The sequence below is a fragment of the Vibrio sp. M260112 genome (genome assembly GCF_036533775.1).
GTDB lineage: Bacteria > Pseudomonadota > Gammaproteobacteria > Enterobacterales > Vibrionaceae > Vibrio.
In genome coordinates, this window is the sequence record NZ_JATABH010000004.1 from 57,672 (window position 1) to 114,897 (window position 57,226).

Genomic DNA, 57,226 nt, shown 5'->3' on the forward strand with positions numbered 1-57,226 from the left:
GCTCACCAATCCCCATAGAAACATTATTCAGCGTCATCAATCATCCAGGCGTTTGATTGCTTGACGGTAAACATCACTGCGCTCGCGCTTTCCGACCGCGAGCACCGTGACAATAATGACATCGTCTTCGACCTTATACACTAAACGGTAACCAGACTGACGCAGTTTGATCTTATACAGGTTATCACCACCAGACAGCCTGGAAGCGGGCACATGCGGGTTTTCCAGGCGTTCGACCAGCTTTTTCTTGAACTGTTGCTGTACGGTCGCGCCGAGCTTCTTCCATTCTTTGAGTGCGCTCTTTTTGAAATCGAGTTTATAAGTCATCGATGTTTACCGAGATACTCTCTTCAGACTCACGCTCTTTGGCTAGCGCAAGTAGCTCGAGATCTTCAAGTCTGTCCATCATCATTTCGTACGCTTCGGCAGGAACACAATAAAAGGCCGGTTCATTTCGGTTAAGCACGGCAACAGGCTCGCCATGAGCACTGGTGGCCACTTTCATTGGGTTAGCCTTTAATTCGGTGATGCTGGCTGCTACATCGGCCAAAATACGAGTAGTCATACAATCGGTCTCTAAATGGGTCTTTATATAGGTCATCTTAGCCTCAATGTAGCGGTTTAACAAGTGAACTTGGTAAGTTGTAAGCGCTGCTTGACGGTGATCGGTTGAACATGAAAAAATCGCCATCAACCAAATCCGCTCTTAACCAAACTGAGTAAGGAACGGCACCGAGCGTACGACAAGTCGATAATCCTTTTAAGTCCGTTTTTGGAACCAATACAAAATGTTAGAAAACGCAAAATACCCATTTTTACTGAAAAACCAAGTCATTGATAAGTATGGTAAAAACCCACCCCTTAGTGCGCATTATGTGCACTTATGCTCAATGGAACTGGTATCACATTAATTTATGAATTAATAAACTCTTGCAATTTAGCGAGAGTAAATCATGAAGTATCACGAAATGACCAAAAACTACTTTTTTCGTGAGTTTGAATGCGGTTTATCTGTTGAGGAAACAGCAGAACTTTGTTTTAAAAGTGTGAGGACAATCAAGGAATGGGATAAAGGAAGTGAGATTCCAAAGGAATGTAAAAGATTAATGAGGATGCAAAAACGACTAGAGCTTTCATGTTTTAGCGAGTGGGAAGGCTTCGTAATGCGAAACAATCACTTAGAATTGCCGACTGGCCACATTGTAACACCTCAAGAAATTTTGACAGGAATTGCATTATTAGAAATACAATCCGAACTTGAAATAAATACAACAAGCAAACTAGCCAAATACGTTAGAGCGATATCTTCAATTAAAAACAAGTAAGGCTCCCAAGGGAGCCTTAAATGAGCTAGCCTTTTTAGCCACCAGTTAGAAACTTAAAACCATAATTTCCTATTACTCCTGCCAGAATGCTAGCTAAATAAGAAACAACAATTATAACGCCTTTTGTTCTATTTCCCGCGTCAGCTTTTTCGGCTAATTTTTCATCTTTGGTTGTTATGATGATGAATGACTGACGAGTAGAACGGGTACAAAATAAAAAGAGCATAGAAATGATGGGCCCTAAAAACATTCCGCCTAAAAGCAATACAAACCCAGTGTTTTTAGAATCCTCAATTCGTCCTATTGATTCGAAAACTAAATCAGTTTTACCATGTAATGCTTCAGTGGTTAGCAGGCCTAATTCGTTTATCTGCTTATACTGATCCTGTAGATCTTGTAAATAATCTGTAGTGGTCGACATACCAGTATAGATAGGATAAGCATAAGCAAAGACAATTATCCCCAAATCCATTATTAAACGGCAAATTTCTAACAGAGCAACGGGCCAAGTGATAGGGCGAGTTGCTTCATCAACACAGGAAGAAATAATGTTTTCTATATCGTCTCCCCATGTTCGTTCAGTATGATCAATTTGAACATTTATCAGGGACTTTTCGCCACGATACGCAAGTGTTCGTGCAAGTTTATCGATTTGGCTTGAAGAAGAAGGTGGCTTTCTGTTTGCTATACTCGCAGTAAACGAAATTTGCTGTTTTTCGGGATGATTTTTTCTGGGGAAATGTACAAGGTACTCCCAAACAATTTTAATATCAGTTGTTAGTTGAGTTTTAGTCTCTGCGTATGCACGAAAAGCCTCAATACTTGTTATTGAGCGTTTCATTCCGTCTTCGAAATATATTACCGCTGTAAAATTAATCAAGTGAGACTCTGACTGCTGACAGATTCGTTGATCAATCATTTCGTGTAAATTCATGAGCCAAGAGTGGTCAAACTTAAAGTCAACTCCGTAGTTTCTCTCTAAAGATTGTTTCTGACCAAGTAGGTCGGATATAAAGTTACCTAAATCATTTTTTCTAACAGGGATAGTAATTAGAGTGTTGCCGCTGTCATCATGTTCTGACTCAAGTGCAGGTAACATACTGTTGTTCATTTATATATGCCCAAAATTAAACAAAACGTCATTATACAACATGCAGCTGTACAACCAATTTATTAATTAAGACTTTCACCCCGTATTACTATACGGGGTGCATCCGAGCCCATCATCAACACTTCAAACTAAAGCGCATCGCCCTGAGTTCGCAGCATGTTTTCCCAACGTTGCCTTACTGACGTAAAACTATTAGTTGCGAAGGAGTAAGTTTTGTCATCGAAAACTACCTTAACGTCAGCATAGCTAGTGAATTTCTGCTTAACGAAGTTAATCCCACGCTGAGACTTGGGGACCCAGACACTAGAACCGTTAGCACACATGCTGACATAGTTAACCCATTGATAGTGAATTTTCACTTTCCTGTATCTGGGCTCATATGAGCAGGAATCGTAAGGTTGTGAGAAACCAACGACAGATTCGTTACGAGCAACAGAGACTAAAATAGCCGAGAATGACTTATCTTCTCTCGACCTTACATAGTGTGCGAGTCCATCAACTGTCCATTTCTCAGAGTCACTTGATTCGATTATTGCTGCGTGTGCTTGATATGAAGTAATCGCAATGAGCAGCAATCCATATTTGAGCATCGAGTATTCCTTTAGTTTCAAAGAAGTAGGGTTGTTCACTTTTAAGTGTCTGTTTCTACCCTAAATACACTCGACTATCAAACTGATTGCGCATTTATGTTGAGTTGGTCTTACGTAACTGACGCGCTACGCTTGTCGGATTCAAACCCGCTCTACATGCAAGCATATAGCAGCGAGTGTGAATCAGGGCTAAAGGAGCGTAGTTTTTAGGATGATCCTTAATTCTTTGTCTATCTTTTCTGTTTTCTCAGAACGAAACAAAGCGCCGAGCAGTGGAATGTCTTTGAGCAGAGGCACACCAGAAACGGTTTTTCTATCGTCGGCAGATACGAGGCCACCGAGCATAATCGTTTGCCCGTCCGCTACGTTGACGACCGTCTGTAGCGTACGCTTATTGGTGATGATGTCGGACGCGACCGTTGAGTTGGTGACGGATTGCGATTCCTGATTGATTTGCAGCACAATGCGCTTACCAATGACGTGAGGGACGACCTCAAGCGAGACTCCGACATCTTTCCGTTCTATCTGCTGAATCGTATTGCCGCCGTCGGTCACTTCACTCGCAACGAGGAATGGCACGTTCTGACCGACCGTGACATAACCGCGCTCTCTATCCATCACCAGAATGGTTGGTTTCGATAACAGGGTTGTATCTTGGTTTGTTTTGACCGCCTTAATCAACGCACTGAAGTCTCCACCATTAAAAATCGCGGCGTTATCATTGAGCACATCCACAACCGACGTATTGGTAAAAAATCCCGCCTTGTCGAGCGCCAGCTGCATGTTCACGCCCACTTCCTGAGCGTCATCATAGGACGATTCTGTGATAATGGCCTCGATAAGCACCTGACGTTGTGGAATGTCAATCGCACCAATGAGCACATCGATTTTCTCTAACTGGTCAGCCGTCCCCGAGACAATTAAGCCATTGGTCGAGGGCAGAACCTCGACCGTAAACGTTGAAGCGGGCATATCTTTAACGAATTGGCGATTGGTCGCCTTGAGTGTGGACTGAATCAAATCAGACAACTTGGTGTTTCTCACATGCTGCAATCGATAGAGCTTCACTAGTGAAGGCTCGACCGTTTGAATGGACTCTTCCAAAGGCTTAACCACATACAGGCCATTTTCATACTGAATCCAGTAGCCGTGAGCACTGAGCACATTGTTGAAAAATGATGCGTACTCGGTGGGCTCTAAATTTGGCGCCGTAAACGACACAGTTCCAACCACGCCACGACCGAGCACGATAGGTTGCCCCAACTCTTTAGCACCCCAAGCGACAAAATCCGCTATCGGCGTATTGGATGTTTCAAAGGTGGACGGCTCTGCGTAAGCCAAAGAGGATAGGCCGCACAACACGACCAGCAGACACTTAACAAAATAACGTTTCATTGTATTCACCGTGGATGAGTTCGATATGACAGCGTGATTTCGCGTTGAACGTGTAGCCAATGGAAGCCAGTTCAACACTTGTGAGTCGAACCCCTTGCTTATCGAGTTCGAAGTAAATCGGTTGATTGGGCGCGTTCATGTAGCTAACGATAGTCGCCCCTTGTAAGTCGACAGGTTTATCGATGCTGGTTTGTGCTTCACGAGCCGCGACCTCAATGTATTGCGTCGCATCAGGCGCCACCAACGAGGTGATCGCAAATGACAAAACCGCACCGAGCGTGAACAAACCGACGCGAGAATACTTGCGCAGATATATCTTGGTGATTCTCATGATATTTCTCATGTTATAAGGGACAGTGTAACGCCCATGTGTGTACCAAGTAGGAAGAACAGTATACGTGGCGTGTTCGTAGTGGTCAGAAAACGCTTGTTTCGTGTCGTAGCAAGCGTACAAATCGTTGCCCCATAAATACCAAGTGTCGACCGTCAATGAATTTGCGTTATCGCCGTATTTCACGACACCGATATGCAGCTTAGGTAAGGGGATTTTGAGTTGACCAAAGGACACGATTTTGAGCAGGGTCGATACAATCGGAATTTGCATCCTATCCATGCGACGACAAAACACCGTGTGTTCAGCAAGTGCCAAACGCGCTTGTTTGTCGACTATCGAAATATCTTGAACAATAAAGATGATGTCCCAACCGAGTTTGCGCGCATGGAGAAACCAATTGATCACATCTTGTCGTGATTTGTCGTTCCATGTGCGTGAGTTGAACCACGTTCCGCACTCATCGAGGACGAGCAAGCCGTTTTTCGATTCATCGTAGGTCGTATTGCCTTTTCCCAGACATTCCAAATCGTGCAGGGTCGGCTTATCAGGGACACGATAAAGGCGTGTCTTTTTCTGGTTACGCCCGAACATAAAGCGCAGATTGATATCGAGATTGGTCGCCACTGGCACACCACGCATAAACGCTTCTCGTATCCGACCGACAGACGTTAGGGACTTACCAGCCCCTAATTTCCCCGTGACAAAGTAGACGGCCATTATCCAGCCACCTTTTCAATGGCATACCATTGCCAATGAAAGACCCAACGAGCTACACGCGCCGCAAAGATAACACTGAGGCACGACACCGCATTGTCAGGAATGAAGTATGACAATCCGATAGAAATGTAGTCGGGGACAACATAAGACAGGCCACTGAGTAGCGTTTTGACGGTTAAGGCAACACCCGCAGCGAGCGAGACAACCAATGCAATGATAGTGAGGTTAATCGCCAATCCCTTAGTCATACGCGCGGCGAACCAAGAAAGAATATTAGCCGCAATCTGACCTAAGAAGATGGCCAGAGCAGGGATTTTGAGCGCTTGAGACATGGAAGCGGCGACAGGTAGCAGAACTTGAAGCATGGTCTATTTCCTTATTTGTGGTAGTAACGTTCAGTCATAGCGGGCGCTACAGGCGTTAACCCATTGAGTAAAATGTTGAGACACGAGCCCACCGTGTAGATGTAGAGAAGAAACGAGAACAACGCTTTGAATTTGACGGAGAACTCGCAGCCGAATGAAATCTCACCACCAAGCGGCGAGGGCAATGAAAAGGACGTACAGTTTGAGATAGACGGCAAAGAGCCAATGAAATAATCAAACACCTCATCGATATGGTTTCGAATCGTTGAAACGCCCGCATCTACCGCAAAGGCTTGCGCCTGTTCCACCAATTCGCTTTGCGCAGAATCCAGCGACTCTTCCACTGCGGTGTTCATTTGACCCACAATCGCCGACGTAAGGTGATCATCGAGGTTATGTTTTCCTTCACAAGAACGCGCGTCCTGATTGGGGTCGCATTCCTTGTTGAGTTCATCCAATTTCTTACTCAACGCATCGGTTTGTTCTCCAATGGCCTTAGAAATCTTGTCCGATGATTGTCCGACCGCTGATGAAATCCCCGAACCAATGGAAGAAATTGCCCCTGTTTGTTGCATCATGAGCGCTTTGTTGCCCTGATAAATGGCGTAATCTTGGTTCATTTGGTCAACGATGGCCTGTCCAATGGCTTGATTGGTGCCATTGAGTTGCGTCAGTTGATTGTTCACATCCGCAAAGGATGAATTGATGTCCTGATTGAGTCCATTCAAAGCCTTGTTAACGTCACTATTGAGATTACGAACTGCGCCAACGACTGCCGTATCACTGGTTTCATTTGTTGGTACTGAATCGGCCTCGGGTTTGTCAAACTCGGTGTTATTTGGGTTAGACGTACCTGCCGAGCCGCCGCCAAACGACGAGTTAGGTGAATCAATCGGCGAGGTTACATCGGACGGTTTAGGAAACCCCTGCACACATTTGGTTGAGTAGTTATTCCTATCCTTACAGGAGGGAATCACGTTGGTGAAATGGTTAGGATATTGAGACGCGCAGGAATTCGACGCTTGAGCCAGAATGCCGGTGAACTCGTTCTCACAAAAATCGTCCTCGGGGTCTAATTCACACACACCGACGTTGTTTCGAATGTAACCTGGCTGACAAGGCTCGGGTTCAGGGTCGGGACCCGACTCATCAGTACATTCACCCGATGCGTTTTCTTTCGTCCCGTCAGGACAAGACGCCACGATTTGAAACGGGTAGGACATTTTGTTCGTGTTGCCCCAGTGCGTCCCCGTACAATCCGCACCGCCATACTTAGCCGCCCAATAGACAAACCCCGACGACGACACCGAATCGATATAGTATCGGTAATAATACGTGCCGCTATACCAACACCCATATTTACTGAGCCAGCCGCTGGCCGCCGCTTCAGGCGTACTGTACGTACTGCCGTCATTAATTCGATAATATTCCGCATAGGATGGAAGAGAGATAAACAACATCAAAGAAAGAAAGAAAGAAAGAAAGAAAGAAAGAAGATACGCATACGTGCCACCTAGACAAAAAAGGGGCAGCAAAGCCACCCCTCAGTAATTTCCAAAACGATTCGATTAGCCGACTTTGCTTGCACCTTTCTTGAATAGCTTGATGCCCACAAAACCGACGGTTGCCGCCGCTACGATAGGCCATACCGCCGCAAGAATGTCCGTCACAAAAGTGTTCACTGAATCCATCGCGGTTTGCGCTTCCGCAGGAAGTGCCGCAGAGGATGCGCCAGCCACAGTCATTAGAGCGACAGCAAGTAAAGCCTTAGAGTTTTTGTTTTTAAACATGGTTAGTCTCCTTTTTGTGTTAACCATTAGTTTGACGTTGATATTTCAACAGCTCGTTTGAATATCAGCAGTTGTTTCCCGACCATAAAGCCAAGGGTAAATGCGCTTGAAAAAGCACCAATCATAAATTCGACGGTAAGCATTTAACGTTGACCTCCAATGAACCAACCCAGCGCGACAAAGACAAAACAGAAGCCAACAAACGCCATTAATTGGAAGTTCTCCAAGAGGGCGATGAGTTGATTAAATTGCGTATCAGTCATTTCACTATTCCGTTTGATTTCCCCCTGTCATATCACCCGCGCTGCGCGGGGTAACATGACAGAGGGGAGCCATTACAGCGGTTTAATATCCACGACGATGTTACGGTCTGGTCGTTGTGGGTCAGCGTCTAAACGCAGTTCGCAAAGCATCGGGAACTTGTCTTTGAGCTTGTCAAATTCCGCAATGAGCGCTGGGTTGGGATTCATGGCAATTTGCTTTTGTGTCATGCCGATGGCGTTACATTGACCCTTAGCCGATTTCCAACCCTCGTTGTGAGCCAAGTAGTTCACTTGAGCAAAGTTGTAAGGCGTGTCGTCCTTATTTGCTTGAGTGCGTCGTGCAAGGCTTCCATATTGATAGCTTCACAGCCTTTACCCGAAAACGACACGTAGTAACCAAAGTTCTCCGCACCCCAAGCCACAAGGCCAGCTTGAGTGCCGTTGCAAAGTAGTTTTGCTGAATAACGGTATCCAGAAAAACCACCTCGACGCTCCAACGTCCAAACGTTTTTTTCGTAGCTGATTTCGTTCTCAAGTACTTCAAGAAACGATTCGATTTCGCCATGACAAAGTGTGTCGAGCATATCGATACCAATGTTGCGAATAAGACGTTGGTACGCCTCGTTGAATGACACCTCGGTATCAATCATGACGTCCGCATCAATCAAGGCTTTATCCAGCGCCGCAAAGTAGAGGTCTTTGTTGGCAAAGTTTTCCGCTTCCACACAGCCGAGCAATTGCGCCAAGTTCTCAGCGAAATGTGCGATTTTAGTTTGTTCACGATGCGTAATTGCGACCATGTTTTGAGATTGGAACTCACCAATTTGCTCAATCGCAAAGCGTTGTTTCGCCATGTCTTTGCAGCGTTCAAGCAGCAACGGAGAACCAGAAAAGCTCACGTAGTCGATAATGGTCTTATTCATCATGCAAAACCCTATCAAACGCACCGTTAGCACGAAGTTGGGACTCGTTGTCGTGAGTGATTTCAATGATTTCGCGTTCTTCCTCACACGCATACAAATACATCTCGTGTTTGGATTTGAAATACTCAGGTAAGCCATCAATAGAACACCAATAGCCGTCGGCGTGATGTTCAAAGTAAACAGGATTTTTGCGATCTGGTTTCGCGGCAAAGGTCATCGTTAGGCTTCCTTCAAAATGGCGCAAGTCAGAAAACCAAGGTACTCACTGATGCGTTGAATTTGAGTCCCCGTGAAATTGGCGATCGTCACGCCATGACCGAACAACACGAAGTACGTTTCAGACAGTTCATCAAAGTGAAACGAGATTTGTTGAAGCGTGCATTCGCAAATCACTTGAAACACACCAGAGCAGAGAGATGCTTGAACCACATGAGCGCTAGGTTTTGAGAACGTTACAATGTCACCATCCTTAGAAAGCCTAAGCATGTCAGCGTTTTCTTTGTTGATAGTGCATGTAGTCATGACGGTTTCCGATGTGAATTACGATTTGTCGTAAGTCTAATTACGAAAATTCGTAATCGCAAGATACGAAAAATCGTAACCAATGAGCTAGAATCGTCATAAAGGAGGACTTGCTATGTACCAAAGTCAGTTATTAGATGCCTACAAAAAGGCTCAAAACTACCTACAAGATAAGCAGATAGCACACGACCTGAATGTTAAGGCATCTAGAATCAGTGAAATGCGCAAAGGACGTCGCTATATATCTGATGCAGAAGCAGTTTTTCTCGCAGAAAACGCAGGAATCGACCCAGAGTTAGCATTGTTAGGTTGTCACGCTGACCGCAACGATAATCCAGACATCAAAGCGATGTGGGAAAGCATTGCAAAAAAGTTTAACGGGCGTGGTTTACAAGGAATATCAATGGCTTGCGGTGGCTTGATGTTGTGGATTGGCAGCCCATCCGAAGCACTTGCTCAGTGCGTATTATGTACGTTATGTTAAATGATATACATGATACAGCTAAGCCATTGCCCCGTTTGACTTACTCTACTGCGTTTATCGCCTAAGTTATTCAACATAATTGATTTACCATAAAATACCTAATAATCAGTAAGATAATCAAAGATTAATTTACTGATTATTAGCTTCTTCGCTAATGACCAAATTCCAGTTGGTTGTTTTTAGCTTGATTGCGCCGCTTCGGTCTGAGACAACGCCTTCAAATTAAGAATGGTTTCCAAGTACACTATAAACGGTGGTTAGAATCGTATTGTGGCTATCAGTTTGTGTGTATTACCAACGATGTTTAATTCTAAATCTTCTAATTTTTCAGCTTCGATTACCCAAGTGTTTACATCTTCAAGCACCTTGACTGAATTATCAGGCGAAATAATTTTGAAATCCATTGCTGGCTTGTTAATCAACAGGCGATCTTTTGTACGCTTGGCGGTAAATTCGTTGCCGTTAACAATAAAAGTACAGTTTGTTTTCAATCTGCAATCGATTATTTCCCCATCGCTGAATGTGATCGTCCGCCAAATAAACGCTGTAATTAGTAGGGTTAACATGATGATTATTTGAACAAAACGTCCGCGCGTCAGTTTTTCAGCTGCCATTTAAGGGGTTCTCCGTGTAACAAACTTCAAAGTTTTAAAATAAAAGGCCAAAACCTGACCGACTGTAAGGTTACTACTCTGTCATTGAATTGTTAAATGCAGTATAGTTGGCGGCTGAAAATGCCACTTTTTTTAAAATCGGCAAGAATATTTAACCGACTGAATAGGTTCTATTTTCTTAACGGTTTGGGTGGCATTACGACATGTGTCGTGTTGGAAGTAAAGTGTAGTTAATTAGAAATTGGAAGCATGCAAATGAGCCAAGAAAAGCAGCTTGAACAAAACTACAACTATACAGTCGTTCGTCAGTTTACCTTAGTGACTATTCTCTGGGGTATTGTCGGCATGGCTGTTGGTGTTTTGATTGCCGCTCAATTAGTTTGGCCACAGCTAAACTTTGATACGCCGTGGTTGACGTACAGTCGCTTACGTCCTCTGCATACTAATGCGGTTATTTTCGCGTTTGGTACAAGTGCCCTATTCGCAACGTCTTATTACGTTGTTCAGCGTACTTGTCAAACTCGTCTATTTGGTGGCCCTCTTGTCGCCTTCACCTTCTGGGGTTGGCAAGCCATTATTTTAGCAGCAGCAATTACTCTGCCATTAGGTTTTACCTCTGGTAAAGAATACGCTGAGCTAGAATGGCCAATCGATATTGCCATCGCAGTTGTCTGGGTTTCTTATGCGATCGTGTTCTTCGGAACATTGATTACCCGTAAGACCTCTCACATCTACGTAGCAAACTGGTTCTTCGGTGCCTTTATTATCACTGTTGCGGTACTTCACATCGTAAACAGCATGGCAATCCCTGTCTCAATGGGTAAGTCGTACTCGATTTATTCGGGCGCAGTGGATGCGATGGTACAGTGGTGGTACGGTCACAACGCAGTAGGTTTCCTACTGACGGCTGGTTTCCTAGGTATGATGTATTACTTCGTACCTAAGCAAGCTGAACGTCCAGTTTATTCTTACCGTCTGTCTATCGTTCACTTCTGGGCATTGGTTTCTCTGTACATTTGGGCAGGTCCTCACCACCTACATTACACTGCACTTCCAGACTGGACTCAGTCATTAGGTATGGTGATGTCACTTGTTCTATTCGCTCCTTCTTGGGGTGGTATGATTAACGGTATCATGACACTGTCAGGAGCATGGCACAAACTACGTTATGACCCTATCCTACGTTTCCTAATCGTGTCTCTATCGTTCTACGGCATGTCTACGTTCGAAGGTCCAATGATGTCTATTAAGACAGTTAACGCACTGTCTCACTACACAGACTGGACTGTCGGCCACGTACACTCTGGTGCATTAGGTTGGGTTGCTATGGTATCTATCGGTTCGGTATACCACCTAGTTCCTCGCCTATTCGGTCAAGAGCGCATGTACTCTGTTAGCCTAATCAATACGCACTTCTGGTTGGCAACTATCGGTACTGTACTGTACATCGTTGCAATGTGGATTTCGGGTGTTATGCAAGGTCTGATGTGGCGTGCAGTTAACTCTGACGGTACATTGACTTACAGCTTCGTTGAGTCAGTTCAAGCGTCTTACCCATTCTACTTCGTACGTTTCTTAGGTGGTTTCATCTTCCTAGCGGGTATGTTCCTAATGGCATACAACACGTACAAGACGGTAACAGCGCCAAAAGATAGCCTTAAAGCTATCCCTCAGCCGGCATAAGGAGATTTAAAGAATGAGTTCTAATTCTAACAATCGCCACGAAATTGTTGAACGCAATGTCGGTTTACTCGCGATTCTTATCGTTTTTGCTATTAGCTTGGGTGCGCTTGTTGAGATCACTCCGCTAATTTTCCAAAAACAAACTACTGAGCCAGTTGAGAACCTACGTCCTTACACTGCGCTGGAAATGGAAGGTCGTGACGTATACATCCGTGAAGGCTGTAACGTTTGTCACAGCCAGATGATTCGTCCATTCCGTTCTGAAACAGAACGTTACGGTCACTACTCTGTTGCTGGTGAAAGTGTGTATGAGCACCCATTCCTATGGGGTTCTAAGCGTACAGGTCCAGACCTAGCACGCGTGGGCGGTCGTTACTCTGACGAGTGGCACCGTGTACACCTTATTGATCCTCGTGAGTTAGTTCCTGAGTCAAACATGCCTGGTTTCCCATGGCTTGAAGAGAATGTTCTTGATGGTAAGGACACTCAGAAAAAACTAACTATTTTCCGTGATCAATTCGGTGTTCCATACACTGATGAGCAGATCGCTAATGCGTCTAAAGATGTAGAAGGTAAAACTGAGATGGATGCCATCATCGCTTACCTTCAGTCTCTTGGTCACGCAATGAAGTAATTAAGGTGGTATTTATGGACATTGGTACTATTCACAGTATTTGGACCATAGTGCTTTTTGTGAGTTTTATTGGTGTGGTTTGGTGGGCTTACGGTAAGAGCCGTAAAGCTCGTTTCGACGAAGCCGCTAACCTTGTATTCGCTGACGAAGAGCAAGCACCTTCTAAAGAACAAGGAGTGACTAAGCAATGACTACATTTTGGAGTCTTTGGATAATCATCATTACAGTCGGTACACTTCTCGGCTGTGCTGCTGTCCTTTATTGGTGCCTTAAAGATAAAATGGGCGTCGAAGAAGGTGCAGATATGGGTCACGAATACGATGGTATTCGTGAATTGAACAACCCACTTCCTAAGTGGTGGACCTACCTATTTGTTGGTACGTTTGTGTTTGCAGCGATTTACCTGACTCTTTACCCGGGTCTAGGTAACTTCAAGGGCGTCCTAGGTTGGCAGAGTTCTGACCAGACTGTTCGCTCTATCGAAGAGTCAAAAGCGTCTATCGCCGCTTCTCAACAGAACAAGCATCTAGTTCAATACGCAAAAGAGTTAGACGATGCAGAAGCCTACTTTGGTGAAGCATTTAAGAAACTTGCTTACGTAGATGGTTCATCTGAATTGCGCCCTATCCCAGAAATTGCTGCGGATGGCGAAGCAGTTAAAGTTGGCCAACGTTTGTTCCTGCAAAACTGTTCGCAATGTCACGGCTCAGATGCTCGTGGTCAGAAAGGTTTCCCTAACCTAGCTGACGACGCATGGCTGTACGGTGGTGAACCTCAGGCTATCGTTTCGACAGTAATGAATGGTCGTATCGGTCAAATGCCTTCATGGAAGGATGCTCTAGGTGAGCAAGGTGTGAAAGAAGTTGTGAGCTACACACTAAGCCTATCTGGTCGTTCTGTGAATGCACGTGAAGCTGAAGCAGGTAAAGCACGTTTTGTTGTATGTGCTGCGTGTCACGGTACTGACGGTAAAGGTAACCCAGCAGTGGGTGCTCCTGACCTAACAGACCAAGACTGGTTGTTCGGTGGCTCTCGCGCGGATGTAACTGAAACAGTTATGAACGGTCGTTCTGGCGTAATGCCGGCTTGGAAAGATATTCTAGGCGAAGACAAAGTTCAGCTAGTTTCAGCTTACGTTTGGAGCCTGAGCAACTCGGAACAATAAGTTACATTTCAATAACAGCCCCTTACTTTCTATAGATGGTAATGGGGCTGTCTTTCCTTTACAGTTAAAGCCCTAATATCTTTCATTTTTTTCATTGAGAACTTTTTTATGGTAAAGCCTTGGTATAAGCAGTTCTGGCCGTGGTTCCTAATCATTCTGCCACTCACCGTTGTTGTATGGACGATCATTACAGTTATCGTTTTCTCACAGAACTCTGTTTCATTAGTGACTGAGGATTACTATAAAAAAGGCAAAGGCATCAATATCGATATCTCTAAACTGAATGTGGCGAAAGAGCTCGGTCTCAGCGCGGCTGCATTCTCTCAAGATCACGAAGTTGTGATTCAATTTGATAAAGGTCAACTTGATCACTATCCAGCTATAACGGCCATGTTTGCCCACCGTACACTACCGGACCGTGACTTTAGCCGACTACTTACATCTGATGCGAGCGGACAATATCGCTTTAAATTAGATCAAGAGCTTCAAGGACCTTGGTTTATCGAACTTACGCCACATGATAGCCAGTGGTTGCTTCAAGGTCGTGTTACCTTCCCTTCTTCTGCCCCTGTACAACTAGCGAATTAGTAGCTTATGTGTAAATCGTGTTATCACTGTGGTGAAGATGTACCAGCCAACACGGATTTTAAAGTAGAGATTCTGGGTGATATCAGAGAAATGTGTTGCCCAGGTTGTGAGACTGTCGCTCAGACGATCGTTGATAGCGGTTTAGTCTCGTACTACCAATATCGCACCGCACCTGCCGAAAAAGCAGATCTCGTTCCTGAACAGTTACAAGCATTAATTCACTACGACAATGATGATGTTCAGTCAGAGTTTGTTCGCAATAGCGAACATTGTTCCGAGGTCACTCTCTCGCTTGATGGGGTTTCTTGTGCAGCTTGTGCCTGGTTGATTGAAAAACAGGTATCAAACAAATCGGGTGTGGTCTCTATTCGTGTCAATACAACCACAAACCGTGCTTTGTTGGCTTGGGACAAAACTCAGGTTCGTCTTAGTGAACTGTTGTCGTTAATCCATCAGTTAGGTTATAAAGCTGCACCATTTGAAGCAGATAAGCAGGAGGCCGCTTATCATCAACAGATGAAGCAGTATCTGTATCGACTAGGCATAGCAGGCTTGGCAACGATGCAGGTTATGATGCTCGCGGTTGCGCTCTACCTAGAAGTCTTCGGCGACTTAGAGCCCGAGTTTAAAAACTACTTCCGCTGGGTGAGTCTAATATTTGCCACGCCAGTGATGCTCTACTCTGCTTTGCCGTTTTATATCAACGCGTGGCGAAGTATTCGCAGCCGTACACTCGGTATGGATGTCCCTGTATCCATTGCCATGATCTTCGCCTATTTCGCCAGCTTGGTCGCCACAGTGACTGAAAAAGGAGAAGTGTTCTTCGAATCTATTTCGATGTTTGCATTCTTCTTATTGGTTGGCCGTTTCTTGGAAATGCGCGCACGTCGTAAGGCTGCGGCTGCGAGTGGAAACTTGTTGAAGTTAATCCCTGCGATTGCGAACAAGTTAAATGGTGACCAAGTACCGGTAAAAACGTTGAAAGTCGGTGACCAGATCCGTGTTCTCCCCGGTGAACATATTCCTGCAGACGGTAAGATCATTTCTGGACGCGTCCACATCGACGAATCCATGCTTACAGGTGAGTCTTTACCTGTGGTCAAGCAAGTGGATGACTATGTGTTTGCAGGGACATTAAACGGTGAAGAATCGTTCGAACTTGAGGTGACCTCTTCAAAAGCCGATTCAATGATTTCGAATATAGTTCGTCTTCAGGATGAAGCGCAGCTATCTAAGCCAAAAATTGCAGAGATCGCTGATATTGTTGCACGCTATTTTGTAGCGGTGATCCTCATTATTGCCGCAAGCACTTGGTTTTTCTGGCACTCAAGTCGCCCAGATGACGCGTTTTGGATCATGTTATCAGTTTTAGTTGCGACGTGTCCGTGCGCGCTTTCGCTTGCTACGCCGACCGCTTTGACATGTGCGACATCTAGAATGGGTAACCTCGGTATCTTGCTGCGTAAAAGTCATGTATTCGAAACTTTGTGTAAGGTGAACCATCTCATTATCGACAAAACAGGGACACTTACCCATGGCGATATCGAGATCAATGAAGTGGATGTGTACGGTGAGCACGACAAACAACAAGTTTTAGCTATTGCTGCGTCACTAGAGTCTCGCGCTAACCACCCTATTGCTCGCGCATTTAAACAATACGCCGATACCAACGTTATCGTCGATGACGTAGAAAACGTGATCGGTTCAGGGATTAAGGGACGTTATCAAGGTTCAGTGGTTAAAATCGGTAGTGCACACTATGTGTTGGGTGAAACAAAGTTCGCACAAGCGAATTCGGTTTATCTGTCCTTAGATGGCATTCATGTTGCGACATTTAGTTACCGCGACCCAATACGTGCTGAAGCAAAAGAGTTTGTAGAGAAGTTCCAGCGTTCGGGTGTCAAAATTACGCTTTTGACTGGCGATACCAGTGAAAACGCGCACCTTGTCGCGAGTAAAATTGGTATTCAAGACGTGGTTGCAGGTGCAAAACCACAAGATAAGCTGAATTATCTCAATAATGTTGACGCCAAAGACATTACCATGATGATTGGTGACGGCATTAATGATGCTCCTACGCTTGCCGGCGCTCATCTATCGGTGGCAATGGGCGGTGGTGCTGACGTCGCCAAAGCTTCCGCAGACATGGTGTTACTCGGTGACAGGCTTGACCGAATTTTGGCAGCTCGTGAACTGGCTTTGCAAACACGTAAGATCATTCGCGAAAACCTGGCTTGGTCGCTTGGTTACAACCTTCTGATCCTGCCACTTGCAGTTGCGGGATTTGTTGCCCCCTATTTTGCAGTTGTCGGTATGTCTGCGAGCTCAATTATTGTAGTATCTAACTCTCTACGCTTGCTCAAAGAAAAAGGTAAATAGATGGAAAGCCTTTATATCCTCATCCCTATTGCTATCGTGCTGGTCTGTGTCGCTGTTGCGGTCTTTCTGTGGGCGGTAAGAAGTGAGCAATTTGAAGATCTTGAACGTCAAGGTCATAACATTTTGTTTGATGAAGACGAACGTAAAGAGAACCCGCCTAAGTGAGCATTGATTGGTTAGGTGCTTTTTTCATTGGCCTTGTGGGCGCTGGCCACTGCATGGGAATGTGTGGAGGTATCGCGTCCATGCTGACAATGGGACAATCGCAACCATCGAAATGGGTTCCGTTGTTCTATAACAGTGGTCGCTTAATTAGCTACGCTGTCATTGGCGCCATCGTAGGTGGCGCCTTTTCGACAATTTCACAAGTTAGCCAACTTAACGATGCATTGATTTGGTTAAGACTTGCCGCTGCGCTATTTATGGTTCTATTGGCCTGTTACATTGGTCGTTGGTGGCAAGGCTTACTTCACATCGAAAAACTTGGCCAAGTTATCTGGCGATTTATATCCCCCGCAGGTAAATCCTTGTTGCCACTCAAATCTTCACTCCATGCGCTTCCATTTGGATTTGTTTGGGGTTGGCTTCCATGTGGACTCGTGTATTCAACGTTAACGTGGTCAGCCGTATCCGGAAGTGCACTCAACGGTGCGTTAGTCATGCTAGCATTTGGGGCCGGAACCCTACCCGCGATGCTACTTGTAGGACATGCAGCGACCTCACTCCATAAGCTGCAAAACTCTGATATATTCCGTCACATTGTTGCATTTACTATCTTAACCTATGGCCTATATACAGGCTATGGTGCACTGTCTTTACTTAACATTAGTTTTTAGTCGGCTGTTTTTATGCGCTTTTTTCCACTATCCTTTAGTCGTAATGGGTGCTAAAATATTGATGTATATCAAATAGTGAAAGGTTGTTATGATTTCTGAAAAGCCTGCAATAAAGCGCATTCAATCTGGTGGTTGTGCAATCCACTGTCAAGACTGTAGTATCAGTCAGCTTTGTATTCCGTTTACGCTCAATGAATCTGAACTCGATCAACTCGATCAGATCATCGAACGTAAAAAGCCAATCCAGAAAGGACAGGAATTGTTTAAAGCAGGAGATGACCTTAAATCTCTTTATGCAATCCGTTCAGGTACGATCAAAAGTTACACCATCACAGAACAAGGAGATGAGCAGATTACTGCTTTCCACCTAGCGGGTGACCTAGTAGGTTTTGATGCAATTACTGGTGATTTGCACCCTAGCTTTGCTCAAGCGCTAGAAACCTCGATGGTTTGTGAAATTCCGTACGAGATCCTTGATGACCTTTCAGGTAAAATGCCGAAATTACGTCAGCAAATCATGCGTTTGATGAGTAACGAAATCAAAGGCGATCAGGAGATGATTCTTCTGCTATCGAAAAAGAATGCCGAAGAGCGTTTAGCTGCATTCTTGTACAACCTTTCTACTCGTTTCTCTCAACGTGGTTTTAGTCCACGTGAATTCCGTCTTACCATGACTCGTGGTGATATCGGTAACTATCTAGGACTTACCGTCGAAACGATTTCTCGTCTCTTGGGCCGTTTCCAAAAGTCGGAAATTCTAAGTGTTAAGGGTAAATACATTACTATTCTTAACCACGATGCGCTTATGGAATTGGCTGGCGTTTCAAAAGAATCATAATAATTTTCAATGATGTAGCTCGTTTTTCAGCATGATGATGAGCTACATCAAACTTCTCTTACATTCCTCCAATTATTTCTAAAACTCTACGTCCAACTAAGCTACATTAATCATATGCCCTCCTCGTCTCTAAGGAGTCAATATGAGTATCTACAATAAGATTTTGGTCGTTGCTGACATTAATAAAGATGAACAGCCAGCCTTAGCTCGTGCTATGCAACTTGCAGCGAAAAGTCGATCTCCAAGCCGGGTAACCTTCTTTCTTTCTATCTACGATTTTTCCTATGACATGACGTCCATGTTATCTGTCGATGAACGCGACGCAATGCGTCGTGGAGTCATTCAGCAACGCGAACAATGGATGCGTAAAATCGCCAAAGATTACATTAATGACGACGTCAACTTCGATGTTCGCGTGGTGTGGCACAACCGCCCTTATGAGGCGATTATTGCTGAGGTATTTGCCAGCGAACACGACATTGTTATTAAGGGGACACGTAAACACGATGTGCTGGAGTCTGTAATTTTTACTCCCACCGACTGGCATCTATTACGTAAATGTCCATGCCCTGTTCTGCTAGTGAAGAACGCTGATTGGCCCGAAGATTCTAGCATCTTGGCTTCAGTTCACGTTGGCTCAGAGAACGATACCCACCTTGGTCTAAACGATGCCATGGTAGAACAGCTCAATAGTCTGACTGAGCGGTTAGGCGCGAAGCCTTATCTGGTCAATGCGTACCCTGTTACTCCAGCAAACATTACGATTGAGTTACCAGAATTCGATCCAGCGACCTATACCGACGCGGTACGTGGACATCACCTTACTGCGATGAAAGCTCTGCGTCAGAAACACGGTTATGACGAAGAACAAACCGTTGTAGAACAAGGATTGCCTGAAGACATCATTCCTGAGGCCGCTGAGCGACTCAATGCTGCGATGGTTATCATTGGCACAACGGGCAGAACAGGATTGTCAGCCGTCTTTATTGGTAACACAGCAGAACACGTGATCGATAAGATTAATTGTGATGTGATGGCGTTGAAACCACAAGGTTATATCAGCCCGCTCGATCCAAAAACCGCTATCTAGTGCAAAGCCTCTCTCCGTCCCCTCTTTGAGGGGACTTTTTTTTGTTCTCCGCTGAATAGATCTAGCATCTGTTCCATTTATCCGTATCATACGCACTTCATTTTGTTTTGAAGATTGATGAAGACTGCAAGCTAATGACCGAGCAAACTCAAGAGCGTACTAAAGCTCAACAATATAATTTTAACAAGCTACAAAAGCGTATTCGCCGTAATACAGGCCAAGCGATCCAAGACTTCAACATGATTGAAGATGGTGACCGTATCATGGTGTGTTTATCTGGCGGTAAAGATAGCTTTACTATGCTTGATATCCTAATGAGCTTACAAAAGAGCGCGCCGATTTCATTCTCGCTAGTTGCAGTTAACCTTGACCAAAAACAGCCTGGTTTCCCAGGTCACATTCTTCCTGAATACCTTGAATCTCTCGGCGTTGAGTACAAAATTGTCGAAGAAGACACTTACTCAATCGTTCAGGACAAGATCCCAGAAGGCAAAACAACCTGTTCACTTTGCTCTCGTTTGCGCCGTGGTATCCTTTACCGTACCGCTAACGAACTCGGTGCGACGAAAATCGCATTAGGCCATCATCGTGATGACATTCTAGAAACTCTATTCTTGAACATGTTCCATGGCGGAAAAATGAAGGGAATGCCTCCTAAGTTGGTATCAGATAATGGCGAACACGTTGTCATTCGTCCGCTCGCATACTGCCGCGAAAAAGATATCATCAAATATTCAGAGATGCGTGAATACCCTATCATTCCTTGTAACCTTTGTGGTTCACAGCCTAATTTGCAGCGTCAAAACATCAAGCAGATGCTCAATGATTGGGACAAACGCTTCCCTGGCCGTATCGAGACGATGTTCCGTGCAATGCAAAATGTCGTACCAAGCCACCTTGCTGACTTCGAATTATTTGATTTCAAATCGATCGACAAAAACTCTGGTGTAATCAACGGTGGTGATATTGGTTTCGATAAAGAAGAAATGCCAACTCAGACTGTTCAAGACCCAGATATGGTTCACGAGTTTGATCCAAGCCTTCAGCTTAATGTCACCAGCATCTAATCCGAATAAAAAGGGTCGCAATGCGACCCTTTTTTCATTTTGCTTTAGGCAAGTACGGCAGCACACGCGCTGTCTCTTGCGGCAAGGTCATAAAGCCTCCCTCACCAATATCATCTAGAGAGACTTGAACTTTACCATCAATAATGGGTTTTGATTTACCGTTAGAAAAAACGATTTTTGAATTGAGTTTGTCTGCAAACTCGAGTGTCACACCTTCGACATCAGGTGTGAACCAACTAGCAAACATGCCCCCTAACTGCTCTAAAATAGCCTGCATTTGTGGCAGGAGAACTTTTACCTGATCGTACGTGACATTGTCACTCATTGGTTGTTTGGTCATCACGACCATAGAAAAGTCACAGCGCATATCCATCGGCGTATGGACAAAAACCAAAGGGTTAGCCGATCGTAAGTTATCGTCTAGAGGAACAATCACTTCGTTATATGGCGAAACCTTAAGGTCTTCGTAGTGTTCTTCTTTCTCCATCCAGGCTTTTTCGATATTACACAATTGTTTGGTATTAGCATTAAGGAAGAAGAACCCTACTTTTACATCATCATGTCCCTCTTTCGCATTCTGCTTCATGTGTGAGTAGAGCTTTGAGTAGGTGAACATGTATTCTTGAGCTTGAGCAGGTAAAACAGCCGCACCCGTTAGCGCTGCGGCCAAAAACATTGACGTTACTTTCTTCATGAAATTATATACTTATTGTTTGACGATCGGATTTTCCCAGAAGCTCTGATTGTGCCTGATCATGCTTTGTAAATCGTTGACGTAGGCCTCACCTCGTTCAGAGTACTTCAGTAATCCATTGGACAGCGCCATTGCAGCCTCAGTATCAGTCAAGCTTTGTCCGGCAAGATGTCGTTGATAACGAATTTCTCTCAGCTCTTCATAAGCGTTATTGCGATTGACGTTCATAAAATAGCCGTAAATCGACTTCTGAACCGAACTGAACTTAGCCACTTCATGGGTCATGCCGTCGCCACGTTGAAGAGGGACAAGCCCACAACCTGACTGATAACACCATTGTCCAAAGTAGTTATTGGCTTCGGTGGCAAAACGCGAAGTGCCCCACGCCGATTCATTTGCGCCTTGAACCAAAACCAGTGCTTCAGGTATGACGTCGACACGGTGAAGCATATCGTCGAGCCACTGTTGCGATATTCCATCAGAAGGCAGTTCAACATTGTAGAGCTTGCCTAAACGCAGCGCGTAAGACTTATCCGCATCGTCGAGCGATTTTTGCAAGTAGTTCTGCTGAATTGAATCTAAGCGCAGACGCTCGTTTCTCACTCTCTGGTTTTCGAGTGCGATACCAGGTCGAAGGTAGTCAAAGAATGCCTGCTTCTTTTGTTTTACATCGGTGATGGCAGCAAAATTAGGCGCGCTACCTACAGCTGAAGGCTTAACCTTCTGCTGCATCTCTGTTGCAACCGCTGCCACTCTCTTTTTTTCGCGCTCTTCTGCGGCATTTCGTTCGTACCCATAAAGAGAGCAACCAGCAATAATACTCGCCGCAGCAATCGCTATAAATTCACTTTTACGCATTGAACACTTGTGGATCGTTGTCATTATCGTCTTCATCTTTTGGTCGGTCTGAGGCAATGATTTTTAGTTTGATGCCAAACATGTTGCGGTAAACAATCCCCTTAACATGGAAGAAAAACGGCAACACAAATATTAGACCTAAGCCGTAAAACATCATGCCGAGCACAAACATAATCGACACAACAATGTAGATTCCCGCCAGAGCAAATATCTTTTTGTTCACCGCACGCAGAGAGAGCAGCAGTGATTGCATTGGGGGAACTTGTTTCTCACAGATTAAAAGAATCGAGTTACTGAATGCCAGCGACAAATACAAAGATAGGAACGGAAATATCATTCCTGCGATACCTTGTAGTAATAAACTGAACAGTGTAGCCAGAATGACAGGTACGGTATACTGCAACCCTTTACCAATATGGCGTGGTTTGGTGGCAAGGCCCGCAGCGTGGCTCATCGCCATTAAACTAATCCCCGCATAGATAGGCGCGCTGATGACTTCATAGCTAAAGTTAGCAATCATGATGGCGTTGAAGATACTTGGATCAAATGCCTCTTGATTCGTAAAAGCATCAATAATGATACCAGGGTTACCCAGTTGCAGCTTTAGTGCTATGTAGAAAATCGCCAGTTGTAAGGCGATCAAAATAATGATCGAAGGTGAAAATGAAAGGAAGTTTTTAACGGTATGTTGCCATGCTTCCTTAAACACGTCTCCTGCTTTAAGGTCATAGTCGCCGGACAAAGCACGCTCTACGCTACCGCCCAAATTGAAGTCTTTTTCAATGTCGTTGTTCATTCGTGAATCCAGTGGCCAGTTGTACGTTCATTCCAGCCAACTTGTTAATAGAAAATTTCGGCTATTATACTGCAACACTAAGCGGTCTAAAATCGAATCTCAATGATGAGCTTGCTTTCTCAATTGTTTGGATGATAATTAGCCACTAATGCGTCATCTAATTGCATTTATCTTACTCTAAGGCAAAGAAAAATAACCCTTATCTGCAAGCCGTTACCCATATATAGAGAGTATGGTAAGGAATGTTTACTTAAGCCTGCAAAATTTTTTGTGTTTCAGGATAAGAAAATGCTTTGAATTCACACTTTTGATGATTATGATGCGCGCCTCTAATTTGTGTAACTACGGGTCATTCAGTTAAGTCACTTTAAATGACCAATGTGGGAGAAAAACAGACGTTGAACGCTAAACAAAATGCAGGACAACCAGTAGTTCGTCTTACTGGAATTAGCAAAAGTTTCGATGGTAAGGAAATCATCGCAAATCTTAACCTTGATGTTAATCATGGTGAGTTTCTAACGATTTTGGGCCCTTCTGGTTGTGGTAAAACAACCGTATTAAGAATGATCGCTGGTTTTGAAAGCGCTGACAATGGTCAGATCATTCTAGACAACCAAAATGTAACTCAAGTTCCTGCAGAGCAAAGGCACGTAAACACTGTTTTCCAGAGTTATGCACTATTTCCCCATATGACGGTGTTTGAAAACGTCGCTTTCGGTCTCCGCATGCAGAAAGTCAATGCAGCTGAAATCGAGCCTCGAGTGATGGATGCGTTACGTATGGTTCGCCTAGAAAAAATGGCTCAGCGTAAGCCTCATCAGCTTTCAGGAGGTCAACAGCAACGTATCGCTATCGCTCGCGCCGTAGTGAACAAGCCAAAAGTCCTCTTGCTTGACGAATCCCTATCTGCACTTGATTACAAACTGCGTAAACAGATGCAAATTGAGTTAAAACAATTACAGCGTCAGTTAGGTATTACCTTTATTTTCGTTACTCACGACCAAGAAGAAGCATTATCGATGTCAGATCGCATCATCGTTATGCGCGACGGTGTTATCGAGCAAGACGGTTCACCACGTGAGATTTACGAAGAACCTAAGAATCTATTCGTTGCACGCTTTATCGGCGAGATCAACGTGTTCCACGCCACCATGATTGAGCGCCTTGACGAAAAACGCGTTCGAGCTGAAATTGAAGGCGTAGAGTCCGTTGTATACTACGAAAAAGAAGCGTCAGCTGGTGACAAACTAACAGTACTACTTCGCCCAGAAGATTTACGTATCGAAGAGATTAAAGAATCAGAACAAGAAGGTATCGTTGGTCACGTTACTGAGCGTACCTACAAAGGTATGACGTTAGATTCTGTCATTGAACTGGAATCTGGCATGCGTGTGATGGTCAGCGAGTTCTTCAATGAAGATGATCCAGATGTGGATCACTCATTAGGTCAAAAAGTCGCTATCACTTGGGTTGAAAGCTGGGAGGTAGTACTCGATGAAAGCCAAGAAGCTTAGCCTTCAGAACGCAATCATTGCCTTAATTGTTGGTTGGCTAACACTGTTTGTGCTGGTGCCAAACGTAATGATTATTGGCACCAGTTTTCTGACTCGCGATGAAGCAAATCTAATCGAGATGACGTTTACTCTCGATAACTATTTCCGATTGCTTGATCCGTTGTACGCCAAAGTGCTATTGCACTCATTTTACATGGCTATTATTGCGACGTTACTGTGTTTAGTCATTGGTTATCCATTTGCTTACATCGTCGCTAAGATGCCAGAGAAATGGCGTCCATTTATGCTGTTTCTAGTGATTGTTCCATTTTGGACTAACTCACTTATCCGAACCTACGGACTTAAAATTGTGTTGGGTACTCAAGGTATTCTAAACCAATCGCTCATGGCGCTGGACATTATTGATAAGCCACTTCGTCTTATGTACACAGAGACGGCAGTGATGATTGGTTTAGTCTATATCCTATTACCTTTTATGATTTTGCCCCTCTACTCGGCTATTGAGAAGTTGGACAACACATACATTGAAGCAGCGAAAGATTTAGGTGCGAACAAGTTTCAGACCATCACAAAAGTTATTCTACCGCTAACAATGCCTGGCATTATAGGTGGTTGTTTGTTGGTGCTGTTGCCAGCTCTCGGTATGTTCTACATATCGGATCTACTGGGTGGAGCGAAGAATCTACTGATTGGTAACGTGATTAAGAGCCAAGTGCTTAACGCTCGTGATTGGCCGTTTGGTGCAGCCACAAGTATTGCACTGACCATTGCGATGGCAATCATGCTCTACGCCTACTACAGAGCGGGTAAATTATTGAATAAGAAAGTGGAGCTAGACTGATGGGACGTACTGTTCGATTTAGCTTTATGACATTGGTGTATGCATTTTTGTATTTGCCAATCGTGGTGTTGATTGTTAACTCATTCAATGCCAACAAATTTGGAATGAAATGGGGTGGCTTTACCACTAAATGGTATGAGACGCTGATCAACAATGACAGTTTAATGCAGGCTGCTTGGCATTCACTAAATGTCGCCATCTTTTCTGCTACAGCTGCTACAATTATCGGCAGTTTGACTGCCGTTGCCCTATTCCGTTACTCGTTTAAGGGTAAAGGCGCAGTTAATGGCATGCTGTTTGTTGTTATGATGTCTCCAGATATCGTCATGGCAATCTCCTTACTGGCCTTGTTTTTGGTGCTTGGCGCTCAATTGGGCTTTTTCACCCTGTTGATTGCTCACATTACATTCTGTCTGCCATTCGTGGTAGTCACCGTCTACAGTCGCTTGAACGGCTTTGACGTAAAAATGCTTGAAGCGGCGAAAGATCTGGGTGCCAGTGAATGGACCATTTTAAAACAGATCATTTTGCCACTGGCTAAACCGGCCGTTGCGGCGGGTTGGCTATTGAGTTTCACCCTTTCACTAGACGACGTGATCATCAGCTCGTTTGTGACAGGACCAACTTATGAAATTTTGCCACTGAAAATTTATTCAATGGTCAAAGTCGGCATATCACCGGAAGTGAATGCCTTAGCAACAGTAATGCTGATTGTCTCACTTGTTCTAGTCGTAGCATCACAGCTATTGGCTAGAGAAAAAGTGAAGTAATTCAGTATTTAAAACGAGACAGAATGGGTTAAGCCATTCTGTTTTTCTATCTACGTTTGGTTTGGAGCTAACGTCAATGAAGAAATGGGCTACTCTATTAGCTGGTAGTGCATGTGCGCTTTCTCTGTTCTCTGGTTCAGTGGCAGCGGACGAAAACAAAGAACTGGTATTTATGAACTGGGGTCCTTACATCAACAGTAATATCCTAGAGCAATTTACCAAAGAAACGGGTATCAAAGTTATCTACTCGACTTACGAGTCAAACGAGACTTTGTACGCGAAGCTAAAAACTCATAATCAAGGTTACGACCTAGTCGTACCTTCGACGTATTTCGTAGCAAAAATGCGCGACGAAGGTATGTTGCAGAAGATTGACAAATCTAAGCTGTCAAACTTCGACAACCTTGATAAAAATTACCTAGATAAGCCATACGATCCTAACAACGACTACTCTATTCCACACGTTGTTGCGATTACTGGTCTTGCGGTAAACACTGACATGTACGACGCGAACGATTTTCAAAGCTGGGCGGATCTATGGAACCCAGAGCTTGAAGGTCAGCTAATGCTAATGGATGACACTCGTGAAGTGTTCCACATCGCTCTGCGCAAGTTAGGTTACTCTGGTAACTCAACTGACCCTAAACAGATTGATGAAGCGTACGCGGAACTTCAAAAGTTAATGCCAAACGTATTGGTCTTTAACTCTGATAACCCAGGTGCTCCTTACATGTCAGGTGAAGTTGGCGTTGGTATGCTTTGGAATGGCAGCGCAGCGGCAGCTCAAAATGAAGGTATGAACCTTAAACTTGTCTTCCCTAAAGAAGGCGGTATCGGTTGGGTTGATAACTTTGCTATTTCTTCTGGTGCGAAAAATGTAGATGCTGCACATAAGATGATCGACTTCTTACTACGTCCAGAAATTGCTGAGCAGATTTCTCGTGACACAGGTTATCTGACAGCTGTTGCTGAGTCTAACGCGAAGTTCAAAGACATCGCTCCACTATTCCCTTCTCAAGAAGATCTTGACCGCGTAGAGTGGCAAGATTCAGTGGGCGACTTGACGGTTAAGTACGAGGAATACTTCCTTAAACTTAAAGCTGGTCAATAAGTCAGCGAAAATTATGAAAATAGGCAGCCTTGGCTGCCTATTTTGGTCTTGGGCTGATATAATTCCGTTTTGTATCTCTTGTTGTCCTAACAAGAAAGTTAACTCACTGCTTAATCAGAGTATTTGGCTTGGATAGGTCTTATGCTGATTAAGCAAAGAAAAACGGAAACATAATGAAAAGTAAATTCTATGCAAGCGCACTGTGCGCAGCGACTTTGATCGCTACTCCTGCAATGGCTGCTGATCAAGAACTCTACTTCTACAACTGGTCTGAATACATTCCAAATGAAGTTCTTGAAGACTTTACAAAAGAAACTGGGATCAAAGTTATCTACTCGACTTACGAGTCTAACGAAAGCATGTATGCCAAGCTTAAGACCCAGGGTTCTGGTTACGATCTAGTAGTACCGTCTACTTACTTCGTGTCAAAAATGCGCAAAGAAGACATGCTTCAACAAATCGACAAAACTAAACTGTCTCATTTCAGTGATCTAGACACTAACTTCCTTAACAAGCCGTTCGATCCAAACAACAATTACTCTATCCCTTATATCTGGGGCGCAACGGGCATTGGCATCAACTCAGATATGCTAGACAAGTCGTCAGTCACAAAATGGGACGATTTCTGGGACAGCAAGTGGGAAGGCCAATTAATGTTAATGGATGACTCTCGCGAAGTGTTCCATATTGCCCTAACCAAACTAGGTTACTCACCAAACACAACCGATCCAAAAGAGATCGAAGCTGCTTACCAAGAACTGAAAAAGCTAATGCCAAACGTATTAGTTTTTAACTCTGATTTTCCTGCAAACCCATACCTAGCAGGTGAAGTATCACTTGGCATGCTTTGGAACGGCAGTGCATACATGGCGCGTGAAGAAGGCGCTTCAATCGATATCATCTGGCCAGAAAAAGGCACCGTTTTCTGGATGGATAGCTTAGCGATTCCAGCTGGCGCTAAAAACGTTGATGCTGCACACAAAATGATCGATTTCCTACTTCGTCCAGAGAACGCCGCTAAGATTGCACTTGAGATTGGTTACCCTACTCCTGTAGCGACAGCGCATGACCTGCTACCAAAAGAATTTGCTAACGATCCAAGCATCTTCCCTCCACAAGAAGTGATGGACAGCGGTACATGGCAAGATGAAGTTGGCGAAGCGAGCGTGCTTTACGACGAATACTTCCAGAAACTAAAAGTGGATAACTAATCCAAAAATTAGTTTTCAGTTATATACTTAAAAAGCGGCGCCGGCCGCTTTATTTGTATCCCCCGCGTCAAAAGCCCTTCTCTAAGGAGAAACTAGTTAAGTATCAACTAATCCTGCTCTCTTTAGCTTTCATCGGTGCTGCCACACTCATCTCGACTTACTTTGGTCGCACAATGAACATTGAATCTCGTCATGATTTACTGTTCGAATCAAATACCTTATTCATCTTGTTCTTTATCTATTTCTTTTTAGCCAAAAGAGTAGTGACGAGTTATTTAGTCAGGAACGGTTTCTTACTGCTCATTATTAATCAAGCTTATGATGTGGTGACGGAGATAGAATTCCTTACTTCCTTGATGAAGGTAGCGCCTATCGAATCAGAAACCAAGCGACAGGAGTTCAAAGAAGCGCTTATCAAAACGGATCAAGCGATGTATCAAATAAAACACTCTCAGCGCGAAGGCAGAGAGCAGAGATAAGCGGGTTTACGCGTGTTTGACATCTTCACGCTGCAGTTGGAGGATCTCTTCCACCAATTTAGGCACCTCGACGCTTGCCTTTCCGTAACGCTTCTCTTCAAACTCACTTTCTACTGCACTCGGTTCCAAGTTGATTTCAATCGTGTGTGCGCCATGCATTTTAGCGTCATGCACGAATCCAGCGGCAGGATAAACGACCCCAGACGTGCCGATAGAAACAAACAAGTCAGCAGCTTCTAATGAGGCATAAATATCGCCCATTTTTAAGGGCATCTCACCAAACCAAACCACATGAGGCCTCATTTGAGCAGGGATCTGACAGCAATGGCAAAGATCGCCGGTATGGATTTCACCCTTCTCTTCAACAACCTGATTTGATTCACTGCAACGCGCTTTTAATAGCTCGCCGTGCATATGGATGACATTATTACTCCCACCGCGTTCATGGAGATTGTCAATGTTTTGGGTAATAACGGTGACAGTACCTTCCAGCTCCTGCTCGAGTTTGCCCAAAGCAATGTGAGCAGGGTTTGGCTTGATTGTCGGATTTTGTAGCCCTAAGCGACGTTTATTATAAAAGTCTTGCACTAAATCTGGATTACGCTCAAAGCCTTCCGGCGTTGCCACATCTTCTATACGGTGGTTTTCCCACAGCCCATCCTGTGTGCGAAACGTTTCAATACCAGACTCAGCAGAGATTCCAGCGCCGGTTAATACAACGACATTACGATACGGGAGCTTCATACCACATCCTCTTTAGTGTTCATTGAGTTAGCTTAGCATTGTCTGATTCTCGGTATAAGCCAACAAGATTAGACCATGGTCGAAGTTACCGCAGTTTTACCCATTTTTTGTGAGGTTAAACAAAAAGGCAGCCACTTGGCTGCCTTCCGAAACACCAATCTTCACGCATTTAATCTTCGTTTGTTGACGAAATTTTGTGAATAGCCAAATCGGCACCGTTAAACTCATCTTCTTCAGAAAGGCGCAGGCCCGTTAGTTTATTGATGACACCATAGACGAGCACGGCACCGACTAGAGCAATAGAAATGCCCGCCAAGGTCCCTAGAACTTGCACTGTTAAACTGACGCCTCCAAGACCGCCGAGAGCACTCTGGCCGAAAATACCTGCCGCTACACCGCCCCACGCGCCACATACCCCATGCAAAGGCCAAACACCCAGTACATCGTCAATTTTTGTCTTGTTCTGTAGGTAGGTAAATAAGTAAACAAACAGAGCGCCAGCGAGTGAACCTGTGACCAACGCACCAATCGGGTGCATCAGGTCTGAACCCGCACAAACTGCGACAAGCCCTGCTAAAGGACCATTGTGGATAAAGCCTGGGTCGTTTTTGCCTGCAATTAGCGCTGCTACAATGCCGCCCACCATCGCCATCAAAGAGTTCATGGCCACAAGACCACTGATGCCATTCAGTGTCTGAGCTGACATGACGTTAAAGCCAAACCATCCGACGCATAGAATCCACGCACCTAACGCCAGAAACGGAATATTGGATGGGGCAAAGTTTGTGTGTTTACCCGCACGAACACGACCCTTACGCATACCTAGGAAGATAACCGCAACCAGAGCAATCCAACCTCCGACACCATGAACGACTACAGAACCTGCAAAGTCGTGGAAGCCATAGCCAAACTGTGTTTCAAACCAATTTTGAACACCGTAGTTGCCATTCCAAATCATGCCCTCGAAAAGTGGATAGACCAAGCCTACCGTAAAAAACGTGGCAATTAAGATGGGATATAAACGTGCACGCTCAGCAATACCACCGGATACAATAGCAGGAATCGCAGCGGCGAACGTTAGTAAGAAAAAGAACTTCACTAGCTCGTAACCGTTGCCTTGCGATAAGGTTTCTGCATCGGCAAAAAAATTGGCCCCATAAGCCACCCAGTATCCAATGAAGAAGTATGCGATGGCAGAAATGCCGAAATCGGCAAGAATCTTGACGAGTGCGTTGACTTGGTTTTTGTGACGGACTGTCCCTACTTCAAGAAAAGCAAAGCCTGCGTGCATCAAAAATACCATGATTGCACCGAGTAATAAGAACAGTGTATCTGAACTTTGTGTCAGGGTTTGTACCGCTCCATGTACCTGACTGGCATCTACGCTCATTGTCATTTGTCTCCTTTGTCGCCCAACGTCTGTGCGTTGGGCATTTTTATTTCACCATATTGGTGAATTGATAATGAGACATAGCAAGGGCAAGCTTTGTGCCAAATAAATCACATAATTATCAACTCGTGTAATTCATTGATTTTACTTATAAAAACAAATTTCTAACGATAAAGTTGCGCAACGAAAGATAAGAACGACGCATAAAAATGCACTTTTTTGGTGAGACCGCACCAACTTAATGCGCTCAAATTTTGTGCACGCAATAAAAAAGCCCTGTTAAACAGGGCTTTGAATTAATTATAGGTTTGGACCTTTGACCATACTAAATGGCTGATTTTCTCTAAGCTTTTGCATCCCCTGATACATGCGTACAAACCACAATAATATCGCAATCGCACCAAACAGCATTCCCACGTAAGGGATGTAGTACGCGATTTCATCGATAACATTGCTGTTGTACCAGTAGTCGTTAACACCAATCAGGACACCATTAGATGTCGCGACTGTGATAATCAGCACCACAAAGAAGGTTAGGTTTAGGAAGAAAGTACGAATCAAACCGTAATAGTGTGAATCAACAATCTCACCATCCTCTCCTTTATCCAAACGATAACCTGCATAGATAATCGCGATCACTCCAGAGATAAGGCAAGTGAATGGAGTAAATATGCTAAGGATATACGCTACCCAAATCCCGTTATTAGGCTTGCTCATCGGCGCGCACTCCTTTCACATCTTGAACGGTTGTTGTTTGTTTTTCCTGCTCTTTAGCCATCATTTCTTGGTACCAAAGATCATGATGTTCTTTTGCCCAAGTCTCATCAACTTCACCGGTGACCATACCTTCTAGCGCCCCTTCCATACCAAACAAACCGATGTAGATATGGAAGACGAAGCCGCAGATAAGGATAAGCGCAGCCAACATATGAACTAAGTTCGATAGCTCCATGTCGCGACGAGTCTGACCGAAGATTGGGAAATCCAACACTAAGCCACTGAACGCGACAACACTACCAACAACGATCAGAAGCCAAAATAGCGCTTTCTCGCCCGCATTCGAAAACTCAGCTGAAGGGTGAGAACCTTTGTGCTTACCAACCATACCTCCGAGCTTCATAAACCAAGCAATGTCCACCTTCTTGAAGGTAGATTTACGCCACCATTTAATCAGCACACATAGCAGCAACACATAGAAAATTGGTCCTATGTAGTTGTGGTATTGTTTAGCCAGCATAATGATGAATCCCCACAGCTCTGTTGGGATATATGGTTTAAGGAAATGCTTACCGTAAACCAGCATTAAGCCGCTAAACGCGAGGGTCAAGAAGGTGAATGCCATACTCCAGTGCAGTGCACGATCAAGACGGGACCAGCGTTTGATCTTTTTGCCCGTCCGAGGCGCACTTAACATTAGCGGACCAATCACGATATACATCATGGTCACTAATGCGATACTACCGAAAATCGCCACAGCTCCCGCAGGAGACATCCATTTTTCTTTTAAAATGTACCAAGCTTGACCTGGGGTACTAATTAGCATTCCGTGCTCTGGGAACTGAGACGTCGTGTAGCCCACTTCGCCCTGACGAACTTGACGCCAATAATCGGCACCAGCTAATTGCGTCATTTCACGTTGTGCAACATCAGACTCTTTTTGCTCAGCATGCGCAGGCAACGACAAAGCAAAAAGCAATGCTGCCATCAGTGACAGCATCGCAAGAGATGCACGTTTAAACATTGAAAACATGAATCTCTCCACCGTTAGCTTTTCGTTGCGTCATAAGACAGATCATTGCCATCTGTCCAGCCCGCGCCCTTGGCTCCACGTTCAACAACGCGTTGACGGAAGATGTCAGAGACCTTTTCTGCATCACCGGCAAGCAGCGCTTTTGTCGAGCATAGAGAAGCACACATTGGGAGCTTACCTTCTGCAATGCGGTTGGCACCGTATTTTTGGCGTTCTTCTACCGAACCTGGTTCAGTTTCAGGACCGCCAGCACAGAATGTACACTTGTCCATTTTACCGCGTTCACCAAACGAAGCTTGTTTAGGGAACTGAGGAGCACCAAACGGGCACGCGAATAAGCAGTAACCACAACCGATGCAAAGATCTTTGTTGTGTAACACGATGCCATCTTCGGTGTGCTCAAAGCAGTCAGCAGGACACACGGCTTTACATGGCGCATCGGTACAGTGCATACACGCAACCGAAATCGAGTTTTCACCTGGTTCGCCATCATTGAGTGTGACTACGCGACGACGTTGAATCCCCCACTCAAGCGCATCGTCATTTTCGTTCTTACATGCAGTGACACAGCCGTTACATTCGATACAGCGTTTGGTGTCACAAAGGAATTTCATTCTAGCCATCAGTGGAGTCCTTACGCTTTGCGAATGTTACATAGGGTGACTTTAGTTTCCTGCATCTGAGTAACAGGATCATAGCCATAAGTGGTGGCAATATTTGCTGATTCACCAATGACATATGGGTCACAACCTTCTGGGTACTTAGAGCGAAGATCTTCACCTTGGAATTTCCCGCCGAAGTGGAACGGAATGAAGGCAAGGCCTGGTTTCACTCGACGAGTCACCATTGCTTTTACGTGAATGCGGCCTTTCTCAGCACCTTCTACCCACACCATATCGCCATCTTTAAAACCAAGGTCATTCGCATCTTTCGGGTTAACTTCTACAAACATCTCTTGTTGAAGTTCAGCGAGCCATGGGTTTGAACGTGTCTCTTCACCACCACCTTCATATTCAACCAAACGACCAGACGTTAATATAATTGGGTACTCAGCAGAGACATCTTTGTCTTGGATCGACTTGTACATGGTCGGTAGACGGTAGATTGACTCACTGTCATCCCATGTTGGGTAATCAGAAACAAGGTCGCGGCGAGGTGTGTACAGTGGCTCACGGTGTAGCGGAACACGGTCTGGGAATGTCCAAACCACAGCACGCGCTTTCGCGTTACCAAATGGAATACAACCATGTTTAATAGCTACTCGCTGAATACCGCCAGAGAGATCCGTTTTCCAGTTTTTGCCTTCTGCCGCGGCTTTCTCTTCTGCTGTGAGGTCATCCCACCATCCGAGTGCTTTGATCAGTTTGTCGGTAAATTCTGGATATCCATCTTCAAGCTCACAGCCTTTAGAATAACTATCTTCAGCAAGAATATTATTGCCTTCAAATTCCACACCAAAGCGAGCACGGAAGTTACCACCGCCTTGAGCAACTGGCTTAGACGTATCATAAAGAATATGTGTACCTGGATGTTTCATCTCAGGCGTACCCCAACACGGCCATGGTAGACCATAGGTTTCACCATGAGCAGGACCACCTTCACCTTCTAACGACGTCTTGTGGAAGGTGTGCCAATTTTGTTGGTGCGTTTTCAAACGCTCTGGGCTTTGACCCGTGTAGCCAATTGTCCACATACCACGGTTAAATTCACGCGTGATGTCTTCGATAAGTGGTTGGTTGTTTTCAACTTTTACGTTTTTAAACAGTTGATCGGAGAAACCAAGCTTCTTAGTCAGAAGGTACATGATTTCATGATCAGGTTTTGACTCGAACAACGGCTCAACCACTTTGTCACGCCATTGAATAGAACGGTTTGACGCTGTCACACTGCCGTAGGTTTCAAACTGAGTGGTCGCTGGAAGAAGGTAAATGCCATCTGTACGGTCGTTCATTACCGCAGCAACTGTTGGATATGGATCGACGATCACCATCATATCCAATTTTTGCATTGCCTTACGCATCTCGACGCCACGAGTTTGCGAGTTGACCGCGTGTCCCCAGTAGAACATCGCGCGAATGTTGTCATTCTGCTCGATATTTTCTTTGTTCTCTAAAACGCCATCGATCCAACGAGAAACCGGAATACCCATATTGTTCATAGGTTTCTTACCACGGTACTCATTTTGATCGAATCGATTTTTAACCCACTCGTAGTCAAGATCCCACACTTTCGCCCAGTGTTTCCAAGATCCATCTGCAAGGCCGTAGTAACCTGGAAGCGTATGAGAAAGTACGCCTAAGTCTGTCGCACCTTGCACGTTATCGTGACCGCGGAAGATGTTCGCACCGCCACCTGACTTACCCATGTTACCTAGCGCAAGTTCCAGTACACAGTATGCACGGGTATTGTTGTTACCTGTGGTGTGCTGAGTACCACCCATACACCAAACAACACATCCAGGACGGTTTTCAGAAAGAAGTTTCGCCGTTTTGTATACATCGGCTTCAGAGACGCCTGTTACGCGCTCAACTTCAGCAGGAGTCCACTTTGCGACTTCCTGACGAATTTCATCCATACCAAACACACGTTGACGGATAAACTCTTTGTCTTCCCACTGGTTAGCAAAAACATGCCATAAAATACCCCAGATAAACGCAACATCTGACCCTGGGCGAAGCGAAACATAGTGATCAGATTTTGCTGCGGTACGTGTACGACGAGGGTCAGCAACAACGATCTTACAGTTGTTTTTCTCTTTCGCGATTAAGATATGCTGCATTGCCACTGGGTGCGCTTCAGCAGGGTTCGAACCGATAAACAGCATCGACTTACAGTTGTGCATATCGTTGAACGAGTTCGTCATTGCACCGTAGCCCCAAGTATTTGCTACCCCAGCTACTGTTGTTGAGTGACAGATACGCGCCTGGTGGTCTACGTTATTGGTTCCCCAAAGTGATGCCATTTTACGGAACATGTACGCTTGTTCGTTGTTGTGCTTTGCGCTGCCTAACCAGTAAACGGAATCTGGACCAGATTCTTTACGAATATCGAGAACCTTGTTACCAATTTCTTCGATAGCTTGATCCCAGCTCAGTTTGACCCATTTGCCATTTTCGAGCTTCATTGGGTATTTGAGACGGCGTTCACCATGGCCATGTTCACGCAGCGCTGCACCTTTTGCACAATGTCCACCAGCATTGAACGGGTGGTCAAAAGCAGGCTCTTGGCCTGTCCAAACGCCATTTTGTACTTCGGCGTAGATACCACAACCTACAGAACAGTGAGAACAAATCGTTCTTTTGATCTCAGTCTTCGCTGAAGGATCAACAGACTTAGCTTGCGCTTTTTTGATCATTCCTGGTGCGAACAGGCTTGCCCCTACTACGGCCCCGCCTGCTGCAAGGGTACTGTTTTTCATAAAGGCACGGCGTGAAACGCCGAGTTGGTGTTGCTCTTTGCTCACACTATCGGAGCGTTTAACTAGTTTCATTGGTTAGGCTCCTATAGCGTATCGTAGTAGTCACGAATATGCTGAGTTTCGTGATAGCCAGTTTTCTTCACGTCTTGTTTTGGCAATACAGATTCTGAAGCACTAGCCACTTTAGTGGTTCCAGCGACTACCGCTCCAGCAACTGCTGCCGTAGTTAAGCCTTTGAGAAGATCCCTGCGGCTTTGATTTAACTTATTATCGTCTTTCATTATTGCTTCCTTACCCTTATTAGTAGGTATTGCATCGATGTGACGCTTATTGCTGAGCTTGCTCGTACTCAGTCACGTTCTTAACATCAATTTTTAATTTGTTTTTTCCACTTTGTAGATTTTCACTAAAACGCACTTGCTCAAGGGTCATAAATGCGTCAGTTAATTCGGCAACAGCCAGGTAGAAATTGGCGTGCTGAGCAGCCTTGATCTGTTTCGTTAACGCGTTAAACCACGTTGCTAAGTGCTTATTGAAAAATACCTGTTGCAGCTCTTCATCTTCAGCGGTAAGTACAGACATCACTTCACAAAGTGCAGAGAAGTGATCTTCTGGCTCTTTGACTTGCTCTTCGCGCTCTAGACCAAGAATTGCAAGATCGTGACGAATCGAAGCCAATGGTTTTTCCATCAGTGAACCCGTAAGATGCCAAGAGGCGAAAGGCATCACTTCACCACGACCAATACCAATGAATAATTCTTGGTACTCATCGTTTAACGCTTCTTGGTTAGATTCTCGGGCTGCGTTTTGCAAACCGATCCAAGCGGACTGCATTGCGCTTGCACTCTGTTCAATCTCCAACTCACTGAGAAAACTCACCATCTCTTCTGATGGCGCCTGACGGAATAGTGCAGATAGCACAAGGTAAATTTCAGCGCGTAGAGTTTGTTGTTGATTTTCCATTGCTTTCTACCCTAGTAATTCAGTTGTTTAGTTGGGTCTTCCGCCATCGATTCGAACATATCGACAACACGACAGTCTTCACACATCGCAATTCTGTTTAGCGAAGCTTGGTCTGAAAAATGAGAGTGACCGTGTAACTTATTTTGAAGCATGTCAATCATTGACTGTGGGGCAAACGGCTTTTGACAACGAATGCATTCCGCGGCTTTTTCTTGATGGATTACCGTCGCTTGCTGACGACTCGCCTTGTCCCAGTTCATACGTGTCGTCATCGTAAGAGCCTGCTCTGGACACGCTTTAGTACATAAACCACACTGGATACAGTCTTGTTCGACGAACTTGAGCGACGGAGAGTCACCGTCAGTATGCAACGCACGAGTTGGACACACGGCCACACAACTCATGCACAGAGTACAATCACTCGATTTGCATGAAATATTGCCGTAAGGGGCATTGGCCGGAAGTTCAACAATGTTTTCGACCGGAATTCTTGACTGAGCAAGCGCATCTAAAGCCGTAAACAGTCGTTGACGCTTATTACCCGGCAAATCACCCAGTGCGAGGTCAAATGAATCCGTGAATAAAATCGGAGCACCTTCGCGTAATGACTCTAGGTATACGATGTCGATGGTTTCTTTCGCGATACCGATTTGAGCCAGCAGTTCTTGTGCGACTGCAACTTCATTGTTGAGGACTCGTTGAATCGTTTCAGGCATGAAACGGCTCGCGGCGAACAGCACTTGCGTTGCGCCATTTACTAATGCAGCAAACCAAGAATCGACGCCAACAGACGGCAACTCTTCAACAACGATAGGGATTACGTTATCAGGTAGCGCCTTAAGTGCTATCACGTTGTATTGCTCGTGACGAGAACTACAAATCAGTACGATCGGATCAACACCACCTTCTGATTCATAATTTGCTAAGGTTCGTTCGATGAATTTTTGTGTATCTTGTGGATTCGGTAATGCATAGTGAATTGCTTCTGTCGGACAAGCAGTGGCACAAGTACCGACGCCTTGACATAAGTAAGGGTTAATCTCAATGCGATGACCGGTTTTATCACTGCCTTCGCTCGATAACGCACCAGCAGGACAGGCGTCAACACATCTCTCGCAACCTTTTACACCACGAGAGCTATGCGCACATTTGTCTGTATCCAGACGGAAAAATTTGGGTTTATCAAATGTCCCCATCAGCGTCGGAATTTCTTCTAATGCTTCAGCCAGTTTTGGATACCCTCTGCCAACTGGGTAATAACCAGGGACAGGAACCTCTTCACTCATACAACTGTTGAGGCACAGATCCAAAACGATATCAAAACAATCATGATTTAACGCGACCTTAGCCAGATTGCTCTCTAGGCCGTTGTTTTCGATTAGCACCGAAAAGGTGCCCAGGAATCCTGATACTTGAACTGTGTTAGCGTAATACAGATTCGCGTGTTGACCTTGTTCGCCATCAGTAGAAAGCAAGGTTAGGCTATTCATTTGACCCAATTGAGCAGCAGCGCTTTCGATGATTGAAGTCGGACCGACGATAAGCGTATTACCACCACTCTCGTAACTTACCGTGGGAGGAATTAAGTTCGTTAGTTCAACCGTGTTCTCAAATGCATAAAGACGCGCTTTACCATTGGATGTTGACGATGATTCTTGTAGTAGTTGTTTTAGCATTGCTCAGTTCCAGTTAGAACGGAATATTCACCTGCACTTCTAATTGCAAATGCTGTACCAACTTTTATTTACATTAAAATCAATGAATTAGAATATTTCCTTATCTTTATTGGTGACAAAAAAACAGAGTGAGACAAATTGTCCCACTCTGTTAATTGATGGTTTAGTCAAAATGTACCTATTTATTGTGTGGTCTATTTTGTCCCATCGATTCTCGCTCAAGTTCTGACTCTTGTTCAACGTCTTCGAGTTGAATCAAGGAATCTTGATCGGTTAGCTGGTAATTATTATCCAGTTCAGAAGACGGTTTCGGCTCTTCTTCGCGTGCGTTGACCCATTCGCGAAGTTTGCTGGCGACTTCTGAAGAGAGATTCTTAACCGCTTTATAGTCATGATCGTAATCATTGAGCCCGTCAATTTCACTGAATTGCCCTGATAAAAAGAGTTTGCGTAACGCGGCCTTTTTGACCGCTGACTCGACCTCTGAAGTCAACAAAGACGCGACGCTGAGCTCAGATTCACTCGCTTCTGCACTCTGTTGTTCAGGGATGTCTGGCGCAAGTTCCAGTGAAGAATCAGCGTTATCTGGCAAATTTGTACTTTCACCTGATTCAACCAACTCAGGCTCAGAACCTTGCGCATCGAGTTTACGTTGTGACCAGCGACTTAGGAAACTAGTTGCCACTTGCTCTACCCGCCCCTTTACGCTTTTTACGTCTTTCTTCTAGCAGTTCACCATGACGACCAATATAGGCCTCCATCCATGCTTGTACCGCAAGCGGCATGTCATTAGAAAGCACTAGGTAATCGCCATCCATGTATTGGCCAGCAATACTTTGCGAGGCTGTGAGTATGACAATATTAGGATCGTCTTCGGACTCCATAGTATCAAGAACCAAAAATAGCTTAGGTTGTTGAGAACTCAAGTTAAAACGGTAATCCGTTCTTTCATCCCGATGCAGTTGCAGAGCAATGACTCTCTGGTGCGACTCATCTGGCTGTAGATCAAAGCTTGAAAGTTGCCACTGCGTCGTCGTCCATAGTCCAGTACTAATTTCATGTGCGATTAAATTGCACCCGATTGACCATAAATCTTCGGACTTTTCTGCTTTAACGGACATAGTTTGCTGTTCTGGCATAGTTCACCAACTTATACACTGTTGTTTGTCAGGTTTGGATTGTGTAATTGATACAATCTGGGTTTTACTTTGCAATATTTGTACCTAGTCCTAAACAATGCGATTCCCAACCCTTATTATAGAGGCGGAACATTATTTGCAAGCAGCACTCCGCGAATGCGGATAGATCGAATAGGATAACTCTGTGGTTAAACCAAACATTATTAAAACCAGTGAAAACCCAATGCAGACACTTGAAGTTGAAGTGTTTGATGAATACGGTGAAAAGCTCACCAAACAGATAGCTTGCGAACGTCCTTTAACCGTCATGCTTAACTGGAAAGAAGTGGTTACCTTGATGACATTAGGATCACGCCCTGAGTCACTCGTGCTTGGCTATTTAAAAAACCAGAGTTTTATTTCCGATCCACAGGCATTGGAATCTGTGATTATTGACTGGGAAACGCATACTGCAGCGGTAATCACCAGTGAAGACACTCAACAAGTCGAGGGCGCACTGAAGAAAAAAACCGTCACATCAGGTTGTGGTCAAGGCACCATGTACGGCAATGTGATGAAACAACTAGAAAACTATCAAGTTCCTCAAGTAAAAATTAAGCAATCAGAAATATACTCCGCGCTCGAAGCCCTGACTCACTACAACGACACCTATAAAAAAGCCGGCGCCGTTCACGGTTGCGCGGTATGTAAAGCCAATGAGGTTCTTTCTTTTGTTGAAGATGTAGGCCGTCATAACGCAGTTGATACGCTCGCCGGTGAAATGTGGCTCAATGAGCAAAGCGGTGATGACAAAATTTTCTACACCACAGGTCGCTTAACCTCAGAAATGGTGATTAAAGTTGCTCAAATGGGAATTCCCGTGCTTTTGTCCCGTTCAGGAGTGACGCAAATGGGGTTAGATTTGGCACAAAAATTTGGAATTACCACCATAGCTCGAGCCAAAGGTTTGAGGTTCCAGGTATTTACCGGCGCAGATAAAATGGAGTTTGACGTAAAAGGCAATCCAGCAAGTTAACCGATACTGGCAAAACACCTCCCATGCGCCCTTAATTTTATATTTCCCGACATAAAAAGAGTTGCGGGCAATGCTAGAGCAAGTGAAGCGTTACATTCTGCCAGAACGAAAAAACGGCCCAAATCAAGGGCCGTTCGTATAAGTAAAACTCTACCCTGTTCGTTCCAAACACGTAAAGTGATAGGAGTTATCCGTAAGGAGGCTTTTACTTGTCTGGCTGGAGAGAATTATCCCTCGATACCACGAGCTTTAAGGAATTCTGAATACGTTCCTTTGAAATCGGTAATTTTGTTGTTCTTGATTTCAATAATTCGAGTAGCCAGTGAGTCTACAAATACTCGGTCGTGCGAGACGAAGAATAGTGTGCCTTTGTACTGCTCAAGCGCGTTGTTAAGCGATTCGATCGACTCCATATCCATGTGGTTGGTCGGCTCGTCCATTAACAGCATATTCGGTTTGTGCATCATGATTTTGCCAAGCAACATACGACCCTGTTCACCACCAGAGAGTACTTTCACTGACTTTTTGATGTCATCTTGAGAGAACAGCATACGACCAAGGAAGCTACGGATAACTTGTTCATCATCTCCTGCTTGACGCCACTGGCCCATCCAGTCCATCAGATTCATATCTTCTTCAAAGTCATGCGCATGATCTTGAGCGTAGTAACTGATGTTAGCGTTTTCTGACCACTTAAATTCACCTGTGCGAGGCTCTAGTACACCCGCTAATGTATTAAGTAGTGTGGTTTTACCGACCCCGTTCTCACCGATGATAGCGACACGCTCACCGACTTCGAATATAGCGTTGAAATCACTAAACAGATCGTCTTCAAAACCTTGGCTCAGATTTTCAACAATCAGTGCATTACGAAACAACTCTTTCGATTGCTCAAAACGAATAAATGGGTTCTGACGGCTTGATGCTTTAACTTCTGCCAGTTGGATCTTGTCGATCTGCTTAGCACGCGATGTTGCTTGTTTAGCTTTAGATGCGTTAGCTGAGAAACGTGCAACGAATGTCTGTAGTTCAGCGATCTGAGCTTTCTTCTTCGCATTGTCAGACAGTAGACGATCACGTGCTTGTGAAGCCGCGGTCATGTACTCATCGTAGTTACCCGGATAGATTCGTAATTCACCGTAATCCAGATCCGCCATATGCGTACATACAGAATTTAGGAAGTGACGGTCGTGCGAGATAATGATCATCGTACAGTTGCGTTGGTTTAGCGTATCTTCTAACCAACGGATAGTGTCCATATCCAAGTTGTTGGTTGGTTCGTCAAGCAGCATGATATGCGGGTCTGCAAACAGAACCTGAGCCAGAAGAACACGTAGCTTCCAACCAGGTGCGACTTCGCTCATCAATCCGTAGTGCTGTTCTTCTGGAATACCCACAGCAAGAAGCAATTCACCCGCCTTAGAATCAGCCATGTAGCCATCCATTTCAGCGAACTGAACTTCCAAATCCGCAACTAACATGCCCTCTTCTTCGCTCATTTCTGGCAATGAATAGATGCGGTCACGTTCTTGCTTAACTTTCCAAAGTTCTTTATAGCCCATGATAACCGTATCGATTACCGTGAACTCTTCATAAGCGAACTGGTCCTGATTTAGCTTTGCCACACGTTCGTTAGGATCGTAACTTACGTTACCACCAGTCGGCTCAAGTTCTCCGCTAAGGATTTTCATAAAGGTTGACTTACCACATCCATTGGCACCAATCAGGCCGTAGCGGTTACCTTCACCGAATTTTACCGAAATGTTTTCAAACAGCGGCTTAGCGCCAAATTGCTGAGTGATATTAGCTGTACTTATGATAGGACTATCCCCCTAATGAATTAGCCTTAAAAATCAATTAGATATGGCTAATTACCAAATGTATTGATGTAAATTTGGCGCTATTGTAACAGGTAAGAAGTGTGAACTACATAACATGTTGCAGATATATCAAAAAGGAGCCGCTAATCGCTTAACAGCTCCTTCGATCTATTGGTAATACACAGTGGGTTTAGAAGGTAACTCGGCCACCAACTGAAACTCGCGCATTGGTCAATGTTGTGTCGATTCCAATTATCTTGCCAGTAAGGGCTGTGTACTCGACACCGACATACCCGTACTTGAAGATTGTCGCTCGCGCACTAGTATACTAGCTCACTTTGTAGGATATTCTTAACTGAGCTGGATTGTTGAATCTACTTCGGTAAGCGACTGCATTGTAAGGATTCTCTCAATTAGCGGATCACTATTATTAATGACATCGGTATGACACTTGACGCAAAGTTAAGAATATAGTTTTGCAGCTTAAATAAGTGGGTATTTCACTCGCTTTCATTTCTAAAACTACTAAACTAACTCTAACCTCATAAGTTATAAGAGATTTTTATGCGTTTAATCGTACGCTTTTTATGTATGGCTAGCTTGATTACTGCGCTTCCTGCTTTGGCAGCTTGGCAGTATGATCTCCAGGCAATTCCTCAGGTGGACAGTGTCAGCAGTGACATTGAACAAGAAATAGCGAACCTTCCTGAAGCTTTGTTTATGACGGCTCAAGATAGAAGAAAGGTCAATCAGCTACTTGATGCCGTTCTTACTGAGCAACAAAAACAAATTGATCATTTCCAGAAAAACCTTGCGACTTTCCGAAAACATAGGGGGGACGATGCGTGGTTTGACACGGAATCCAATTATCTGACGTTAACCAGTCTTGGCAAAAGTAAGGAGCAACTACTTGTCCTGACCGATTCAGTTAACCGTGACAAGCTGACGGGATTTGGCCCTTACGGGGTAATTCAGTTTAAACAGGAATGGTATCAAACCCAGCTTAATCTTGAATATTGGATCTATTTTCAGCTGCGCAGTTTTAAATCACTGCTTGGCGAAGTCCTGATCTCACCGATTCCTGTCATTTGGGCCGGGTTGAAAGTTCTGTTTATCTATTTTGGTCTGGTCTGGTGGCTAGCAAACAGCAAGCGCTTGATTCGTCTTTTCAAAGAAACTCAGCTTGAGTCGAATGCTAAGCCTGCATTGTGGGTTCGCCTTATCTGGTACATCAGTCGTGCTAACAGAGCGATCGCTTTCCTGATCGCGATTACCTTATCACTGCGTGTACTTTCTGGTATTCCAAGTCTTCAGCACCTGATTATCTTAGAGATATTTACTTGGTGGGTGCTCGGTGGCTCCATAGCGATTAGCTTTATTCTAGAGTTTGCGTATCGCAATAGTCGCTCATCTAATCCAGAAGTTGTTGCCTTGAGGCTATCGACCATTCGACGCTACGTCTGGAGCGCCATTGTCGCTGGTGTGATCTTACAAATCTCTATGCGCACCCTCGGTAAAGGAACCATTTACTATTGGATATATAGCGCCCTTTACGCTTGGTTTGTCTTGGTGACCTTATCGATTTTGCTTTTGTGGCGTAGCAAAGTATTCGCAACGGTTGAGCCCTTAACCGACCGACCAGTATGGGTTAACTGGGCAGTAAGCCGTAAAGATGCCTTACTGCTGAGTATTCCTGCGACAGCGATGGCAATGGTGTGGTTAATCATTCACCACTTCAAACATAGGCTCGTCTCTGCGCTTTCAAATTACAGTTTTTTCAGTCAAGCACTCGCCTACCTGTTCCGTATTGAGGTCGCTAAGCAAACTGGATACAGCAACGGCCAAAGCAACTTAGTGCGTGTTAAAGGTAACGACACGTTTGAGTACGTTTCACCTGGGAGCTTTGACAGCACCATCATCGACTATGCGGGTGATGAAATTAAGCAGTTGTCTAAGTATTTGATGAGCGACAGTCCGGCGATATGCGTAGTGTCGGGTGAACGTGGCGTTGGAACCACAACACTCCTGCGTGGGCTTCTTATGAAAGTGAAAAATGCCGAGCCAATGTATCTAAGTTGTCCTTACTCTGGGTACAGCGAATTGCTTGCGCATTTGGCCGTTAGCCTTGGTTTAGAAGAAGACGCGACAGAGATCCAAATCTTGTCCCAATTGCGAAAAAGTGACACCACTTACTTAATTGCCGTCGATAACGCTCAACGACTTGTGAAACCAATGGTCGGTGGGCTAACTGACCTGATTCGTCTTACTAACCTCTTGCGCCGTTCTAAAAAAAACCATCGCGTTGTTATCGCAATTGAGAAAGCCAGCTGGCGTTTTGTCGATCGTGCTCGTGGTGAACGTCTGCTGTTTGATTTGGTCTCTTTTCTGCCTCGTTGGACAGAGAAACAGATCCATCTGTTACTCGATACCCGAATCAACCAACCTGAACAGAAACAGATTTCGTTTGAGGGCTTAGTGGTTCCAAAACAGTGGGATCAGGAAGAAGTCACTGAAGAAGAGCGTGCTAAACAAGGATTCTATCGAATTCTATGGCATTACTCTGATGGCAACCCTACCGTCGCGCTGCGCTTTTTCAGGTTGTCATTAAACCGCGATAAAGAGACGGAACAAGTTTATATTCGCCTATTCCACGCACCTGAATCACAAGAGTTAGAGAAAATGCCCAAACCTATGTTGGCTGTGCTGCGCTCTATCGTTCAATTGGAGATCGCTTCTCCAGAAGTCCTGTCCGAATGTACTCAGTTGAGCATTGCCGAGATCACCGGCACACTGCGTTACTTCCAGAGCCGTGGTTATATTGAGTGGCTAGAAGACAAAGCGCGTGTTTCCGATCACTGGTTCCGTCATATAACCAATGTTCTCGATCGTCAGCATTTATTGGTGAAGTAATATGAAAAAAATTCTAATTGTCTTGTTTGGTTTGCTGGTCATCCACCCTGCTTTTGCCACTGAGGAGGTGGCCAGTGTTGAAAACATCGGTCAAATTGCCAGTCTGATTCGTTGGAGCGGTGTGTTCTTCTCGCTGCTGATCATTATCGCCACCTGGTTATTGCTCAAGTTCATCAATTCCATGGTTGAAAGCATTGGTGGTCAGTTTGCTCAGTACAGAATGCCGTTGCAAAAACTCCAGTCATTCATGCAGTTCTTTATCTACATGAGTGCGGGTATCCTGGTGTTTATGATGAGTTTCCGCATCAATGACCAAATACTCGCATTGATTGGCGGTACACTTGCTGTATCCGTGGGCTTTGCGCTTAAAGACCTTGCTGCGTCGTTTATCGCGGGCATGACTGTGATGGTCGATCGTCCGTTTCAGGTTGGTGACCGCGTCACATTTGAGGGTAACTACGGAGACATTATTGCGATTGGATTACGTTCAGTTCGTATGCGTACTCTCAATGACGACATCATCACCATTCCGAACAACAAGTTCCTCAACGAAGTGACGGTGAGCGGAAACTACGGTGCTCTTGATATGCAGGTTGTTATCCCATTCTATGTTGGGCTTGATGAAGACATTACGCTCGCTCGAGACCTGATTCAAGAAGCGGCGTCATCAAGTCGCTACATACACTTACCTAAGCCTGTAACGGTACTGGTCAAACAAACCATCACTGATAACTACTTAGCCATTCAGTTGACGTGTAAGGCGTACGTGGTTGATACCGCTTACGAAAAGCTGTTTGAAACCGACATTACTCTGCGCGTGATGAAAGAGTTTAAAAAGCACGGTATTTGCCCGCCGAAAATTGCAGTTAACGCCAGTTAATAACACCGATAAAAAAGGCCAGTACGATAGTCGCACTGGCCTTTTTTATAGATTGGTAATCTTTAGTTTGGGTTCGGCACGTTCGGGTAAATAGACACTAAAACAACTCCCTTTGCCCCACTCAGAAGTGACTTTTAGTTCACCACCAGATTGGCTCAGGATACTCTGCGATACGGAAAGCCCCAACCCTGTTCCATCGCGCTTGGTGGTGTAAAACGGCGAGAAGATTCGCTTCAGATTCTCCTCTTTGATTCCACACCCTTCATCTCTAACATGAATAATAGCGCCGACGGATTTGTCGCCTTCCATCCAGTCTTGTGTAGATATGATCAGTCGCCCAGTCCCCTTCATTGCATGGATACCATTCATCTGCAAGTTGACCAGTATCTGCAACAGTTGGTGACGGTTAACCTCAACAGAGGTATGAGCAGAGAGATGTGTCTCAAACTCAACGCCGCGTTTTTTAGTTCCCGTCTTAACCAGAGTGATGCTCTCCTCAACAATGGGATTGACATGTTGCCATGTAATTTCATCCTGAACTCCCCCTTGACGGCTGTATTGCAGCAAACTGCGAGTAATGTTTCGGATGCGATCTATCTGAGCATGAATGGCTTCAATCTCTTCTTTGACTCGATTAGATTCATTACCGAGTTCAAACTGCATTAACTCGACATTTCCCAGAATCACCGCTGTTGGATTATTGATTTCATGCGCAATACCCGCCGTCAATTCGCCAAGCGCGGCTAATTTCTCATTGACCACCAACTTGTCTCGAGTTTGGTTGAGTAGCTGGATATGAAGTTCCAGATCCTCCGTTTTCTCTTTCAAACTGGCGGTGCGATCTTGGACTTTACACTCAAGTTCATTTGCCGCTCGCAACAATTCATTTTTGCGCTGCTTGAGCAGATCAAGCATGTTGTCGAATTGCTTAGCTAATTGCGCCAGTTCATGGTTCTCATCCAAACCGAGCGGGCCAATACGCGTCTCCTTACCTAACTGGATCATTTTGACGACGCGGTGAATGTGCTCAATAGGAATAAACAGATCTCTCGAACCGCGATAGACCAATAAGCTGGAAATGAGCAGTAGGAACAAGGTCGTTATCGAGATCTCAGCGATGTTGGTCATATAGGTGGTGACAAACGGCCATAACAGGTATCCGGTATAAAGCATACCAATCACATTGTCATATTGATCATGTAGTGGCTGATAAGCCGTGATGTACCAAGCGTCGTATACAAAGGCTAGGTCAACCCACTCCTCACCATTGATGAGTACCGTACGTTTGACTTCGTCGGAAACGCGCGTACCGATGGCGCGTCCCAAGCGGTCATCACTGTCTAAAGGAACGTTGGTACTGATTCGCAGATCGTCCAAGAAGACCGTGAGTGTTCCCACGGGACGCAAGCTATCTTGTATCGACGGATAGATTAAATCACGAATGGTATCAACCAAAGCAGTGCTGTTGTTAAGCAGCAATCCACCATCCAAAAAACCAATAATATCATTGCTCTTGTTGTGAATAGGGATCACGGTTCGACTAACTAAGCCACGTCCTTCTATCTCGCTACTATTTAGAATCGGCGTCTGAGCTCGTTTTACAAGATCCGACCCTAATGCATTGAGCTCCTGCTGAGTAAGTACATCGAAGAAGGATTCACGGCGAGTGAGATCCATAAAGCGAAATTTATTGACTAGGTTATCTACGCGATGAAACCGTAAGAAATCCAACTTATATTCGATACGCTGGTCAGACACCCATTGTTGCAAATCTGCTTCTGGCATCTCACTGTTGGCCACTCTGGTTACAAAGTCGTAAGAGTTCGCAAATGCTTTGACGTGATTCGCTTGACGTTCCTGAATCAGTTCAATGCTGTTCTCTGCCACGCCTAAACGTTCAGAAACATCAATCAACGCGCTTTGCCAAGTGTAATGAATCGACCAGTAGATGGTTATTCCAATCAGAGCGAGCAGAGTCAAAAAAATCGGCGCAGAGGTGAGGATCATCAGCCTATATCGCACCATGGTTTTAAAGCGATAGCGCCATTTTGACCACAGAGACCAACGTGATGCTCTACTCGGCATGCGTTGACTCCTCACCATCCCACTCTTTGTATTTGCGCTCTAATGTCTTACGAGCTACGCCCAAATCACGTGCGGCGGCGGATTTATTACCATCATGGTAATCAACCAACTGCATGATATGGGCTTTTTCAACATCCTTTAGCGCCCAGCTGTTTGGATAGCCAACCCCCTTGTTGGTATCGCCAGCCAGCTCGATTAATTCAACACCACTCGAAACCTTCATCGAAACAGAAGGTTTGTAAGCATCGCCATGTATCTCACGCCAGTAATGAGCAGGTGGTTTCCCTAGCAGAATACAACGTTCAATCAGGTTCTTGAGTTCACGGATGTTACCTGGCCAATCATACTCATTCATCGCCAGAACATCTTCATGCGCCCACTTAGGGTCGGGCATTGCCAACTCTGCGACGAGCTTTTTAGTAAAGAACGGTACCAACTCAATCAAGTCCGTCTTACGTTCTCTCAGCGGTGCGACATCAATTTTTAGTACGTTAAGGCGATAATAGAGATCCGATCGAAAATGCCCTTTGTTGACTTCTTGTTGAAGATTACGGTTCGTCGCGGCCACCACTCTCACGTCGACCGTCACTTCCTTCTCACTTCCCACTGGGCGGATTGTTCTCTGTTCCAACACCCTTAGTAACGCCGACTGCATTGGAAGCGGCATCTCGCCAATTTCATCTAAAAACAGAGTCCCCCCATTGGCGACACGGAATAAGCCTTCACGACTGCGTTTCGCCCCTGTAAAAGCGCCCGCGGTATGACCAAACAGTTCACTCTCTAATAATTCAGGGGCAATAGCGCCACAGTTGATGGGAACAAAAGGCCCATTACGCTGACTCGCATCATGTACACCCCTAGCGACCAGTTCTTTACCCGTTCCAGATTCGCCTTCAATGAGAACGGACGCACGTGAAGGCGCAAATTGGGTAATGAGTTGTTTCAGTTGTTTGGTTTTGTCGGAACCACCAACGATATCAGTCGCGATATGGCGCTTGAAGTCATGACGAAGCGCAAACTGATGGCGTTGTTCAAGACGTTTGTCCATACAACGTTGAACGGCATTAAGCATTTGCTCCAAATTAAACGGCTTAAGAATAAAGTCCGTCGCGCCGAGTTTGATCGCCGAAATAGCGGTATCTAAGTCGGCATATCCTGTCATAAATATCACGTCGGCTTTTTTATCATCGTCGTAAAACGCCTCTTCCCACTCAATACCAGAGCGACCCGGTAAATTGATATCCAAGATGATCAAATCATAATGATTAGCACATCTGAGCGTCTCTGCCTCTTCGATACTTCCAGCGCAATCCACTTTTGAAAACCATTTACTTAGTGCTTTGTTTAATATCGCTTGCATTCCCGCTTCGTCGTCAACGACAAGAACGGAAAATGCTTGATATTGTGAAGCTTTATTAGGGTCGAATGAAGGAGGCATTGTATTCCACTATTACTGTGTGACTATTGGGACAGAGTGTACCAAGTTTCCAAAGCTTGGTTATATTTAATGTGAGACATTTTGTCCCTCATCAAACTTTTTCCTTCTAACTTATTGATAATTCATTTGAAAAAGATCGCATTTTTTTGGCATCAAGATTGCTTTATATGCATGCCAAATTATAACACGTCAGAGTTGGCAGCGATTAGGTATCAAAATACCTATCAAATAATAAATAGAATGGATTAATAAACACTATGAAAGCAATCTCTTTTACATTAGCAACAGCGTCTTTAGCCCTAGTCAGTTACTCCGCTTCATCTGCCGATGAAGTTCCTCATGTTCGTCTCGCGACTACTACTAGCACGTATCACTCAGGCCTACTTGACTACCTATTACCTAAATTTGAACAAGATACCGGTTATAAAGTCGACGTTATTTCTGCCGGAACGGGTAAAGCACTTAAAATGGGTGAGAACGGTGACGTAGATTTGGTTATGACGCACGCACCAAAAGCAGAAGCAAACTTCGTAGAAAAAGGCTATGGCGTACTGCCTCGCAAGCTGATGTATAATGATTTCGTTATTGTTGGTCCTCATTCAGATCCTGCAAAAATTGCTCAGCAGAAAGACATTGCTGAAGTGTTCAAAAGTATTGCAAACATGAACGCTACTTTTGTATCTCGTGGTGATGATTCTGGAACACATAAAAAAGAAAAAGGCATTTGGCAACAAACAAAAATGGAACCCAACTTTGGCGGCTACCGCAGCGTGGGCCAAGGTATGGGGCCAACGCTAAATATGGCCAATGAGATGCAAGGTTACACGATGACCGACCGTGGTACTTGGTTAGCCTACAACAACAAACTTGATCTAGAAGTGTTGTTCCAAGGCGATAAAAAACTGTTTAACCCATACCAAGTTATTCTTGTTAACCCTGAGCGCTACCCTAGCATCAATTACCAAGGTGCCAAGGAGTTCAGTGACTGGCTTGTCAATCCAAAAGGACAACAACTGATCAATGAATTCAAACTCAATGGTAAACAACTGTTTGTCGCCAACGCTAACGAGAAATAATTTTCGATGAGCCTATGGCAAACCACCCTCGATGCGCTCGCCTTATTGGTGAGCCTCGATAGCGAACTTTGGGAGATCGTCGCGGTCTCCTTTAGTGTTTCATTGTCAGCGATTTCGATCGTGCTGTTGCCAGCAATCATTTTCTCTTTTGTTCTCGCGTACACAGAGTTCAGGGGAAAATGGCTTTTTCTTTCGCTGGTCAATACGCTTCAGGCTATCCCAACCGTTGTGATTGGATTACTGCTCTACATGCTACTGTCACGTGCAGGTCCTCTCGGGGACTGGCAGATGCTATTCACTCAGAAAGCGATGATTGTTGGTCAGATGCTTATCGGTTTTCCGGTACTGGTTTCAATGATGCATGGCGCGCTTCAATCTAGTGACCGAAGAGCGGTTGAAACATCAATCACGCTCGGAGCTTCGGTACCTCGCATCGTTGGAACAATGATTTGGGAAACACGGTTCCCGCTTCTTGCAGCCACTATTGCTGCCTTCTCGCGCATCGTGACAGAGGTGGGTTGCTCGACTATGGTTGGTGGCAACATTATGGGCATCACTCGCAACATACCGACAGCGATTGCTATGGAAAGCCACAAGGGTGCCTTTGCGCAAGGTGTCGCATTAGGCATAGTGTTACTGACTCTAGCCTTAGTATTAAACTTCTTGCTTACCAGTATGCGTGGCAAAGGCTACCTCAGAACTTAAGGGCGCTGTATGACTATAAAAATAACGGCACAGCAACTTTCTATGCGCTTCAAAGAGCGCGTGCTATTTCACATCCCTACTTTGAATATTGGTCCAAACGACGCCATTTATCTAAAAGGAGATAATGGTGTCGGTAAAACTACCCTGCTAAAAATCCTTTCTGGGTTGATCAAACCCACCACCGGTAAAGTTGTCGCCCCCTGTGACTCGTGGCGCAATAGACTCTTTTCGCGATCGGGACGAAAAAATGTTATCTACCTCCATCAGTCTCCCTATTTATTTGATGGCACGGTATACCAGAATGTTGCATACGGTATTCGCTATCAAAAAGAAACAGCAAAAGATAAGCGAGCTCAAGTTATTACGGCACTGCGCATGGTAGGCTTAGAAACTCTTGCAGACGAACACATCTCAGTGCTGTCGGGGGGCGAAAAGCAACGCGTTGCAATGGCACGAGCGTGGATTCTAAAGCCTTCGATTTTGCTGATGGACGAACCCAGTGCTTCTTTAGATCAAGAATCGATCGACCGTTTAGTGATTATGGCGCAAGATCTTCTCGAACGTGGGTCAAGTTTGGTGATAACCAGTCATCAGCAAAACGCCTTGACTGCTTTATGCCGTAAACAATGGTGGATAAAAGAAGCCACTTTGGTAGAGTCTCCTCTGCTTCAAGTAATAACCGACAAAGAGTTACAAACTAATTATGCTTCCTCCAATGCAAACTAGCTGGGTCATTTTAGCTGGTGGACAAGCAACCCGTATGGGCGGACAAGACAAAGGGCTTGTCCAACTGAATGACAAACCACTCATTCAACACGTTATCGAGCGTCTCACTCCACAGACTGAGCGCATCATGATTAACGCTAACCGAAATCAGAGTATTTATACTCAGTTCGGCGAAGTATTTAGTGATCAATTTAAAGACTATCCCGGGCCAATGGGCGGTATCCATGCGGGGCTGCTCAACGCACCAACAGACTGGGTAGGATTCGTCCCTTGTGACAGTCCACTGATCAATAACGATCTCGTCGAGCGTTTTTGCGCTTCTGTCACCGACGAGACGGATATTCTCGTTGCTCACGATGGTGACCACCAACAGCCGGTTTTCACCCTTTATCACAAAAGAGTTCTTCCCAAGTTAACCGCTTTCTTAGAGCGCGGTGATCGCAAAATCATCCTACTTTATAAAGAGTGCCATACCCAGTATGTCGACTTTAGCGATTCACCAAACTGTTTTGTTAATTTGAACACACCAGAAGAGCTCGCTCAATTCGGTACCATTGACTGATGATTGAACAAACACCCATTCCTATTCTAGGTTTTGCTGCCTATTCGGGCACAGGTAAAACGACGCTCCTTGAAGCACTATTGCCAAAGCTAACAACCACTGGTCTGCGCATTGGTATGCTGAAACACGCTCACCACAATTTTGACGTCGATAAAGAAGGAAAAGATAGTTATCGTCTTCGTAAAGCTGGCGCATCGCAAATGCTGATTTCTTCTCGTAATCGTTACGCACTGATGACGGAGACACCTGAGGAAGAATCACAATTTCAATATCTACTGACACGTTTTGATACCGATAAACTCGATATCATTTTGGTTGAAGGCTGTAAAAACATCGCGTTTCCTAAGATTGAATTGCATCGCGAAGTTGTCGGTAAACCTTGGTTGTATCCAAATGACACTAACATCATTGCCATTGCGTCGGATACGCCAGTCAAGGATAGCGAACTGCCACAAATGGATATCAATGACCTTGATGTGATTGCTCAGTTTGTCATTCAGTACGCACAAAATGGTATCCAACCAAACCATGTGGCGCCATGTTGTGACACCCTCTCCCCTGCGTATCTTTCTGTCACGCAAGGACAAGAAAAAATTCTGTCACTTGTCAACACCGTCACTGAGAATGAGCCGTGCGCTGTGGAATCTTGTTTTGGTCGAGTTTTATCGAACAACATCATTTCACCAGTCAATGTGCCTCAATACACCAATTCGGCAATGGACGGTTACGCGATTCGTGGTGATGACCTCAATCGTCAACACTACCAAGTCGTGGCTGAAGTACTCGCAGGTCATGCTTATCAACAACCTTTACAAAAAGGTCAAGCGGTAAAAATCATGACAGGTGCACCGACGCCACAATTTGCCGACACAGTTGTCATGCGTGAACAAGCCACCGAAAATAGTGACATCGTCACGTTTCCTAATGCTTCAATAAAACAAGGTCAGAATGTACGTCTTGCAGGTGAAGACCTAGCGGCAGGAAGTGATGTATTTTCTCTTGGTCAGCGCCTCTCTTCTGCTGAGATGGGAATGATCGCCTCTCTTGGTTACGGTGAATGCCAAGTCTACCGTAAGCTTAAAGTTGCTGTTTTCTCAACAGGTGATGAAGTTCAAGCCCCGGGGAGTGAGCAAAAAGCGCACTCTATATTCGATTCAAATCGTTTCACCATTATGGGGTTACTGCAAAATCTTGGTTGTGAAATTTTAGATTTTGGCATTGTTGAGGACAACCAGCAGACGATGGTTGAAGCACTGGAACGCGCAGCTCAGCAAGCAGACGTGGTCATTACTTCTGGTGGCGTCTCTGTTGGCGATGCCGATTACATTAAACTTGCCCTTGAACAGCTAGGTAGTATCGATTTTTGGCGTATAAACATGCGTCCGGGTCGCCCACTCGCTTTCGGTAACATTAGCGAAAAACCTTTCTTTGGTTTACCAGGTAATCCAGTGGCGGTTATGGTGTCATTCATTAATTTCGTCGAACCAGCGATACGCAAGATGCAAGGCGAACTTGATTGGCAGCCATTAAAGATTAAGGCAATCGCCACTGAACCCTTACGTTCTCGCCAAGGACGCACAGAATTTAGTCGCGGCATCTATCAATTTGATTCTCGTGGCCATTTAACCGTCGCAACAACGGGCAAGCAAGGTTCAGGTATTCTTCGCTCAATGAGTGAAGCCAACTGCTTGATCGAAATATCCCCTGCTGTTGACACGGTTAAAGTTGGAGAAAGCGTGACAATCATCCCACTTCAAGGCAGAATCTAGCAATCCATTCAGGGGCCAGCTTAGCTGGCCTCTTTATTTTATAGACGGTTGAATATTTATGGCTCGTACAATCCTATATACCTACAAAGACCAAGACAAAACACTGGCTTTTTCTTACGAGAAACACAGAAACATTCACGAGGCAGTGGCAGAAGCTGAAGGTATTGATATTTCGGCATACCTAAAAATGGAGCAGCAAATCGAAGCGATTTCAGACACCAAAGCCGTTCGCAATTATCGTGATAATCACTTTAAAAAACTTGGCTTTAGTAAAATCACTTTGGCACAGAAAGAGAACCTTGGTGTAGGAAAGAAGAATTCGTAATCCCCTCGTTTCAAAGGCTGGCTTTCCAGCCTTTGTTCTTTCTTAGACAAGGCTAATTAACTCAACATAAGGTCGTTGTTTACAATGAAATGGAGTAATTACACTAGAATTATTAGGCCTTAATGTTTAGGCAGCGACATTCCATCCAGCTGAATTAACTGATCATTTTATATTTTGACAATATTCCCCTCACAAAACCGTACATTGTACATATACAATTAATGGCACCTGTGTGAATATTTATGCCAACCCTATAAACCATAAAAATAGAACATATTACTTAACAAGGATTGGCCCCTTTCAATGGAATCGCTCATTACAAAAGTCATCGACTCAAGAAATGAACAAGAGCTTTACCACCGTTGTCTACAAGACGTCTATTTACGCTATAAACCACAACACTGTTTGATTGCTGAGTATGATCTTGAGCAGAACATTGCTCATTCTCACTGTTACTTACACCACGGCGAGCTAGCGGAAAACATCACCTATTCTTTAGGTGGCACGCCGTGTGAACTGGTGCTGGATAACCGAGAAATCTGTGTCTACAAAGAGAAAATTCAACAACTTTTCCCTGATGATGCCATCTTACAGATAATCAATGCGCACAGTTATCTCGGCATTCCTATTCAGTCGCGCAGTGGCAAAGTGGTTGGCGTTATCGCACTCATGTATGACACCGATTTACCCGATATATCTTTTGATAAGACTTGGCTAGAAACAATCGGTTTTCTGATCGGTAAGTCAATCACTCAGCAACGCCTTGCAGATCAAAAAGATAAACTATTGGAACAATTTGAACGTTCAGAGCAATTAACGCAAAGTGGTTCATGGACATGGGATATTGCTCATAACCATTTTAGCTACTCTAAAAATCTCGCCAATATGACGGGCATGAAACCTGATCAACGACTACAATTTTCTGACTTTTTCCGACTCTATATCTTTAAGAGTAAAATCAGCTTAGATCGCTTCATGCTTGATGTAAGTTCTGGGAGTGAAGCTAAGACTCTCACTGTTTATCGAGAAATGTGCCCGATCAATAAGCAATTCGAAATTAGCTACATTAAAAAATTCAATGAGTTAGGTGAATTGACTAAGGTGGTAGGCAACATACGAAATACGACAGATATTTCTCAATTAGAAGCGGACTTTACCATCGCGCAAAAGATCGTCGACCTCTCTAGTAACGGCGTATTAATTACCGACAAGCACAACTGTATTATCAGTACCAACTCTAAAGTAGAAGATATTACTGGCTATACTTTTGCCGAGCTAGAGGGCGAATCACCTTCTATTTTGAGTTCTAGTCTCCATCCGGCGAGCTTTTATCAAAAGATGTGGGCAGAGCTTCATGAACAGGGGCACTGGAGCGGCGAGGTCTGGAACCAAACGAAATTTGGCGCCGTTTATCCCGAAAAACTCAGTATCTATGTGTTACGAAACCGAGTTGGCGAAATACAAAACTACATCGCGACATTCGAAGATCTTAGTAAGTTAAAATCAATTGAAAGTGAACTCAACAACTATAAAAACGAACACGATTTTACGGGGCTACAAACTCGAGAAAGCTTTATTAATGCCTTATCAAAGACCAACAATCAAACAGTCATCATTCTCGATCTTAAACGTTTTTCGTCAATCAATAATATGTACGGAGAATCCGTTGGTAATAAAGTTCTCGTCCATGTTGGTCATGCTCTGGCGACCAATTTTGATACCAATCAGATTAACATCTGTCGATATGGCCCAGATCAGTTTGCACTGAGCTTTACTCAAGACACTCTCGAGGGGGTCAATAAATTCGTTAGCTTTGTTCGCTCCAAGATCGAAACAAGCGTCGTGATA

The 57,226-nt window shown here is 44.7% G+C and carries 60 protein-coding genes (1 of these 60 running past the window's edge); 29 read left to right on the plus strand and 31 right to left on the minus strand.

All coding sequences use genetic code 11. From position 1 onward, the window contains the following. Positions 1-36: 36 nt before the first annotated feature. Both QTN95_RS02970 and QTN95_RS02975 read right to left on the minus strand, forming a co-directional pair. The gene (locus QTN95_RS02970; protein WP_331416273.1) at positions 37-327 is read right to left on the minus strand and encodes a type II toxin-antitoxin system RelE family toxin; all 291 of its coding nucleotides are present in this window, start codon (positions 325-327) and stop codon (positions 37-39) included. Continuing rightward, positions 317-565, minus strand: a complete 249-nt coding sequence (locus QTN95_RS02975) for a type II toxin-antitoxin system Phd/YefM family antitoxin (protein WP_239944600.1) — start codon at positions 563-565, stop codon at positions 317-319. The genes QTN95_RS02970 and QTN95_RS02975 overlap by 11 nt, the downstream gene beginning before the upstream one ends. Positions 566-953: 388 nt before the next feature. On the opposite strand from QTN95_RS02975, the gene QTN95_RS02980 reads away from it, so the two are divergent. Continuing rightward, positions 954-1,325, plus strand: coding sequence for a regulator (locus tag QTN95_RS02980; RefSeq protein ID WP_331416274.1), 372 nt, complete (start codon positions 954-956; stop codon positions 1,323-1,325). Between the two features lie 34 nt (positions 1,326-1,359). Here the strand turns inward: QTN95_RS02980 and QTN95_RS02985 are convergent, their stop codons facing one another. The 11 genes from QTN95_RS02985 to QTN95_RS03035 form a co-directional block, all read right to left on the minus strand. Then, entirely contained in the window at positions 1,360-2,424 is a 1,065-nt protein-coding gene (locus QTN95_RS02985) for a hypothetical protein (RefSeq protein WP_331416275.1), read from the minus strand. 140 nt (positions 2,425-2,564) lie between these two features. Next, positions 2,565-3,026, minus strand: a complete 462-nt coding sequence (locus QTN95_RS02990; protein WP_331416276.1) for a hypothetical protein — start codon at positions 3,024-3,026, stop codon at positions 2,565-2,567. A 189-nt stretch (positions 3,027-3,215) separates the two neighbouring features. Beyond that, positions 3,216-4,421 carry a secretin N-terminal domain-containing protein gene (locus tag QTN95_RS02995; RefSeq protein ID WP_331416277.1) on the minus strand — a complete coding sequence of 402 codons (1,206 nt, stop codon included), beginning with the start codon at positions 4,419-4,421 and terminating at the stop codon, positions 3,216-3,218. Further along, complete coding sequence (locus tag QTN95_RS03000) at positions 4,402-5,472, minus strand: zonular occludens toxin domain-containing protein (RefSeq protein WP_331416278.1); 1,071 nt, start codon at positions 5,470-5,472, stop codon at positions 4,402-4,404. The genes QTN95_RS02995 and QTN95_RS03000 overlap by 20 nt, the downstream gene beginning before the upstream one ends. Further along, complete coding sequence (locus QTN95_RS03005) at positions 5,472-5,837, minus strand: DUF5455 family protein (protein WP_269376743.1); 366 nt, start codon at positions 5,835-5,837, stop codon at positions 5,472-5,474. The genes QTN95_RS03000 and QTN95_RS03005 overlap by 1 nt, the downstream gene beginning before the upstream one ends. Before the next feature lie 11 nt (positions 5,838-5,848). Continuing rightward, positions 5,849-7,060, minus strand: a complete 1,212-nt coding sequence (locus QTN95_RS03010; RefSeq protein ID WP_331416279.1) for a hypothetical protein — start codon at positions 7,058-7,060, stop codon at positions 5,849-5,851. A 345-nt stretch (positions 7,061-7,405) separates the two neighbouring features. Beyond that, on the minus strand, positions 7,406-7,627 hold the full coding sequence (locus QTN95_RS03015) for a major coat protein (RefSeq protein WP_269376741.1): 222 nt from the start codon (positions 7,625-7,627) through the stop codon (positions 7,406-7,408). Between the two features lie 335 nt (positions 7,628-7,962). Then, positions 7,963-8,172 (minus strand): hypothetical protein, encoded by a 210-nt coding sequence (locus tag QTN95_RS03020; RefSeq protein WP_331416280.1) that lies wholly within the window; start codon positions 8,170-8,172, stop codon positions 7,963-7,965. A 5-nt stretch (positions 8,173-8,177) separates the two neighbouring features. Next, positions 8,178-8,816, minus strand: coding sequence for a hypothetical protein (locus QTN95_RS03025; RefSeq protein WP_331416281.1), 639 nt, complete (start codon positions 8,814-8,816; stop codon positions 8,178-8,180). Then, positions 8,806-9,030, minus strand: coding sequence for a hypothetical protein (locus QTN95_RS03030; RefSeq protein WP_331416282.1), 225 nt, complete (start codon positions 9,028-9,030; stop codon positions 8,806-8,808). The genes QTN95_RS03025 and QTN95_RS03030 overlap by 11 nt, the downstream gene beginning before the upstream one ends. A 2-nt stretch (positions 9,031-9,032) precedes the next feature. Continuing rightward, complete coding sequence (locus QTN95_RS03035) at positions 9,033-9,335, minus strand: hypothetical protein (RefSeq protein WP_331416283.1); 303 nt, start codon at positions 9,333-9,335, stop codon at positions 9,033-9,035. A gap of 115 nt (positions 9,336-9,450) precedes the next feature. Between QTN95_RS03035 and QTN95_RS03040 the strand changes: the two genes are divergently transcribed. Then, a complete protein-coding gene (locus QTN95_RS03040; RefSeq protein WP_331416284.1) occupies positions 9,451-9,819 on the plus strand; it encodes a DUF3693 domain-containing protein in 369 nt (122 codons plus the stop codon). Positions 9,820-10,076: 257 nt separating this feature from the next. On the opposite strand, the gene QTN95_RS03045 is transcribed toward QTN95_RS03040, so the two are convergent. Further along, a complete protein-coding gene (locus QTN95_RS03045) occupies positions 10,077-10,433 on the minus strand; it encodes a hypothetical protein (RefSeq protein ID WP_331416285.1) in 357 nt (118 codons plus the stop codon). Between the two features lie 255 nt (positions 10,434-10,688). Here QTN95_RS03045 and ccoN point away from each other — a divergent pair, with 255 nt between their 5' ends. The 11 genes from ccoN to ttcA all read left to right on the plus strand — a co-directional run bounded on the left by ccoN (position 10,689) and on the right by ttcA (position 20,713). Continuing rightward, complete coding sequence (gene ccoN, locus QTN95_RS03050) at positions 10,689-12,116, plus strand: cytochrome-c oxidase, cbb3-type subunit I (RefSeq protein ID WP_171052191.1); 1,428 nt, start codon at positions 10,689-10,691, stop codon at positions 12,114-12,116. A gap of 13 nt (positions 12,117-12,129) precedes the next feature. After that, on the plus strand, positions 12,130-12,750 hold the full coding sequence (ccoO, locus tag QTN95_RS03055; RefSeq protein ID WP_006878897.1) for a cytochrome-c oxidase, cbb3-type subunit II: 621 nt from the start codon (positions 12,130-12,132) through the stop codon (positions 12,748-12,750). A gap of 14 nt (positions 12,751-12,764) precedes the next feature. Next, positions 12,765-12,941 carry a cbb3-type cytochrome oxidase subunit 3 gene (locus QTN95_RS03060; RefSeq protein WP_331416286.1) on the plus strand — a complete coding sequence of 59 codons (177 nt, stop codon included), beginning with the start codon at positions 12,765-12,767 and terminating at the stop codon, positions 12,939-12,941. After that, complete coding sequence (ccoP, locus tag QTN95_RS03065) at positions 12,938-13,915, plus strand: cytochrome-c oxidase, cbb3-type subunit III (RefSeq protein WP_331416287.1); 978 nt, start codon at positions 12,938-12,940, stop codon at positions 13,913-13,915. The genes QTN95_RS03060 and ccoP overlap by 4 nt, the downstream gene beginning before the upstream one ends. A 108-nt stretch (positions 13,916-14,023) precedes the next feature. After that, complete coding sequence (locus QTN95_RS03070) at positions 14,024-14,503, plus strand: FixH family protein (protein ID WP_331416288.1); 480 nt, start codon at positions 14,024-14,026, stop codon at positions 14,501-14,503. A 6-nt stretch (positions 14,504-14,509) separates the two neighbouring features. After that, on the plus strand, positions 14,510-16,882 hold the full coding sequence (locus QTN95_RS03075) for a heavy metal translocating P-type ATPase (protein ID WP_331416289.1): 2,373 nt from the start codon (positions 14,510-14,512) through the stop codon (positions 16,880-16,882). After that, positions 16,883-17,047, plus strand: a complete 165-nt coding sequence (ccoS, locus tag QTN95_RS03080; RefSeq protein WP_138971890.1) for a cbb3-type cytochrome oxidase assembly protein CcoS — start codon at positions 16,883-16,885, stop codon at positions 17,045-17,047. Beyond that, positions 17,044-17,718 (plus strand): sulfite exporter TauE/SafE family protein, encoded by a 675-nt coding sequence (locus QTN95_RS03085; protein WP_331416290.1) that lies wholly within the window; start codon positions 17,044-17,046, stop codon positions 17,716-17,718. Before ccoS ends, QTN95_RS03085 begins: the two co-directional genes overlap by 4 nt. A gap of 88 nt (positions 17,719-17,806) precedes the next feature. After that, positions 17,807-18,556 carry an FNR family transcription factor gene (locus tag QTN95_RS03090; RefSeq protein ID WP_331416291.1) on the plus strand — a complete coding sequence of 250 codons (750 nt, stop codon included), beginning with the start codon at positions 17,807-17,809 and terminating at the stop codon, positions 18,554-18,556. Between the two features lie 142 nt (positions 18,557-18,698). Continuing rightward, entirely contained in the window at positions 18,699-19,646 is a 948-nt protein-coding gene (gene uspE / locus QTN95_RS03095) for a universal stress protein UspE (RefSeq protein WP_331416292.1), read from the plus strand. Positions 19,647-19,780: 134 nt separating this feature from the next. Next, entirely contained in the window at positions 19,781-20,713 is a 933-nt protein-coding gene (ttcA, locus tag QTN95_RS03100; protein WP_331416293.1) for a tRNA 2-thiocytidine(32) synthetase TtcA, read from the plus strand. Positions 20,714-20,747: 34 nt separating this feature from the next. Here the strand turns inward: ttcA and QTN95_RS03105 are convergent, their stop codons facing one another. From QTN95_RS03105 to QTN95_RS03115, 3 genes are read right to left on the minus strand one after another with little or no spacing between them, the layout of a single operon-like run. Next, positions 20,748-21,407 (minus strand): DUF2987 domain-containing protein, encoded by a 660-nt coding sequence (locus QTN95_RS03105; protein ID WP_331416294.1) that lies wholly within the window; start codon positions 21,405-21,407, stop codon positions 20,748-20,750. Between the two features lie 12 nt (positions 21,408-21,419). Further along, positions 21,420-22,265 (minus strand): glucosaminidase domain-containing protein, encoded by an 846-nt coding sequence (locus tag QTN95_RS03110; RefSeq protein WP_331416344.1) that lies wholly within the window; start codon positions 22,263-22,265, stop codon positions 21,420-21,422. After that, on the minus strand, positions 22,258-23,061 hold the full coding sequence (locus QTN95_RS03115) for a hypothetical protein (RefSeq protein WP_331416295.1): 804 nt from the start codon (positions 23,059-23,061) through the stop codon (positions 22,258-22,260). The genes QTN95_RS03110 and QTN95_RS03115 overlap by 8 nt, the downstream gene beginning before the upstream one ends. 380 nt (positions 23,062-23,441) lie before the next feature. Between QTN95_RS03115 and potA the strand changes: the two genes are divergently transcribed. The 6 genes from potA (at position 23,442) to QTN95_RS03145 (ending at position 28,987) form a co-directional block, all read left to right on the plus strand. Further along, positions 23,442-24,575, plus strand: a complete 1,134-nt coding sequence (gene potA / locus QTN95_RS03120) for a spermidine/putrescine ABC transporter ATP-binding protein PotA (protein ID WP_331416345.1) — start codon at positions 23,442-23,444, stop codon at positions 24,573-24,575. After that, entirely contained in the window at positions 24,556-25,416 is an 861-nt protein-coding gene (gene potB / locus QTN95_RS03125; protein WP_138971897.1) for a spermidine/putrescine ABC transporter permease PotB, read from the plus strand. The genes potA and potB overlap by 20 nt, the downstream gene beginning before the upstream one ends. Next, complete coding sequence (potC, locus tag QTN95_RS03130; protein WP_138971898.1) at positions 25,416-26,186, plus strand: spermidine/putrescine ABC transporter permease PotC; 771 nt, start codon at positions 25,416-25,418, stop codon at positions 26,184-26,186. The genes potB and potC overlap by 1 nt, the downstream gene beginning before the upstream one ends. A gap of 76 nt (positions 26,187-26,262) precedes the next feature. After that, positions 26,263-27,297: an extracellular solute-binding protein gene (locus tag QTN95_RS03135; protein WP_269376471.1), complete on the plus strand. Its 1,035-nt coding sequence runs from the start codon at positions 26,263-26,265 to the stop codon at positions 27,295-27,297. A gap of 173 nt (positions 27,298-27,470) precedes the next feature. Beyond that, on the plus strand, positions 27,471-28,508 hold the full coding sequence (locus QTN95_RS03140) for an extracellular solute-binding protein (protein WP_331416296.1): 1,038 nt from the start codon (positions 27,471-27,473) through the stop codon (positions 28,506-28,508). Positions 28,509-28,681: 173 nt separating this feature from the next. Continuing rightward, the gene (locus QTN95_RS03145; RefSeq protein ID WP_331416297.1) at positions 28,682-28,987 is read left to right on the plus strand and encodes a hypothetical protein; all 306 of its coding nucleotides are present in this window, start codon (positions 28,682-28,684) and stop codon (positions 28,985-28,987) included. A gap of 6 nt (positions 28,988-28,993) precedes the next feature. Here QTN95_RS03145 and cobB read toward each other — a convergent pair whose 3' ends face one another. From cobB to QTN95_RS03200, 11 genes are all read right to left on the minus strand, one after another. Next, entirely contained in the window at positions 28,994-29,731 is a 738-nt protein-coding gene (gene cobB, locus QTN95_RS03150) for a Sir2 family NAD+-dependent deacetylase (RefSeq protein ID WP_331416298.1), read from the minus strand. Positions 29,732-29,900: 169 nt separating this feature from the next. After that, positions 29,901-31,121, minus strand: a complete 1,221-nt coding sequence (locus QTN95_RS03155) for an ammonium transporter (protein WP_331416346.1) — start codon at positions 31,119-31,121, stop codon at positions 29,901-29,903. 300 nt (positions 31,122-31,421) lie between these two features. Continuing rightward, positions 31,422-31,838: a hypothetical protein gene (locus QTN95_RS03160; RefSeq protein WP_331416299.1), complete on the minus strand. Its 417-nt coding sequence runs from the start codon at positions 31,836-31,838 to the stop codon at positions 31,422-31,424. Then, complete coding sequence (locus QTN95_RS03165) at positions 31,825-32,871, minus strand: formate dehydrogenase subunit gamma (protein ID WP_331416300.1); 1,047 nt, start codon at positions 32,869-32,871, stop codon at positions 31,825-31,827. Before QTN95_RS03165 ends, QTN95_RS03160 begins: the two co-directional genes overlap by 14 nt. Positions 32,872-32,885: 14 nt before the next feature. Continuing rightward, entirely contained in the window at positions 32,886-33,494 is a 609-nt protein-coding gene (gene fdh3B, locus QTN95_RS03170; protein WP_006878919.1) for a formate dehydrogenase FDH3 subunit beta, read from the minus strand. A gap of 11 nt (positions 33,495-33,505) precedes the next feature. Next, entirely contained in the window at positions 33,506-36,361 is a 2,856-nt protein-coding gene (locus QTN95_RS03175; protein WP_331416301.1) for a formate dehydrogenase subunit alpha, read from the minus strand. A gap of 11 nt (positions 36,362-36,372) precedes the next feature. Further along, on the minus strand, positions 36,373-36,570 hold the full coding sequence (locus tag QTN95_RS03180) for a twin-arginine translocation signal domain-containing protein (protein ID WP_138971905.1): 198 nt from the start codon (positions 36,568-36,570) through the stop codon (positions 36,373-36,375). 46 nt (positions 36,571-36,616) lie between these two features. Beyond that, a complete protein-coding gene (locus tag QTN95_RS03185; protein WP_331416302.1) occupies positions 36,617-37,252 on the minus strand; it encodes a TorD/DmsD family molecular chaperone in 636 nt (211 codons plus the stop codon). 11 nt (positions 37,253-37,263) lie between these two features. After that, entirely contained in the window at positions 37,264-38,928 is a 1,665-nt protein-coding gene (locus QTN95_RS03190) for a 4Fe-4S dicluster domain-containing protein (protein WP_331416303.1), read from the minus strand. A 178-nt stretch (positions 38,929-39,106) separates the two neighbouring features. After that, positions 39,107-39,613: a DUF3306 domain-containing protein gene (locus tag QTN95_RS03195; RefSeq protein WP_331416304.1), complete on the minus strand. Its 507-nt coding sequence runs from the start codon at positions 39,611-39,613 to the stop codon at positions 39,107-39,109. After that, a complete protein-coding gene (locus tag QTN95_RS03200; protein WP_443088846.1) occupies positions 39,603-40,067 on the minus strand; it encodes a DUF3305 domain-containing protein in 465 nt (154 codons plus the stop codon). Before QTN95_RS03200 ends, QTN95_RS03195 begins: the two co-directional genes overlap by 11 nt. Positions 40,068-40,251: 184 nt before the next feature. Between QTN95_RS03200 and fdhD the strand changes: the two genes are divergently transcribed. Further along, a complete protein-coding gene (gene fdhD, locus QTN95_RS03205; RefSeq protein ID WP_331416305.1) occupies positions 40,252-41,082 on the plus strand; it encodes a formate dehydrogenase accessory sulfurtransferase FdhD in 831 nt (276 codons plus the stop codon). A gap of 227 nt (positions 41,083-41,309) precedes the next feature. Here the strand turns inward: fdhD and QTN95_RS03210 are convergent, their stop codons facing one another. Continuing rightward, positions 41,310-42,902: an ABC-F family ATPase gene (locus QTN95_RS03210; RefSeq protein WP_138971911.1), complete on the minus strand. Its 1,593-nt coding sequence runs from the start codon at positions 42,900-42,902 to the stop codon at positions 41,310-41,312. 564 nt (positions 42,903-43,466) lie between these two features. On the opposite strand from QTN95_RS03210, the gene QTN95_RS03215 reads away from it, so the two are divergent. Together QTN95_RS03215 and QTN95_RS03220 are read left to right on the plus strand one after the other, a co-directional pair. Beyond that, positions 43,467-45,812 (plus strand): ATP-binding protein, encoded by a 2,346-nt coding sequence (locus QTN95_RS03215; protein WP_331416306.1) that lies wholly within the window; start codon positions 43,467-43,469, stop codon positions 45,810-45,812. 1 nt (position 45,813) lies between these two features. Further along, entirely contained in the window at positions 45,814-46,692 is an 879-nt protein-coding gene (locus QTN95_RS03220; protein ID WP_331416307.1) for a mechanosensitive ion channel family protein, read from the plus strand. A gap of 45 nt (positions 46,693-46,737) precedes the next feature. On the opposite strand, the gene QTN95_RS03225 is transcribed toward QTN95_RS03220, so the two are convergent. Beyond that, on the minus strand, positions 46,738-48,777 hold the full coding sequence (locus QTN95_RS03225) for a sensor histidine kinase (protein ID WP_331416308.1): 2,040 nt from the start codon (positions 48,775-48,777) through the stop codon (positions 46,738-46,740). Further along, the gene (locus QTN95_RS03230; protein WP_331416309.1) at positions 48,767-50,215 is read right to left on the minus strand and encodes a sigma-54-dependent transcriptional regulator; all 1,449 of its coding nucleotides are present in this window, start codon (positions 50,213-50,215) and stop codon (positions 48,767-48,769) included. The genes QTN95_RS03225 and QTN95_RS03230 overlap by 11 nt, the downstream gene beginning before the upstream one ends. 257 nt (positions 50,216-50,472) lie before the next feature. On the opposite strand from QTN95_RS03230, the gene QTN95_RS03235 reads away from it, so the two are divergent. The 7 genes from QTN95_RS03235 to QTN95_RS03265 form a co-directional block, all read left to right on the plus strand. Continuing rightward, positions 50,473-51,291, plus strand: a complete 819-nt coding sequence (locus QTN95_RS03235) for a substrate-binding domain-containing protein (protein ID WP_138971917.1) — start codon at positions 50,473-50,475, stop codon at positions 51,289-51,291. 6 nt (positions 51,292-51,297) lie between these two features. Then, complete coding sequence (locus tag QTN95_RS03240; protein WP_331416310.1) at positions 51,298-51,996, plus strand: ABC transporter permease; 699 nt, start codon at positions 51,298-51,300, stop codon at positions 51,994-51,996. A 9-nt stretch (positions 51,997-52,005) separates the two neighbouring features. Further along, a complete protein-coding gene (locus QTN95_RS03245; RefSeq protein WP_331416311.1) occupies positions 52,006-52,722 on the plus strand; it encodes an energy-coupling factor ABC transporter ATP-binding protein in 717 nt (238 codons plus the stop codon). Beyond that, a complete protein-coding gene (gene mobA / locus QTN95_RS03250; protein ID WP_138971920.1) occupies positions 52,700-53,284 on the plus strand; it encodes a molybdenum cofactor guanylyltransferase MobA in 585 nt (194 codons plus the stop codon). The genes QTN95_RS03245 and mobA overlap by 23 nt, the downstream gene beginning before the upstream one ends. Next, a complete protein-coding gene (locus QTN95_RS03255; protein WP_331416312.1) occupies positions 53,284-55,053 on the plus strand; it encodes a bifunctional molybdopterin-guanine dinucleotide biosynthesis adaptor protein MobB/molybdopterin molybdotransferase MoeA in 1,770 nt (589 codons plus the stop codon). The genes mobA and QTN95_RS03255 overlap by 1 nt, the downstream gene beginning before the upstream one ends. A gap of 58 nt (positions 55,054-55,111) precedes the next feature. Further along, on the plus strand, positions 55,112-55,378 hold the full coding sequence (locus tag QTN95_RS03260) for a DUF2960 domain-containing protein (RefSeq protein ID WP_138971922.1): 267 nt from the start codon (positions 55,112-55,114) through the stop codon (positions 55,376-55,378). A gap of 303 nt (positions 55,379-55,681) precedes the next feature. Next, positions 55,682-57,226, plus strand: the 5' portion of a protein-coding gene (locus tag QTN95_RS03265; RefSeq protein WP_331416313.1) for a sensor domain-containing phosphodiesterase. 948 nt of this gene lie beyond the right edge of the window; the window shows 1,545 of its 2,493 coding nt (coding positions 1-1,545); the start codon lies at positions 55,682-55,684; its stop codon lies off the right edge, out of view.

What these genes read in the sequence shown, in the direction of transcription:
- QTN95_RS03040 (WP_331416284.1), top strand. Translation starts at nt 9,451, where the DNA reads ATGTACCAAAGTCAGTTATTAGATGCCTACAAAAAGGCTCAAAACTAC.
- QTN95_RS03175 (WP_331416301.1), bottom strand. Translation starts at nt 36,361, where the DNA reads ATGAAACTAGTTAAACGCTCCGATAGTGTGAGCAAAGAGCAACACCAA.
- QTN95_RS03260 (WP_138971922.1), top strand. Translation starts at nt 55,112, where the DNA reads ATGGCTCGTACAATCCTATATACCTACAAAGACCAAGACAAAACACTG.
- QTN95_RS03070 (WP_331416288.1), top strand. Translation starts at nt 14,024, where the DNA reads ATGGTAAAGCCTTGGTATAAGCAGTTCTGGCCGTGGTTCCTAATCATT.
- QTN95_RS03110 (WP_331416344.1), bottom strand. Translation starts at nt 22,265, where the DNA reads ATGCGTAAAAGTGAATTTATAGCGATTGCTGCGGCGAGTATTATTGCT.
- QTN95_RS03165 (WP_331416300.1), bottom strand. Translation starts at nt 32,871, where the DNA reads ATGTTTTCAATGTTTAAACGTGCATCTCTTGCGATGCTGTCACTGATG.
- QTN95_RS03220 (WP_331416307.1), top strand. Translation starts at nt 45,814, where the DNA reads ATGAAAAAAATTCTAATTGTCTTGTTTGGTTTGCTGGTCATCCACCCT.
- QTN95_RS03140 (WP_331416296.1), top strand. Translation starts at nt 27,471, where the DNA reads ATGAAAAGTAAATTCTATGCAAGCGCACTGTGCGCAGCGACTTTGATC.
- QTN95_RS03215 (WP_331416306.1), top strand. Translation starts at nt 43,467, where the DNA reads ATGCGTTTAATCGTACGCTTTTTATGTATGGCTAGCTTGATTACTGCG.
- QTN95_RS03000 (WP_331416278.1), bottom strand. Translation starts at nt 5,472, where the DNA reads ATGGCCGTCTACTTTGTCACGGGGAAATTAGGGGCTGGTAAGTCCCTA.
- QTN95_RS03010 (WP_331416279.1), bottom strand. Translation starts at nt 7,060, where the DNA reads ATGTCCTACCCGTTTCAAATCGTGGCGTCTTGTCCTGACGGGACGAAA.
- cobB (WP_331416298.1), bottom strand. Translation starts at nt 29,731, where the DNA reads ATGAAGCTCCCGTATCGTAATGTCGTTGTATTAACCGGCGCTGGAATC.
- mobA (WP_138971920.1), top strand. Translation starts at nt 52,700, where the DNA reads ATGCTTCCTCCAATGCAAACTAGCTGGGTCATTTTAGCTGGTGGACAA.
- QTN95_RS02975 (WP_239944600.1), bottom strand. Translation starts at nt 565, where the DNA reads ATGACTACTCGTATTTTGGCCGATGTAGCAGCCAGCATCACCGAATTA.
- QTN95_RS03135 (WP_269376471.1), top strand. Translation starts at nt 26,263, where the DNA reads ATGAAGAAATGGGCTACTCTATTAGCTGGTAGTGCATGTGCGCTTTCT.
- QTN95_RS03145 (WP_331416297.1), top strand. Translation starts at nt 28,682, where the DNA reads ATGAACATTGAATCTCGTCATGATTTACTGTTCGAATCAAATACCTTA.
- QTN95_RS03105 (WP_331416294.1), bottom strand. Translation starts at nt 21,407, where the DNA reads ATGAAGAAAGTAACGTCAATGTTTTTGGCCGCAGCGCTAACGGGTGCG.
- QTN95_RS03240 (WP_331416310.1), top strand. Translation starts at nt 51,298, where the DNA reads ATGAGCCTATGGCAAACCACCCTCGATGCGCTCGCCTTATTGGTGAGC.
- QTN95_RS03160 (WP_331416299.1), bottom strand. Translation starts at nt 31,838, where the DNA reads ATGAGCAAGCCTAATAACGGGATTTGGGTAGCGTATATCCTTAGCATA.
- QTN95_RS02985 (WP_331416275.1), bottom strand. Translation starts at nt 2,424, where the DNA reads ATGTTACCTGCACTTGAGTCAGAACATGATGACAGCGGCAACACTCTA.
- ccoN (WP_171052191.1), top strand. Translation starts at nt 10,689, where the DNA reads ATGAGCCAAGAAAAGCAGCTTGAACAAAACTACAACTATACAGTCGTT.
- QTN95_RS03185 (WP_331416302.1), bottom strand. Translation starts at nt 37,252, where the DNA reads ATGGAAAATCAACAACAAACTCTACGCGCTGAAATTTACCTTGTGCTA.
- QTN95_RS03200 (WP_443088846.1), bottom strand. Translation starts at nt 40,067, where the DNA reads ATGCCAGAACAGCAAACTATGTCCGTTAAAGCAGAAAAGTCCGAAGAT.
- fdh3B (WP_006878919.1), bottom strand. Translation starts at nt 33,494, where the DNA reads ATGGCTAGAATGAAATTCCTTTGTGACACCAAACGCTGTATCGAATGT.
- QTN95_RS03245 (WP_331416311.1), top strand. Translation starts at nt 52,006, where the DNA reads ATGACTATAAAAATAACGGCACAGCAACTTTCTATGCGCTTCAAAGAG.
- QTN95_RS02995 (WP_331416277.1), bottom strand. Translation starts at nt 4,421, where the DNA reads ATGAAACGTTATTTTGTTAAGTGTCTGCTGGTCGTGTTGTGCGGCCTA.
- QTN95_RS03180 (WP_138971905.1), bottom strand. Translation starts at nt 36,570, where the DNA reads ATGAAAGACGATAATAAGTTAAATCAAAGCCGCAGGGATCTTCTCAAA.
- QTN95_RS02970 (WP_331416273.1), bottom strand. Translation starts at nt 327, where the DNA reads ATGACTTATAAACTCGATTTCAAAAAGAGCGCACTCAAAGAATGGAAG.
- QTN95_RS03045 (WP_331416285.1), bottom strand. Translation starts at nt 10,433, where the DNA reads ATGGCAGCTGAAAAACTGACGCGCGGACGTTTTGTTCAAATAATCATC.
- potB (WP_138971897.1), top strand. Translation starts at nt 24,556, where the DNA reads ATGAAAGCCAAGAAGCTTAGCCTTCAGAACGCAATCATTGCCTTAATT.
- QTN95_RS03025 (WP_331416281.1), bottom strand. Translation starts at nt 8,816, where the DNA reads ATGATGAATAAGACCATTATCGACTACGTGAGCTTTTCTGGTTCTCCG.
- QTN95_RS03225 (WP_331416308.1), bottom strand. Translation starts at nt 48,777, where the DNA reads ATGCCGAGTAGAGCATCACGTTGGTCTCTGTGGTCAAAATGGCGCTAT.
- QTN95_RS02980 (WP_331416274.1), top strand. Translation starts at nt 954, where the DNA reads ATGAAGTATCACGAAATGACCAAAAACTACTTTTTTCGTGAGTTTGAA.
- QTN95_RS03115 (WP_331416295.1), bottom strand. Translation starts at nt 23,061, where the DNA reads ATGAACAACGACATTGAAAAAGACTTCAATTTGGGCGGTAGCGTAGAG.
- ttcA (WP_331416293.1), top strand. Translation starts at nt 19,781, where the DNA reads ATGACCGAGCAAACTCAAGAGCGTACTAAAGCTCAACAATATAATTTT.
- ccoS (WP_138971890.1), top strand. Translation starts at nt 16,883, where the DNA reads ATGGAAAGCCTTTATATCCTCATCCCTATTGCTATCGTGCTGGTCTGT.
- ccoO (WP_006878897.1), top strand. Translation starts at nt 12,130, where the DNA reads ATGAGTTCTAATTCTAACAATCGCCACGAAATTGTTGAACGCAATGTC.
- ccoP (WP_331416287.1), top strand. Translation starts at nt 12,938, where the DNA reads ATGACTACATTTTGGAGTCTTTGGATAATCATCATTACAGTCGGTACA.
- QTN95_RS02990 (WP_331416276.1), bottom strand. Translation starts at nt 3,026, where the DNA reads ATGCTCAAATATGGATTGCTGCTCATTGCGATTACTTCATATCAAGCA.
- QTN95_RS03060 (WP_331416286.1), top strand. Translation starts at nt 12,765, where the DNA reads ATGGACATTGGTACTATTCACAGTATTTGGACCATAGTGCTTTTTGTG.
- uspE (WP_331416292.1), top strand. Translation starts at nt 18,699, where the DNA reads ATGAGTATCTACAATAAGATTTTGGTCGTTGCTGACATTAATAAAGAT.
- QTN95_RS03015 (WP_269376741.1), bottom strand. Translation starts at nt 7,627, where the DNA reads ATGTTTAAAAACAAAAACTCTAAGGCTTTACTTGCTGTCGCTCTAATG.
- QTN95_RS03090 (WP_331416291.1), top strand. Translation starts at nt 17,807, where the DNA reads ATGATTTCTGAAAAGCCTGCAATAAAGCGCATTCAATCTGGTGGTTGT.
- QTN95_RS03030 (WP_331416282.1), bottom strand. Translation starts at nt 9,030, where the DNA reads ATGACCTTTGCCGCGAAACCAGATCGCAAAAATCCTGTTTACTTTGAA.
- QTN95_RS03190 (WP_331416303.1), bottom strand. Translation starts at nt 38,928, where the DNA reads ATGCTAAAACAACTACTACAAGAATCATCGTCAACATCCAATGGTAAA.
- QTN95_RS03255 (WP_331416312.1), top strand. Translation starts at nt 53,284, where the DNA reads ATGATTGAACAAACACCCATTCCTATTCTAGGTTTTGCTGCCTATTCG.
- QTN95_RS03005 (WP_269376743.1), bottom strand. Translation starts at nt 5,837, where the DNA reads ATGCTTCAAGTTCTGCTACCTGTCGCCGCTTCCATGTCTCAAGCGCTC.
- QTN95_RS03035 (WP_331416283.1), bottom strand. Translation starts at nt 9,335, where the DNA reads ATGACTACATGCACTATCAACAAAGAAAACGCTGACATGCTTAGGCTT.
- QTN95_RS03075 (WP_331416289.1), top strand. Translation starts at nt 14,510, where the DNA reads ATGTGTAAATCGTGTTATCACTGTGGTGAAGATGTACCAGCCAACACG.
- potC (WP_138971898.1), top strand. Translation starts at nt 25,416, where the DNA reads ATGGGACGTACTGTTCGATTTAGCTTTATGACATTGGTGTATGCATTT.
- QTN95_RS03235 (WP_138971917.1), top strand. Translation starts at nt 50,473, where the DNA reads ATGAAAGCAATCTCTTTTACATTAGCAACAGCGTCTTTAGCCCTAGTC.
- QTN95_RS03230 (WP_331416309.1), bottom strand. Translation starts at nt 50,215, where the DNA reads ATGCCTCCTTCATTCGACCCTAATAAAGCTTCACAATATCAAGCATTT.
- QTN95_RS03155 (WP_331416346.1), bottom strand. Translation starts at nt 31,121, where the DNA reads ATGAGCGTAGATGCCAGTCAGGTACATGGAGCGGTACAAACCCTGACA.